Raw genomic sequence first — 43,028 nt, 5'->3', positions numbered from 1 at the left:
GGATAGATTGATCTACAAATGTGAGATTTTCAACATGACTGGAGAAGGATACCGACTTAAATACAGAAAATCTATTTTGTAATACCCCTATAGATCTAAGAGATGGAGGCGGTCAAAAACCGATCAATTTGTGGCCAAAAAACGATCATTTTACTTGACCGCTTACAACTGTGGAACTTTCTCAACTAAATTAGAATGAGCAGGTTTATTTGTTTACGCCATTAATGAACGACTAGCTAGAGTAATAGTGTAACAAAAATAGGACATGTAAAATAAAGTATATTAATACAAATGACGCCACGCCAAATCATTAACCGTAGTGATTATTCTAAATGAGCATAGTTGACACTTTTTTATAAATTAAAATAAGGTAAGGAGACTAGGCTATGGCTTTATTAACTACCGGATTAATCGAAAACACACCAGTTGGAGGTGTAAGACCAACATCCACATTCACGGTAAAAATCACAAATGACGACACAATTGCTGCGACCATTCAAATTGAAGGGTTTTTCGTGACAGGGACGACGAAGACACTATATGTTTCGGAGCTGTTTGTTATGGCTCCAGGGGAGGTAGCAGAAAGAATCTATTTCGCCCAGTTTGATGAATTTGATTTTCAATTTATAACCAGCTCTGATGCTATAGAGATCTCCGCCTGGGGAAAAGATGCTGCAGGAAATTTAGTAGCGGCTCATCGCTTGGTGCCTGCAGAACTTGATCCAATAGGGCCCAGTGGAATCACAGGAGCAACAGGAGCAACAGGGGCCACAGGAGCAACAGGGGCCACAGGAGCAACAGGAGCAACAGGGACAACAGGAGCAACAGGGGCCACAGGAGCAACAGGAGCAACTGGAGCGACGATTCCTACCGCGGTTAACCTAATATACGTAGCCAACAATACTAGTAACAATGTCTCGGTCGTTGACGGGAGTATCAATAGCGTAATAGCCACTGTTCCGGTAGGTTCTGCCCCATTCGGAGTAGGTGTAAATCCAACAACGAACCGAATTTACGTGGCTAACAATGGTACGAACAATGTCTCGGTTATTGATGGGGGAACTAATAGCGTAATAGCCACTGTTCCGGTAGGTTCTACCCCATTCGAAGTAGGTGTAAATCCGGTAACTAACCGAATTTACGTGACAAACGTTTCCGGTAGTGTCTCTGTCATTGATGGAGTTACCAATACCGTAGTGGCTACTGTTACGTTAGGGACTAGCCCGAGAGACGTAGGTGTAAATCCAACAACGAATCGAATTTACGTGGCAAACCCTAATATTAATAATGTGTCAGTCATCGACGGGGGTACCAATAGCATCATAGCCACGGTTACAGTAGGTGTTAACCCAGTAGGGGTTGGAGTGGATCCCTTAAGGAACGGGATTTATGTATCAAACCAAGGTAGTGCCAATGTCTCGGTCATTGATGGACCTTCTAATAGTGTCATTGCCACTGTTCCAGTAGGTTCTTTGCCGCAACTTGTAGGCATAAATCCAACAACGAACCGAATTTACGTGGCTAACAATGGTACGAACAATGTCTCGGTTATTGACGGGGGAACTAATAGCGTAATAGCCACTGTTCCGGTAGGTTCTGCCCCAGTCGGAGTAGGTGTGGATTTTTTAACGAACGAAATTTATGTATCAAATCAAAATAGTAACAATGTTTCTGTTATTAGTGGTCTTTCCAATGCAGTCATAGCGACCGTTACGGTAGGGACTAGTCCGAGAGGTGTAGGTGTAAATCCTTAGGAGCGTAATTTAATTGGTAACGAGACACAGTCTTGGTCATTACCGGAAATGGGACAGCAGCTCAGCCTTCTGCATTGTAGTTACTGCCCTTTTTATAATCACGTTATAAGTTGATAATGAAGCTTATGCAATATAGATGTAAATGAAATCCTGAGAGGTGACCAAATGATTACCATCACTTTATGTATGATTGTGAAAAACGAAGAGGATACCCTTCAGCGATGCTTACAATCGGTTTGTGACGTCGTGGAGGAAATATAATTGTGGATACGGGATCGACAGACCGAACCAAGGAAGTCGCTGGCAAGTGGACCACACACGTCCTCGACTTTGCTTGGATTGACGATTTTGCGGCTGCGCGGAACTTCTCCTTCGCCAAGGCCACTATGGATTACATCCTGTGGTTTGATGCCGATGATGTCATGTTGCCCGAAGACCGCCAGAAACTAACCTATTTGAAGCAATACATGTCTCCTGAGTTGGATGCTGTATCCATGCGGTATCACTGTGACTTTGATGACTACGGTAATGTTACGTTGAATGTTCGGCGTACAAGACTGGTGAAACGAGCAAGAAACTATCAGTGGAAAGGTGCCGTCCATGAAGATCTAGCGATCAAAGACGGAACATTTTATGACAGCGATATCGTAGTGACACATAGGAAAAACCATGGTTCTTCCGATCCTGACCGAAATTTGAAAATTTACGAAAACCTTTTGGCCCAAGGCAAGGATCTCACTCCACAAGATACGCTGCACTACGCAATGGAACTCTATCAGCATCGGTCGTATCTAAAAGCTACAGAGCTATATCTTCAATTTATGGACATGGAGGATATTTCGACGGAAGACCGTATCTATGTGTGCAGTAAACTGGCAGATTGTTATTATCACCTTGGGGTCGAACAAAAGAACGGGAGTATATCTTCAAGTCTATGGAATATGATACTCCTCGTTCGGAGTTTTGTTGTCGGTTAGGCTATTATTTTCTGGAAAAAGGAAAATTTTCTCAAGCTGCGTTCTGGTACAAACTCGCCACCGAGTTACCTGCGCCGAACAACCTATGGGCCATCCAGAACCACGCCAGTCGCACGTGGTTGCCTCATTTGCAGCTTGGTCTTTGCTATTACCAGATGGGGGAATACGAACTATCTTACCGTCACAATAAGATCGCTCAGACTTATCGATCCAATGACCAAAACATCATCAACAACGTGAACCTCCTCAAGGAGTTATTGAAGATAAATGATCTTTGAGATTGTATTATTTCTTAGACTACAAGCCATGTGATTTAGAAGTAGCTTAATTGTCTTTAGATCATAATTTGCAATAGTTCCCTAAAAATCACTTTTACTTTGAGGGCGAATGAAAATATAGCTCTTTTAGCGTGACAGGGCACGTTGGTGTAACTTCATTGTAAGTTTATTTTGCTGAATATGTCCAAAACAACAAGGCCTCTGGAGTAAGATAGTCCAGAGGCCTTTATTTAGGTTAAAACAACAGTACCCACATAAAGGTTCAATTTAAAATTCCATGAGGACCGCCTCCTGCCGGCAGGGTTGCAATGATAGCATTAATAGCCGTATCGAGCACCGTAACGGTATTATTAGTAAGATTCGTCACAAAAGCTCGTGAACCATCGGGGGTAATCGCAATTCCAAATGGAGAGCTTAGTATTAACAGATCTGCAAGGAGAGTTTCTGAAAAAATTACCATACAAGGGATTTGTTATCATACTGGCTATACGTTTAGTTCGCGCCTAACAAATAATAAATACTAACCAGCAACATCGTTATGAATACTAGAGCTACTATTGGAGCAATCCATGGAAACACGAAGTTCCTAGGATAACATTCAACTGTGCCATCAGGGTAATAGGTGCATACTTCATCTGGATAATAACAAGTAAGGGTGCCATCTATTTCGTTAGAAAAGCAATAAACATACATAGTGACCCATCCTTTTTATAGTTTGAGTGAGTTTCCCTTAATATATTGTATGCCCTTGTCCATTAAACAGTTAATCACACGACTAAAGAGGAGAAGTGATTTCTAGATATTCAGGAGATATGGAACAAATATGAATTACTATCTCAGTTGCGCGTCGAGATTCCACCTGGTCTCGTTAAACGGTGGACAAAAATAGTTAACGAAAACAATTACGCCCTAGCGGCCTAAGTGCTGCTAGCATTCTGCCTTCAGAACCTACGATGAAGGGTCAGAGTGTCAATTAAGTAGGACGCTCAATGTCAATGCTCGGAGACATTAGCTAAGTCGAGCTAGCCTGAACTGAATCCTGGCCTTTAGGAGTCAAGACTGGCGAAGCTTAAATTAAAGGACACACGCGTAGACGCTTTTGTGGTCGCTCTTCGATACAGGGGTGCAATTCCCCTCGCCTCCACCAGGAAAGCAAATAGGCATTCGTCTAGCGCCTAAAACCATTGAACGCTTAAAGAATAAAATCCGGGAATTAACCCAACGAAATTACCCGATTCCTTTAGAAGAAAGGGTTAAGCAATTGTCACGATATCTGATGGGGTGGATAGGCTATTATGCTCTAGCCAATGCTAAGAATATCCTGGCAACAATAGACGAATGGATACGCCATCGCCTGAGAATGTGTGTGTGGAAACAATGGAAACGGGTTAAGACAAGAATACGAAAGTTTTGGGCGCATGGTGCGCCGGAATGGATGGCCCTTGCCTATTAAAATACAAGAAAAGGCCCATGGTCTGCATCTTTACTTTTGAATTCCGTCCTAACCAAGGACTACTGGCAAAAGCTCGGATTAATCAGCCTCATGGACCGATATCTTGAAGTTCGCAACATTTGATGAACCGCCGTATACCGAACGGTACGTACGGTGGTGTGAGAAGACGGCGGAGAAACTCCGCCTCTTACTCGATTTGAGGAAGATTGAGCATCGTTTAAGGCGGTGCTTTTTCTACTTTTGCACCCTTATCGTTAAAAGATGCACCCCCCTGGAGGGAGAATTATACCTTTCGTTAAAAGGTATAGGCATCGTTAAAAGGTTTGAGGAATCGTAAACGCGGGGGTTGTTTTGATTTTTTTTGGAAATAAAATCTCTTAATCAAAGGTAGAAAAAGGGATTTGGAAAAATATCATAGAAATGTAATAAAAATTAATTAATTAGAGGTGATTACACAAAGTTTATAATTGTATATTTGGAGAGGAGAACGTTATGAATACACTTTTTATAGTTTTGGCCTTTATCAATCTTGCCACCTGGATACTTATGGGCTCAATGTTCTTTAGTTATTTGAATCCAAAACCAATTTTTAGTGGTAATAGTTGTTCCGAAAAAGGTATCATTTATCCTTCCTTATCTGTGGTAATCCCAGCTTGTAATGAAGAAGAGTCAATCGGAAAGGCGATTAGTCAATTACTCAACCAAGATTATCCTAGTTTTGAAGTGATTGTCGTTAATGATCGTTCTACAGATCGCACAAGAGTGATTCTTGATGAACTTAAGATTATATATCCACAATTGAAAGTTGTAAATATTTCAGATTTACCCCCCAATTGGTTAGGTAAAAACCATGCTGTTTATCAAGGAGTAAAAGAGGCAACAGGTGAGTGGCTACTTTTTACAGATGCCGATGTTATGTTCTCCCCTGGAAGTCTAAAGAAAACCGTAAAGTACTCGATGGAAAACAAGCTTGATCACTTAACAATCACTCCTGATATAACCTACAAAGGTTTTTTCTACGGCGGTTTTATCTCCTTTTTTGTTATGGTTGTTACTGGTTTTTACCTAATTAGTAAGAGCGCTGGAATCGGTGCTTTTAACCTAATAAAAAGATCTACATATCAAGAAATTGGCGGTTACGAGAGAATAGCAATGCAACCTGTTGATGACGTTTCTTTAGGTAAATTAGTTGTGATGAAGGGATACAAACAGGGTTTCGGGTTTAGTAAAGGCTTAATATCAGTAAAATTATTTGATAACCTAGGTGCCATGCTAAAAGGTATTGAGAAAAATCAATTTGCAAGTACTAATTATAAAGTTCTGCCCACTTTAGCATATTGTTGGTTCATCCTTTTTCTCCATGTTTATCCATACGCGGGAATGTTCCTTGGATCCGAATGGGCGAGAGCAATGTGTGGGTTTTCCATCATTATATTAGCAGCTATTTATTATCATTTGAAGAAGTACACCGTTGTGTCATTAAGGTATGTTTTAATTCATCCTTTATCAGCGATACTGTACTTTTGGGCGGTATTAAACTCGATGGTCAAGATTCTAAGTAGGGGCGGTCTCAAATGGCGGGGGACAGTTTATTCTTTAGAAGAGCTGAAGAAACATACTATTTAAGGGAAAGTAATAAGTATCCAAATATCAAATACATTAAAAGAGTATAAATTGAACTAGGTATTATCCTCAGGAGTGTTTTCACTGTCTTATTCAAAGATAGAGGCTAAATAGAGGGAGGGGTAAGACTATGAATGTTTTTTTCGGTATTGTCCTTAATTTCTGTCTTTTTGGGAGTAAGTACAGCCGTGCTTTTACTCAGATATTTGAAAAAGATGCCGATATTTCGTGAAATCATTGGTTCAAATGATGGGACAATATATCCACCTTTATCTGTAATAATTCCAGCCTGTAATGAGGAAAAATCTATTGGAGAAGCAGTTCGACGGCTGATGAATTATTATCCTCATTTAGAGGTAATTGTGGTGATTGACCGATCAACTGATAACACTGCGCTACTTTTGGAGAAATTGAAAGTTGAGTATCCACAGCTAAAAGTTGTAACTATTTCTGATTTGCCTCCTAACTGGTTAGGTAAAAACCATGCTGTTTATCGGGGTGAGAAAGAAGCGACAGGCGAGTGGTTGCTCTTTACAGATGCTGATGTTATGTTCTCCTCTAGCAGCTTAAAGGTAACCATTAGGTATGCGATGGAAAAAAACCTTGATCATCTAGCAATTGTGCCTGATTTATACTATGGAAGTGTTCTCCACCGTGCTTTTCTAGCTTACTTTAGCCTTGCGTTTATCTCAGTTGCAATGATTACTAACAAGGTTGGAGTAGGTGCATTTAACTTAGTGAAAAAATCTGTCTACCAAGCAATTGGTGGATACGAAGCAATACCCATGCAGGTAATTGATGACATGTCATTAGGAACCTCAGTGGTAGATAAGGGATACAAATAGGGTTACGGTGTGTCGGGCAAAGGCTTTATTACTGTAAAATGGTATGATAACCTATTTACCATGCTCAAAGGCCTTGAAAAGAATCAGTTCGCAGTTGCAAAATATAGTGAATTCGGAATAGCGCTCTTATGGTTATATGCACTAATAGTAGGAGTGTACCCATTCGTGGGTTTATTTTTAGGGCCAATTTGGGCAAGAGCCCTATGTGGTATTACTGTCCTCAGTTTGTTTGCAACCTATAATTACTTGTCCAAACTCTTCTATATCTCACCTAGTTTTTTTCTAATTCACCCCATATCAGCGTTACTTTGCATTGGAGCAGGAATAAACTCTGTCGTTAAGACTCTAAGCCATGGTGGTACCGAATGGCGAGGAACCTTCTATCCCTTAGAAGTATTAAAGAAACGGATATAGTGAACGAGTTTTACTAGATTCTAATCGAGGGAGAAAAAATATGAATGTTCTTCTTTTGACAATTGCTTCGATTTTGGCATTATACGGGGTAATCTCAGTCGTGTTATGGCTCAGATATATGAAAACGATACGTCTTTTTGAGGTAACTGATTGTTTGAATGAAGAAGCAATTTATCCTACACTATCGGTGATAGTTCCAGCCTGTAATGAAGAGGAATGTATTGAACTGACAGTTAGACAGTTAATCACTCAAGATTACCCAAATTTAGAGGTGGTTATTGTGAATGACCGCTCAACCGATAACACTGGGGCAATTTTAGAGAAGCTTGTGGTTGAATTCCCGCAACTTAAGGTGGTAACTATTTATGATTTGCCTTCAAATTGGTTAGGCAAAAACCATGCTATCGACCAAGGCGTGAAACATACTACGGGAGAGTGGTTGCTTCTTACCGATGCAGATGTAATGTTTTCACCGAGAAGTTTGAAAAAAACGGTTAGTTATGCATTAGAACGTTCGCTGGACCACCTAACAATCGTTCCAGATGTTTTTTACGGAGATATTTTCTACCGCGCTTTTCTAGCATATTTTGGGTTAACATTTTTCAGTATCGCAATGGTTACCCGTAAGGTGGGATTGGGTGCATTTAACTTAGTAAAAACATCCGTATATCAGGAAATTGGCGGGTATGAAGCGATTGCTTTACATCCTCTTGATGACATGTCGTTTGGGAAGCAAGTTGTTGAGAAGGGATATAAACAAGGTTTAGCATGTTCAGGCAAAGGTTTTATCATGGTGAAATGGTATGAGAACCTTTTTGATATTCTTAGGGGCTTTGAAAAAAACCAATTTTCATCTATGAACTATAGGGTATCAGCCGTAGTAGGTTTATGCATCTATAGCTTGATTACTAATGTTTATCCTTTTGCTGGTCTGTTCTTTGGCCCACTATCGGCGAGGGTTCTATGTGGGATATCTGTCCTCAGTTTGTTTGTTGCCTATAATCACTTATCAAAGCTCATGGATATTTCCCGTGGGTATTTTTTACTTCATCCATTATCTGCGTTGTTGTTTCTTGGAGCAATGCTAAACTCAATGGTGAAGATTATTAACCGAGGCGGTATCAAATGGCGAGGAACCTTTTATCCCTTAGAAGTATTGAAGAAACGGATATGAACGAGTTTTACTAGATTCTAATACAATAATCAAGGCATAAGCCCTCTTGGAATAAGCATTGGGAGCGCAAATTTTTACCTGATCACCTTCACGAAGTAAAGCTAGAGATCCTTCAGGCCTATTGTAAAGACTGCCATGAGACGATTAGTTATTGGACGGAATTTGTGCTGAATGGCATCAGAAAGGGGTTAAACCCCTCGTAATCATTGATGAAAGCCAAGAGCTAGATGTACCGATGTTAAGCGAACTCCGTTTAGTTCTTAACTACCAAACCGATTCGTTTTCTCCCTTCACGATAATACTTGCTGGTAAGCCCAAACTCACGGAAACCCTGTGTTCACAGGTGTGTGTATTCGGCAAAGGATTACCATTCACTACCGCCTATCATTGCTCAACAAACATGGATCCAATCATTGAGTCAACTTATATTAGGGAAGTCACCAAAGACATTTTGGATTTTATCGCGGCATTTGGAAGTTTTTTAATTTGGAATGGATTTTTAGGAGCAATCTTTGTTATCATTGTAGTTCGAAAACAAGGTGGAAGTTATTTAGGAAGAGCTGGGCTATGGCCTAATAATCTGGTTTTTTCTCTTAATCATTAGAACCTTACCACATAGAAACGTTAGATACGGTCTCTTCGCTAACTGTCTTTTCAAATTTGGATCAGTATTACAATATACGGAATTGTCTTAGGTTGGATTACAAAAAGGTGGGATGCTTATGAGCAAAATTGATCTAATAACATAGACTAACTATCATGACAAGCTTGTACATCCAGGCAAAACAATCTCGAATACAATATTTGCCATTCGTTTCAAAGTCCAATTTATCTATTTACTAAACTCTATCAGTTAAAAGGACAAGTTCTTATAGACCAAATTAACTTCTAAATCTCGAGGTTTTACAAAAACCTTCGCTAAAAACCTAATTAGCAAATCCTCATTATAATATCTCGAACTTCCAGTTATTCTTAAACCCACAGTGACACTAGTTCTAAGAAAGGCAGCATTCGGTTGATAGTGCCAATACAGCTTGAAAGTAATATCTGTGCTACGCTACATAGGACGTATTAGTCTAAACCTGACGAACTATCGCTCCAACAACAAGCGTGAACCAGAAAGTCGCTTTTGGATTAGCCTTGATAAAAAGGATATTTTCTCAATATCTAAATTACTATGGCTAAGGGAATGGCAAGAAGTCAGAAAGGAATTACTCTCTAATCGTGATGAGAATGCGAATCTTGACGTATACGACCAAGCAGAAGAAATACTTAAAAACAGAGGATTTTACTATTTGGGCGATGTCGAAAATTATCTTCAAGAGTATTTATCTATCCCATTTGACGAGGCGCTTCAATCAAGCAATATGATTATCAAGGGACTTGCGATGATTGATCGCAGATTAGGTAAAAGACGATTAGTAAATATAAAATTACCTCCTGATGAATTTGACTTTGTAGTAAGAATGTACAAGATTCCATGTACGTCTGAAGGAATAGAGCCGCGAAATCTAAATGCCAAAAGATTTGAGACCATAAATTCAAAATGAATTTCTATGATCTTGAATAAAGGATTTACAGTCTATCAGAAACTGTTCTTAATTAAAATGCACCCCCTTTTCAATTTTGCACCCCCCTAAAGGCAAATGCACCCCCTTTGAAAAAAGAGTGGGTGCATCGTTAATTTGTATCAAAGATTGAGTCATTAGACAGTAGAGGCGAGGGGACTCGAACCCTTCGTGTTCGAACACTATATGTTGTGATTTCTGTGGAAATGGATATGTTTCCGTGGACTTAGGGGGTAGAGTGGGGAGACATGTTTTTGTATGATCATTTAAACTTATCTTCCAATTTAATTAATGAGCGTCAAAATGAGTGTAGATAAAGCATCGTTTGAAGCGGTGCTTTTTTCATTTTGAGCCCTTTCGTTGAAAGAAGCACCCCTTTGGTTTTAGAAACAGTTTAGTAACGCTGATAAAAATGTATAAAGAAAAGTCGAATTTCAAATAATAATTAAGTATATTACAAAACAAACATAAGGAGTGAAAAGGATAATGCCACAGGGTGCGACAGAAACAAAAACCTTAAAGGTGACAGACGTAGCCCCTTCCTTCACACTTAAAGCGCATGGAGAACGCACTATTTCTCTAAGTGATTTCAAGGGAAAGAAAAATGTTTTCTTAGCTTTCTATCCTCTTAATTGGACTCCAGTCTGAAGTTCCCAATTGCCTTCCTACGAGAAAGAACTATCTCGTTTCGAAGCGCTCAATACCCAAGTTTTGGGTATAAGTGTAGACAGTATCCCTAGCCATGAGGCCTGGCAGAAATCCATAGGTGGCATAAGCTATCCATTATGTTCAGATTTCTATCCCCATGGAGAAGTAGCAAAGAATTATGGAGTATTTCGTGAGGGAGATCCTATTCCTGGTATTGCAGAAAGGGCTTTATTCATCATCGACAAAGAGGGTAAGATACAATTTATTGATGTTCACCCAATCGAGAGCCAACCAGATAATGAGGAGATTTTTCAAATACTTGCAACTCTGAATTAAAATGGGATAATTGAACTTTATTGATAAAGGGAGTGTTGCAAAACTACTTATGAAGTAGTTTGCGACACTCCCTTTAAACCTGGACTGGACAGCGGGATGTTAGACGGCTAATCCGGTCTTAAATGCCTTCACATTGGCCTCAAGGACCTTTTCCGGGATAAGGTCCTTCATCACTTGAACCCAATCGAGCTGTTCTAGGCCTAGAGCCTTGACCAGCACACCTAGGAGTACAATATTGTGGGTTCGGATATTGCCCAGTTGCTCTGCGAGTTTCACAGCCTGTAGAACTATGGTCCGCTCAACCGCCTGGGTTAGGCTCTCGAGAATCTCCTGGGGATAGTCCTCCGTTCCGGGGGTCACATGGGGGGTCACATGGGGGGGGCACATGGGGGGGGCACATGCGGGCACATGGGGACGGTTCTCTTGTGTCAAATTAAAATGCATTGGGGAGAAGGGGCATGAATGAATGCCCAGAAAGCCAAGAAAGAAGAGTGAAACAGGAATCTACCATGTTATAGTATGGGGAATCGGCCAGCAGGATATTTTTCACGAAGAAGATGATTTTCAGAGATACCTTGATACCACAAAAAAGTGGATTAAGTTTGCGACAAATATGTAGGATCACGGGCTTTCCAATCCACATTGTCGAAAGACTTAGACATTGACACGGAAGAACCGTCCCCTTGTGTCCCGTAAATTCGTAAACTCGAAAGAGCGAGTGTCAACATAATACCACGGTTTCAGTAAAGACAATTAATCAGCGCTGTCGCCATGCCAGTCCCAAAATCGAATGCGTATTCGATTTTGGGACTGGCATTTTAGATAAGGGAAGGTTCCGGGATTTGGTATATATTTGGAAATATTATTGCTCTATTCAAAAGGAAATGTATGTAAAATGTAGAACATATATTACAACTGGGAAATTCAAGTAAACGGTACGGTATGGAGTATCAAGTATTAGGCCTTTTGAGGGCTATACTTTCTTAACAATTTTTAGTCAATAGGAAGTGATAATCGAATCTATTGAAAGAGGAATCTTAGTATGAAAAAGACAGTAATTATTTTTTTGATAATGATCTTTGCTTACCTGATATATGGAAATGGTATCGGTAAATGGCCATTTAAAGATTTAACTAGAAATGACATTGTTGATGTCAGTCTATTTGTCGATCCGCCTAGAAAGACAGCAGAAATTGAGGATGAATTTCAAATTCAAGTACTCGTAGATGCCTTAAATTCTGTTGTTATTTATAAAGAGGATGATAGGGGCAAAGAAGGGAATAGACAGTTGGTACAATTCAGGCTGACCATGAATGATGGAAGTATAGTTAAAGTTGAGCCAGCAGGCACATTTATGCTTATTAATGAGAAATGTTATAAAACAGAAATGGGACCTTGTTTAGAATTGTATACATTAGGAAACAGACTGATAAATTAAAAGACTAACCCCTTAGTGTTTTACGTTATTACACTAAGGGGTTTAACAATCTACCGAGGCTGGGGAATAGAGGTGTTTTTCGCCAAGAAGTATTCTATACCAATAAAGGTCGGCATCCCTGCCATATGAAGGTTAAAATGGGCCTGGATAAGGATGGTTATCTCCAAGCCGTAGATTTTGATAACACCTTGGATAAAGGCGCTTACGCTGGCTGGGGTATTGTAGTGATGTTCTACACCGCCTCTATGTTACATCTGCCCTACAAAGTGCCTAACGTTCGGTTCCGGGGAAGAAGCGTCTATACAAACAAGCCTAGCACCGGAGCCATGCGCGGTCTGGGAGTATGCAGAATATATCAGCACCGGTGACTATCCCATCAAAGTATGACCCCAATGCCATCTTCCAATTGATTAAAGCTCGAACTTGCTATATAAAAGAAAAACAGGGCTTAGCCCCGTGAGTTTATCGCTTTTGTTCTCCCAGGAGATAAGCGGAAATGTAGGGGATAAAAATCCCCCAACCATCTCCTGGCAGAACCCTGTCAGGTGCTCGGGTTGCTCTCCAGCAGAGCCCTATCCCCCTGGCAGATAAGAGCCATTTATAGTATTACCAAACAAAGTTACAATTTACACTACCTAAAGAGTCATTCTTGTCTTAGTGCATTTCAGATATATCATTATGAAAGCGTTCCTGATATCTTATTCTCAAGGATTGTACGCCATTAATCCTTGATGAGTGGTTCCGGCAACATTTCAGGATTCAGGATGGTCTGGAAATAGACCGCATATCCAAGGTCGTCGAAATCGTACTTTAGAATCCATTTTAAAACATGAAACAGATAATCCGTATCAGCCACGAATTCCATCGGTTCTATCATTTGGTTATAAAACCACTGCCATTTGAATTCATCAAGGTTATCACAGTAGCGCCTTACATAGTTAGGCACTTGCGAACTGCACATATATTTCTTGAAGATATCTAATGATTTCATTAACTTTTCCATAAGATATAAAGATATGAGTTTTGAATAAAAGCACCGGAAATTGTATCCGCAGGGATGCAACAACCAGTGCTTTTGTCAATATCTCCTCCTTATCCGGAGTGTATATGAAATATCTTGATTTTATAATGCCCCTTTTTCAAAATGTCCTTGAAATGGGGACCACTTTAAATTTGATAGCCCCCGTTTTATAGTTGTTGCTTTCCGGTTTTATTAACGATTTGTCGATATTTACGACTAATAGTAGATTGGCTAACCCCAAGTGCCTTAGCTGCTTTCGTGGTGGAATGGTACTGCTTCATAGCCAGGTTAATCAGTTCTGTTTCAACCTGGCTAAAAGCTTGATCCAAGGGAATTATTTGATTAAATCGTCCCGTTTGTCTGGTCGCTATAGGGTCGAGTTTCATTAAGACGCGTTCAACGTTTAGCGCACTAATCTCATCTCCATCGTTTTTTATTGCAATTCGTTGGATTAGATTCTGTAGCTCTCGTACGTTCCCCGGGAAGGGGTAAGCTTCCAATAAATCATAGGCTGAACTCGAGAAGCGAAGATTGCATTGATAGAGTTGATTAAATTGTAGTAAGAAAAAGTTAGCCAACAGGGTAATATCCTCTTTGCGCTCGCGCAGAGCTGGAATTTCGATTGGGAAAACATTAATCCGATAAAATAAATCCTCGCGGAATTTGCCTTGAGCTACAAGTTCAGCTAAAGGGCGGTTAGTGGATACAATAATTTGAATATCAAATTTAAGGGGTTGGGTTGCTCCAACGGGATAAACCTCTCGTTCCTGAATGGCCCGTAATAGTTTACCCTGGATAACAAGGGGCATCTCAGAAATTTCGTCAAGGAAAAGGCAACCTTTATGGGCTTTGATAATCAGGCCAGTTTTACCATGTTGATTAGCGCCAGAAAACGCACCTCGTTCGTAACCGAACAATTCACTTTCGAGTAAAGATTCTGGAATAGCAGCACAGTTTATTTTAATCAGTGGTTCTTTTCTTCGCTCACTCAGAGAGTGGATGGCATTAGCAATAATTTCTTTGCCAACCCCGGATTCACCGCTTAATAAAACCGTAGCAGAGAATTGGGCCACCCGTTCGACTTCTTGCATCACCTCATGCATTTGTTGACTGGTATAAATCGGCAGTATTCCTTGAGCTTGAGTAACACGCTCACGCATTCGTTCTAATTCTTCACGATAGTTCTCGCTTTGTTTGCGCGTTTGTTCCAGTTCTGTCTGGAGACGGGATACTTCCGTAAGATCACGTGAAGTAATTACGATACGCTCTATGTCACCGGACTTGTGAAAGATTGGATTGCCTACAGACAGACGGTGAGATTCACTATCGTTTTGCATCAGAGAGACTTTTCGTTTTTTCTTTTGTACTTCTCGAACTACTTTATGGAGTAATTCATCCGCTTTTTTTAGTTTTAAAAGTTGGTGCCCAATTAAGGTGTTAGGCGGGCGATTCCATTGGGAGGTTATGTAATGATCACTGGCACGTAAGAGTTTGCCCCGGGCATCAACGACGATGATTTCGTCGTAGATGGTTGATAGAATTGCCTCGAGGTCGTTATTGATCAGCTTTACAGAATCCAATTCCATGGCTATGCCTTCAACTGTGGGGAGATCCTGCAAAACTAATGCAAATCCGGTGACCACTTGGTACATCACTAACGGCACAAAATCCACTAATATTGCGGCTTGACTTGAGGGAGTCGTAATAAATTGATTCAGTAAAGACGTTTGGGTGTTGTACACGTATTGAAAGTTGTTCAAGCCGAGAATATCCTGCATACGCAGAGTGGATAGATCAGCTTCCGAAATTCGTAACATGCGGTGTGCTTCTGCATTGCTATTCACTACTGCATAGTTGATATCGACCACCATCAGACCGCGGGGAATCGACGCAAAGAGGCTGCGTAACCAGGCAATTTCACTGTTCGCACCTGTGGACATCATTGTCAATAAAAAATCTTCTCTTAAGATATACTTTAAACTTTCCTCATATCTGACTAGTGTCACTAATTCGGCGAGTACGTCAAGGACATGAACTGTTAAATCAGCATAGGAGATTATCTTAAGGGGTGGTTCACTCACGGATTTTTCGATGGTTCTCTCGTAGGGTTCTTGCCTCTCGATGAGGAAATTAAAACTTTTTAACGGATATATATTTCCATCCTTCTCAGTAAAAACAAAAGGGTGATCTTCTTTATTTAGGCGTTTGGAGAGTTCATTTAGACCTGTCGTCCCATCTACAAAGATTGGATCGCGTAAAAATGTTCGTAAATCCATCGAAAAGAGCTCCTTCTATACGAAAATAACTAACTTATGCATGGGTGAATAATTTTCCTCATAAATATAACACAAAATTCAAATTTATTGAACAATTTAAATTATTAAAACAAGTAAAGATCTTTTATTCTGGAAAACCAGGGAATTAAATTTTTGGACTCCCTGTTAACTGGCTGGCCCGATAAACCTAGAACATTATTCTGCATAATTATTAGGCAAAATGTATACTAATAAATATTTACCATATTTACTGGCATGTATTTTGCTTAGTGTTTAGTTAAGGAGGGAAGAGCTTTGTAAAACTATAAGAAGGGAGAACAAATTTTTTTGCCCCAAATAGTCAAAATATTCAATGAATTGCACAAATAATACAAAATACACTAGGAGGATGATAAATGGAAAACATAGGTAAACTAAAACGTACGTTAAAACTTTGGCAAGTTGTTCTTATCGGGGTAGCCTACATGACACCCATGGTTGTATTCGATACCTTCGGGATTGTATCTGAAGTTACAAGCGGACATGTTCCCACTAGTTATCTCTTAGCCTTAATTGCTATGCTCTTCACGGCGGCAAGCTATGGAAAGATGGTCAAAGCATTTCCACAAGCCGGGTCTGCCTATACCTATACACAAAAGACCATCAGTAAACACTTAGGATTTCTGGTGGGTTGGTCCGTATTACTCGATTATCTCTTCTTACCCATGGTAAATTCCTTGTTAGCAGGTATATACCTCTCGGCATTATTTCCTGATGTTCCAACCTGGCTTTGGGTTCTGGTGTTTACGTTAGTCATGACTGGAATTAACTTGTTTACTGTAAATTTCATTGCCAATTTTAGCACAATCCTGGTTGGGTGTCAGATTTTGATTATGTGTATATTTACGTATTTAGATATCCAGGGACTCATGGCAGGGGAAGGATATGGTCAGGTATTTACTCTTCAACCCTTCATTTCCCCTGATATGGATATGAGCATATTACTGGCCGGAGCGACAATTCTATGTTTCTCATTCTTAGGTTTTGATGCGGTTACTACCCTTTCGGAAGAAACTCCTGAACCGACTAAGACGATTCCCCGGGCGATTTTTCTTGTGGCCTTAATTGGCGGAATTTTATTTATTACCCAGTCCTACTTCATTCAAGCATTCTTTCCGGATATATCAAGATTTCAAGATTTTGAGGCTGCATCACCAGAAATTGCCATGATGGTAGGAGGGCGACTATTCCAGATATTTTTCTTGGCTGCTACACTTACTGGCGTACTTGCCTCAGGTGTAACCTCACATGCCAGTGTAGCTCGTCTTCTCTATGTAATGGGCAGAGATAACGTCTTCCCCAAAAAGTTTTTTGGCTATGTAAATATACGATGGGGAACCCCTTCTTTAAATGTACTTTTAATCGGTTGTATTGCCTTACTGGCCATTTTTCTTGATTTGGCAATTGTTGTAGCGCTTATTAACTTTGGTGCTTTAACCGCCTTTACCTTTGTCAATTTATCAGTTATTGCTCATTATACCCTCCGGAAGAAAATGCATAAGACCTTCACAGGCTTCTTTAGTTACCTGCTATTTCCCATCATCGGAGCGCTTTTCGTAGGAATTCTCTGGTGGAATCTGGAGACTAGTTCACTTACCCTTGGTCTAGTTTGGTTGGCATTAGGAGTTCTCTATCTAGCCTACTTAACAAACCTATTCCGCAGCAAACCTCCGGAATTTGACTTTAACGAATCCAATATATCTGGTTGAGACTCCTCAGCCTCCTTATTGGCATAACATTTGCATCTAGATGTCTCAAACATAACGAATCTAGGAGGAACTATTATGACAGATACTACACCGCAAAACAAAGAAGACTTGAAAGATAAGTACGCCGATGTCTATGAGTATTCTAATAAAGTCCTTGACTTAATTAGCAAACTAGACATTACAAAGGATGAAGCGGAATGGGTCACCCGGGAAACTGTCCAAGGTTTTAGAGATCATGTCAACCCTGGTTTTTTAGAATATCGCAAGAGTGTCACTAAGGATAAACAGTTTGCCGCCGTAGAATGGAAAGATTCGGGGTTAAACTGCTTTATGGATGTGAATGGAAAAGAGTATATCGATTGCTTGGGCGGTTTTGGAATTTATAATGTGGGACATCGTCATCCCAAGGTGATGGCAGCTGTAACGAATCAATTAAACCGCCAAGCCTTGCATAGTCAAGATTTATTAGATCCTTTACGGGCCATGTTAGCCAAGATCCTGGCAGATATTACACCGGGGGAATTAAAATACTGCTTCTTCACGAATAGCGGAACTGAAACCATCGAGTGTTCCCTTAAACTTGCTAAGATGTACAGCGATCGAAGGACCTTTATTTCTACAACTCGCGCTTTTCACGGTAAAAGTTTAGGTTCACTGTCTGCAACGGCTAAGGGCGTTTTCCGTAAACCCTTCCTACCAATGATCCCCGGCTTTCGCCACGTTCCCTTTGGTGATCTTGAGATGATGAGAAAGACCATGGAGTGTTGTGCTCTGGTCGGTGAAGATGTGGCTGGAGTAATTCTTGAACCGATTCAAGGGGAAGGCGGGGTTATTTTACCGCCGGAGGGTTATTTGAAACAAGTTCGTGAACTTTGTGATCAATTTGGAGCACTGCTTATCTTTGATGAAGTCCAGACCGGAATGGGCCGCACTGGGAAGATGTTCTGTTGTGAACATGATGATGTGGTGCCGGATATACTGTGTCTTGCCAAAGCATTTGGCGGCGGGATTATGCCGGCGGGAGCCGTCGTTGCGACAGAGGAAGTCTTTAAAACCCTGTTTCCGAATCCTTTCATGCATACAACGACCTTTGGCGGTAATCCACTAGCCTGTGCTGCAGCGATTGCAACCTTTAATGTCCTAATAGAGGAGAATTTGCCAGCCAGATCTGCTGAACTTGGCGACTATATGCTGGGAAAGCTTCGTAATGCTGCCGCTGCGTTCCCAGAGCTGGTTATGGAAATTCGAGGAAAAGGTCTCCTCATCGGGATTGAATTTCAATCGGATGAAATCGGTTATGAGGTGTCGAAGGCGATGTTTGATAGCGGTGTGCTTGTAGCTGGTACGCTGATTAACGCTAAAACCATTAGAATAGAACCCCCATTGACAATCACCTCTAAAGAAGCGGATCGTGTCATTGTCGCATTTGAAAATGCACTTGTGCAGGTTCGTGAGTTAGGTGTATTTAACTGATTTCTTGGATAACCATGTTAAACTCAGATTGCTTTGCTGTCCCGGTGGAACTGTTCATAGTTTACTACCCCGACAGCAAGGCTTATGGTAAACCCTGTGAAAAAGCTCATTAATACAAGGTGCTAATCCCGTAAGCTATAGTGAACGGAGGAAAACCGATGGTTTTAAAATTAATAGAGGAGCTCTGTATTGGGTGCCGCTTATGCCAATTGGCTTGCTCTGTCGCAAAAGAAGAGGTCTTTAACCCTGAATTAGCAAGGCTCAAGATTATTTCCCTATACTCTAAATCGGGTTTGAATTACAAAACTTCCCTTTGTAATATGTGTCTGACCTGTGTCAGTATTTGTCCCACCGAAGCGATTTCTCACCAGGCCGGGCACTTGATTTATGATCAGGATAAATGTACAAACTGTGGAATTTGTATTACAGCATGCCCTGAAAGCGTTATAGCTTCCAGAGCAGAAGGTATAGCTCTTTGTGATCTCTGCGGTGGGTCACCGGCTTGTGTCGAGTGGTGCCCCCATCAAGCCTTGATGAACCAGGAGGGGAACTAAGATGAGCTACACAGGAAAACTATTGAGGGTTAACTTAACAACGGGTCATAGTCAGGTTGAAGAGTTAAATAAACAATGGGCAGTGGATTTTATAGGGGGCAAAGGCCTCGGCCTAAAATACCTCTATGAAGAGCTTGCACCAGGGGTGGCTCCTCTGTCACCGGATAATAAGTTGATTTTAATGACAGGCCTGTTCACGGGAACCATCATACCTCTCTCTGGGAAACTAGCTATAATTACAAAATCCCCGGCAACAGGGACCATCCTTGATTGTTCCATCGGAGGACATTTCGCGGCGGAATTAAAGTATGCAGGGTATGATGCCGTAATTTTAGAAGGAAAGGCCTCAAAGCCATCCTACCTCTATATTGAGGATAAGATCGTGGAAATTCGGGACGCGTCTGAACTCTGGGGACAGGGGGCACAGGAAACTGAACTGATCTTAAGAGAAAAAATCAATCAGGAAGTAAAAGCACTGGCCATCGGACCTGCGGGGGAAAATCTAGTGACCATGTCCTGTATTACTTCAGAGTTTTACCGACAGGCTGGCCGAGGTGGAGTGGGCGCGGTCATGGGAAGCAAAAACCTTAAAGCTATTGCAGTGCGGGGAAGTGGCAGTATCTCCGTGCCCAATATTAAGCAATTCGCTTCAAGTATGAAAGAGTTTATGCAGACAGACATCTTGACGGATACTAATCTTTGGGCTAATACAGATGGCACAGCTTTACTTGTGGATTTCAACCAGGATACAGGTATTTTGCCCACCAAAAACTTCCAGCAGGGAACCTTTGACGATTACCAAGCCATTAATTCCGATGCCCTGAAAGCGGTTCGTTCAGGCAAAAAGGGGTGTTTTAGTTGTGCACTAGGGTGTGGCAATTATTCAAGGACCGGCAGGTCGACGGTGGAAGGTCCAGAGTATGAAACTTTAGCTTTAGGAGGCTCCAACTGCGGGATCAGTGACTTGGAAGCTATTATTGAGTTCAATGACTTGTGTGACAATCTTGGCATGGACACCATATCTGTGGGGAATGTTATCGCCTTCGCTATGGAATTAACGGAAAAGGGAATTAAAGATTTTGGCCTCCGGTTTGGTGATGTAGAGGCCTATTTAAAGATCCCGGGGTTGATTGCCGCCCAGGTCGGAATTGGCGTGGATTTAGGACTGGGAGTTAAGAAGCTTTCTGAAAAATACGGCGGCAGCGACTTTGCCATGCATGTTAAAGGCCTAGAATTTCCTGGCTATGAGCCAAGGGGGTCTTGGGGAATGGGACTAGCCTATGCCACCTCTGACCGTGGAGCTTGTCATATGAGGGCCTGGCCAGTAGCGCAAGAGGCTTATGGAGATTTAGATGCCTTTACCGTCGAAGGCAAAGCCCAGCTCGTCATAGAGTTACAGCATTATAATGCCGTGAAATTCTCCTTGATTTTATGTGATTTCTGGGCACTATCTCTGGAAACTATGGCAACCATTGTGTCTAACTTGCTTGAGAGGACTGTGACGGAACAGGAACTTTCACAAGTCGGCGAACGGGTGGTAAACTTGGCCAGGCAATTTAATGTCAGGGAAGGATTTACTAAAGATAATGATACTCTGCCGGGGCGGATATTTAAGGAAACCCTAAAAACAGGAGCGACAAAAGGCCAGCTTTTACCCCTCGAGGAATACGAAAAGATGCTTGCAGAATATTATAGTTTGCGGGGATGGGATCGTGATGGGAGACCAACTGACGCGAAATTACAAGAACTCGGGGTAAATTAAATCGTAGGGATGGAGCAACATGGCCAAGGGGGCTAGAATATGAAGATAACGATCAGGTTTTATGGACCCCTGGTTAAATATGGTAGTCAGCTAGGTCTATATCAGCAGGAGATTAAGTCGGATTTTACCCTTGCTCAGTTAGTGGAGCAGCTTGGGGTTCCTTACTCATCACTAGGCTTGGTCGTTGTCAATAGCGTTAAGCAAGATGTAGATTACAGGCTCGAAGAAAACGATGAAGTTAAGTTCTTTCCTATTATAGCTGGGGGTTAATGTCTCCCTAAAAAGCAAGGGAAGTCTAAAGAAGGCTTGGCGCTACGCCAAGTGTTCTTTAGTTATATAACAGTTTGACGGAGAAATTGGTAAGCGAAATTCAGATTAAATGACTAACTTATGCATGGATGAGTAACTTGAGGTTCTAAATATTATCTCCGAAGTGTTATTATTCGTTTCGTATTATTATGCCAATTATAGTCTGGCATGGATATTGCATAAAATATACAAAGCCGAGAGGTTGATTTAAGAGGGACCGAAGATGGAAACTGTCAGCAAAAGATGATTGGTCAGGTGTTAAAGCAAGTGGATGCAGAGAGTGGAGGCAAAGAGTATTATGAGCAAGACTTACAACCCTTATGACAACATGCTGAAAGTACTGGAGCAAGCGGCAAATCTATTGGGTCTTGAAGAAAATGATTATGAGGTTTTCAAGTACCCTGAAAGAGAATTGAAAGTGGCAATCCCGGTTGAGATGGATAATGGGAAGATGAGGGTCTTTGAAGGTTACCGCGTTCAACATTCCAGTCTGAGAGGTCCGTGCAAAGGTGGACTAAGGTATCATCAGCAGGTTGATATCGATGAAGTAAAGGCTCTGGCGGCTTGGATGTCTTTCAAGTGCGGTGTTGTAAATATCCCTTATGGCGGAAGTAAGGGTGCTGTCAAAGTTAATCCGAAGGAACTGAGTAAAACTGAACTAAAAAATCTTACCCGAAGATATACGGCCATGATCTTGCCGCTGATCGGTCCCGAACGGGATATTCCCGCGCCTGACGTGAACACGGATGCCGAGGTTATGGGCTGGATTATGGACACTTACAGTATGTTTAAGGGTTATCCAGTGCCCGGAGTTGTAACCGGCAAACCGGTGGAAATCGGAGGTTCGCTGGGTAGGAAAGAAGCTACTGGACGTGGAGTTATGTTAATAACCAGGGAGACACTCCATCGTTTGGGAATACCCTTAATGGGCACGAAGGTAGCCATCCAAGGTATGGGGAACGTTGGGGGAGTGGCAGCCAAATTGTTGCATAATGAAGGCTGTTTAATAGTGGCTGTAAGCGATGTCAGTGGAGGCGTCTACTGTAGTACCGGGTTGAAGGTGGATGAGCTTCGCAGCTTTCTTGCTAGTAACGGGGGGCAAGTTCTCCAAGATTACAATGTCCCCGGAGTGACTCATATTACCAATGATGAGCTGCTGACTATAGAATGTGATGTTCTGGTACCTGCTGCCTTAGAAAACCAGATAACGGAGCTCAATGCCCATGATATTCAAGCAACGGTAATCGTCGAAGGTTCGAATGGTCCGACATCGGTAGAGGCAGATGAGATTCTCGCAAAGAAGAACAAAACTGTTGTTCCTGATATTTTAGCCAACGCGGGCGGTGTTGTAGTATCCTACTTCGAATGGGTGCAAAACATACAGTCCTTGATGTGGGATGAAGAAGCGGTGAATCGTGCCTTGGAGAAAATTATGATTAGATCGTTTAATGAAGTATGGGACAAGAAGAAGGAAAATGATACGACTATGAGAATGGGAGCCTACATGGTAGCCGTTAATAGGTTGGTCCAAGCAAAGAATATTAGAGGCATATTTCCGTAAGTAAACATTAACTGGAAACACCATATGGTAATAGAATCTATCGCCATGAAATAATATCCAAAACCATAATTCAAAAGAGGTCCTTGTAATTGCTCCCAAAATACTCGTTTTTAAGGAACATACTGATTCAAGAAACCTTCATTTCATGTAATAAACTACCACATCGATCGTTTTGTATTTTATTATGCAACTTATTGATGTTATAACCGAAGCTCAGCAGTAAAAATTCAGTCTCAACATTCTTTTTGCCACGCATTACAAATCTACGGAAACCATGATCTTCCTGTAAAACCCCGAACGCGCCTTCCACTTGGATGGAGCGATTCATTCTTAGTAAAATACCTTCCGGCGTTGTAATGTTATGTAATGATTCAGCTCGTTTTTCCAAAAATAGTTTTGAGGCTGATAGTTTCTTATTACCCACCGCTTTGGTACATTGCTTCTTTAAAGAACAACCTTCGCAACTTTCACATTCATAGAGGGTTATATCGGATTTATAGCCGCTTTTAGAGGTTCTTGTCGTTTTTCCGACAGCCACTAGTTTTTTATGATTGGAACATAGATATTCGTCTTTTTCCGCATTATAGGTCATGTTTTCTCGTTTGCCTATAATTTTGCTAAAACTTCATTTTTTCATAGATTCATACGTCTGTGGCTTGATGAAGGGCTTTTGGTTTTGTTTCTCAAGATAGACATAGTTTTTCGCCTCATACCCTGCATCGGCAACGACATTGCAATAGCTTTGGGGTAGGTTTGTTTTAAGTTTATCCAAAAAAGGGATTAACGTCAGTTGATCAGAGCGCTCACTTGATACATCAATTCCTACAATATATTCGCCTTCCACTCCGATCTGGACATTGTACCCTGGCTTTAGCTGAGAATTCCTCATATGATCTTCCTTCATGTGCATGAAGGTGGCATCCTTGTCGGTCTTTGAAAAGCTATTTCTACCTGCAAAGGTTTTATTGTATTGGTCATATTTCGTTTGTTTTTGTAAGAAGTCTACTAGGGTTTCTATTGCCTTCTGTAGCTTGGTTTTGCGTTTACCTTTTCCAGAAACAAACTTAATCTTTTCAGCTTGCTGCTTCTCCTGCAAAAATCCACAGCTTTTTGCAGGGTTTCTACCGTAATTGGCGATTCGCTTAAGGGAAGGCCGGCATCGAACTCTTGATTAAGTTATACCAGTAACCCCTTGACCTTTTCCTGCAGTTTTAGTTCATTTTTGACGGTGGTTTTTTTCCGAACGAAGGTATATTTATTGGCATAAGCCTCAATTTTTGTTCCCTATAAAGATCGTTTTATATTGAATTTCTCCCAGATTACTGAGTTTAACAACCAATTGATTAAAAAGCTCTTCCAGAATTCCTGAAAGTCTTCCGTTGCGAAAACGGGCTATGGTATTATGGTCGGGTACTTTCTGCCCTTGAAGTAACCACATGAAGTTAATGTCTCGCCTACAAGCTTCCTCGATTTTTCGGCTTGTGTAAAGATTGTTCATGTAGGCATAGACAATACTCGGAACAATGTTTTAGGTGTGACGACCGGATTTCTTCCCTTGGAAGAGTACGCCATGCTTAGATTTTTGTAATCTAAGTCCTCCGTTATATGGCTTAGCAGCCTTACCGAGTCATCTCCAGGTATTAAAGCTTCCATGCCCAGTGGAAGTATGAGTTGATATACTCCTCAATTTTCGGTATAATTTTTAGGTATAGTTTGTTTGTTTTGCAGCATAACTAATTATACCTTGAAGGCGGGTCTTTTGACTCGTCTTTTCGCGTTTTATAGAAAGAGTTCATGACACAGGGAATGGTCATCAAAAAGAAGATGCAGTATCTTCTAATAATACATCATCGTCAGCTCACCATTGAGTGTCCCATTTTCGAGGTAGCACAGGGTAGCACAGGGGGACGGTTCTTTTGTGTCAAATTGGAATCATGGTAGAATTTGAGGAAAGGGGAGAAGGGGCGTGAAGGAATGCCCAGAAAGCCAAGAAAGAAGAGTGAAACAAGGAATCTACATGTTATAGTACGGGGAATCGGCCAGCAGGATATTTTTCACGAAGAAGATAATTTTCAGAGATACATGGATACCACAAAAAAGTTATCGCTAGAAAGAGGGTAAGCGTTCTAGGGATGACCAATCACGGCTTTACAGAAGATGGACCAGGATGCACGAAACAAAATATTGAGTGTTTAAAAAATAATTAATTTATTGATGTTCACCCAATCGAGAGCCAACCAGATAATGAGGAGATATTTCAAATACTTGCAACTCTGAATTAAAATGGGATAATTGAACTTTATTGATAAAGGGAGTGTTGCAAAACTACTTATTAAGTAATATGCGACACTCCCTTTAAACCTGGACTGGACTGCGGGATGTTAGACGGCTAATCCGGTCTTAAAGGCCTTCACATTGGCCTCAAGGACCTTTTCCGGGATAAGGTCCTTCATCACTTGAACCCAATCGAGCTGTTCTAGGCCTAGAGCCTTGACTAGCACACCTAAGAGTACAATATTGTGGGTTCGGATATTGCCCAGTTGCTCTGCGAGTTTCACAGCCTGTAGAACGATGGTCCGCTCAACCGCCTGGGTTAGGCTCTCGATAATCTCCTGGGGGTAGTCCTCCGTTCCGGAAAGTACAGATTGAGAGTAAATCTCATGGTCGCTGACAATCAGGATTCCGCCTGCCTTCAGATGGCAGAGGTATCTCAAGGCTTCCACTTTCTCGAAAGCGATCAGTACGTCGGCTTCCCCTTTATTGATAATAGGGGAATTGACCTTTTCGCCGTACTTGATGTGTGTGGTCACGCTTCCGCCCCTCTGGGCCATGCCGTGAATTTCGGACATTTTTACATCATAGCCCGCTCCGAGGAGACCTTCAGCCAGTATTTTCGAGGTGAGGATCGTCCCTTGGCCGCCCACACCAACCAACATTACGCTTTTATTCATCTTATTCACCTACCTTCGCGATGGCATCGAATTTACACACCTGTTGGCACAAAGTGCACCCGTTACACTGGGCCTTATCTATGTGGATCGTTCCATTTTTCATGGCAATAGCCGGGCATCCGGTTCTGAGGCAGGCTTTGCACTTTTTACATTTTTCGGCATCGCTGTAGCAGTAGAGACCTTCCCGTTTTTTCTGTACGTCCTTCATCAGGGCACAGGGCTGTTTGGTGACAACCACAAAGAGCTCCTGGGAAGCATAGGCCTCCTGCACGGCTTTTTCGGTTTCTGCGAGGTCGTAAGGGTCGACGATACGGATATTTTCCGGCTTGACGCCGACGGCTTTCACTACGTTGACTAGATCGATGACCGGTGCCGGCTGTCCCATTAAGTTGACACCGGTGCCCGGGTTCTCTTGGTGACCGGTCATGGCGGTTGTGCTGTTGTCCAGCAGGATGATCGCCATATTACTGTTACTGTAAACGGCATCGATCAGGCTGGTGATGCCGGAATGGAAAAAGGTGGAGTCGCCCATGATTCCGAAGATTTTTTCCTTGCGGCCCGCCATCCTGTTGACCTTTTCGAACCCGATGCCGGAGGAAATTCCGGCACCCATGCAGATGACCGTATCCAACATGCTTAGGGGTGGCACCATGCCCAGTGTGTAGCAGCCGATATCGCCGGTGACAACGATGTCTTTGAGTTTTTTAAGGGCCACGTATAGGGGGCGGTGTGGACAGCCGGCACAAAGGACCGGGGGACGTGCCGTTGGTTTTTGGGACACCTGATAGGTTTTGGGTTCAGTTTCCCCAAGCAGGGCCCGGCGGACGATCTCTGCATTCAGCTCGCCGCAAATGGGGATCCGTTCCTTGCCAATGCACGCGATGCCTAGGGACCGGACCTGTTGCTCCAGGTAAGGATCATTCTCCTCGATGATATACAGGGTATCAACTTGGGCGGCAAAATCCCTGATCTTTTGCTCCGGCAAAGGGTAGGTCATGCCCAGCTTGAGATAGGAGCCCTGTTCTCCAAAAACCTCTTTGGCGTGCTGATAGGAAATTCCACTGGTGATGATGCCGATTTTTCGGTTCCCCCATTCGATTCGGTTGAAGGGGCATGTTTCGGAGTAATCCTTGGCCCGTAGTAGTTTTTCTTCCACCACCGGATGCCGTTTGAGGGCGTTCCCGGGGGACATTACGTACTTGGCAGGGTCTTTGACATAAGGCTTGATACCGGCTTCTACCCGTTCTCCGATCTCCACGATGCTTTTGCTGTGGCAGACCCGGGTAGTCACTCGGAAGAGCACTGGGGAGTCGAACTCCTCGCTTAAAGCAAAGGCTGCTTTGACAAAATCCAAGCACTCTTGGCCGTCGGAAGGCTCCAGCATGAGCACTTTGGCATGAGGGGCAACCAGTCGGTTGTCTTGTTCATTCTGAGAGCTGTGGAGTCCGGGGTCGTCCGCATTGACGACGACAAGGCCGCCGTTGACACCGGTATAAGCCATAGTGAACATCGGGTCTGAGGCCACATTCAAGCCCACGTGCTTCATTGCGGCTAAGGCCCTGCTGCCGGCGATGGAGGCCCCACTGGCAACCTCCAAGGCCACCTTTTCGTTGGGAGACCACTCGGAATAGATTTCAGAGTACTGGGAGATATTTTCCAGGATTTCCGTGCTGGGCGTACCTGGATAAGCGGCTGCTAGGAGACAGCCCGCTTCATAAGCACCACGAGCAATGGCTTCGTTGCCAGTCAAGAATTTTTTCACATTTCCACTTCCTTTTCATTCACTTTGAGGCAAGGGCGATTCAAGGGTTTTATCGTATGGCCTACTTACCTGTCGAGAGAGTTAGTGAATCTTTTCCAGGTGACTGAGGTTTTCGGTTTGATAAGGGAACCTGTTTACTGGCAATTAGCGTTCCTGCTAAGCAAAGGGCCAGTACCAAATAGAAAACAACCTGATAGCTCCCGAGCCTGTCAAGGAGATACCCGGACCCCAGCACCCCGGCAATGGCTCCGATACCGTAGGCAGTAAAAACGATGCCGTAGTTACGACTGTAGTTAAGGGCACCAAAAAGGGCTAAGGTCGACGTGGGGGCAATTGCCAGCCAACCACCGAGGTTAAACCAGAAGATCGAAAAGGCGACGCCAAACAGGAGGGGTTGACCTTCCCGGGCAAAGAGCATCAGCAAGGCGGCAAAGGCGATCATACAGTAGGAGAGGGTAGCGGCCTTGGGGTAAGAAAGCCGATCGGTGAGCCAACCGAAGACAGGGCGTCCTAGACCGTTGAATATTGCGAAGAGAGACATCCAAAAGGCGATGCTTCTAGAGGAGAGGCCCATGTACTCGATACCGATCTTTCCCGTCATACCGATGAGCATGAGGCCAATCATGGCGCCGATCAGGAAATTCAGATACAGTCCTTTGAAGGATCGGGTTTTTAGCATTTGGTCAGAGGGGATATCCTTAGGCTTCCGATCCTTTGTATCAGGCAGCAAATTCGACTCACTGCCGCTTTCCTTGGGATAACGGAAGGCGAGGGTTAAAACTGGGAGCAATACGCCAAAGGCAATTCCCAAGATCATAAACGTAAAGGAAATGCCGTACATTTCAATGAACATCCGGGCCAGAGGTGCGGTAATAAGGGGGGAAAGGCCGAAACCGATCAGAACAAGCCCAACGGCAAGCCCTTTTTTGTCCGGAAACCATTTGGCAACAACAGCCAGCGGTACACCATAAGCGATCCCAACCCCCGCACCGATTAGTACCCCGTAGGTCAGAGTCAGGATATAGATATTCGGAGCGTAGGCGGAGAGTATCCAGCCAAGGGCGATGAGAAAGACTCCCGTGGTCATGATAGCCCGCGGGCTGTAACGGTTATAAAAATATCCGGAGATCATCATGAACAGGGCATAGAAAGCTAGAGAGATCATATAGGGCAGCCCGCTTTGCGTGGCACCGATCCCGAAGGTCTTCTCCACCGGGATCCGGAAGACGCTCCAGGCATACACCGTGCCCAGGCACATCATCACGAGATTACCGAGCACCACGTAAACCCAGCGCCAGCTGCTGATGAAGGCTTTATTTTGAACGGTAGTTTGTATCATAGGTTGTCCTCCTTCAAGTTCAATCTGTCCGTTAAGTCATAGGGGATGTTTTCCCAGGACTTAGCTATAAAACCCTCAAGGTTTTCCCGGAACCAAGGATACTTGATTCCCAGGATGCGGGCAGCCAGGATACCGGCGTTTTTGGCATTGTTGATACCCATGGTAGCCACTGGTACGCCGCCTGGCATTTGGACGATGGATAATAAGGAATCTAGACCTTCCAGGGTTTTCAACTGGACGGGAACCCCAATCACCGGCAGAGATGTCATGGAAGCGACCATGCCCGGCAAATGGGCGGCACCCCCCGCACCGGCGATGATCACTTCGAGGCCTCGCTGGATGGCGCTTTTGGCGTAATCCATCATCCGCTCCGGCGTCCGGTGGGCGGAGACGACCTTGATTTCAAAAGGGATTTCGCAGGCTTTTAAGACGATGGCTGCTTGCTTCAGCACCGGCAAATCGGATTCGCTACCCATGATGATGCCTACTAACGGGAGGGGTGTTTCGCTCATTTTCTGGTTTAACATAAGGCTTTCCTCCTCGGTTTTTCAATGGTAATATGGCTGATGGCCTGTCGTGCTTTGGCCTCGGCCATTTCAACGGTCTCTCCCAGCACGGTGATGTGACCAAGCTTACGCAGATGGCCCGCATCGGGTTTGCCGTACAAATGGAGATGGCTGTCCTCCAGTTCCATCAGGGCTTCGGCACCCTCTAGACGGTAATCGCCGGTCACCCGCTCCTGTCCGAGGATGTTGTACATAACGCTGGGGGACTTCAGCTTAGCCGAACCGAGGGGCATACCGGTGATCACCCTGACCAACTGTTCGAACTGGGAGGTGACGCAGCCTTCGATGCTGTAGTGACCAGAGTTATGAGGTCTTGGGGCAATTTCATTGACAAGGACGTTATATTGGGCATCCACGAAAAACTCGATGCAGAAAACGCCGTAGTCATCTAGAGCTTCAATGATACACTTGGTGATGTCTCGGATTTGCTCTGAGGTTTGTTCCGGCAATGTGGCTGGGATGATGGATTTAATGAGGATGCTCTCCTTGTGGATGTTTTCCGCAATCGGATAATGGATTAGCCCGTCACGGTTTCTCGCTACCACGATAGAGACTTCCATGCAATAATTAACGAGGGCCTCGGCCATCATCTCCATTCCGGCAAAGGCTGCGTAGGCGCTTTCTAGTTGGCCATGTTCTTTGATAATCCGGTTTCCTTTGCCGTCATATCCCCCCGTACACGATTTGAGAACGAGTTGACCGTTCAAGGTACGGTAGGCTGCCTTTAAGGCATCAAAGCTATCTATCTTATAAAACTTGGGTACCGGCACGCTAAGCTGGGCGAGCAGCTTTTTTTGCTCGTATTTATTCTGAATGCGCTGGAGTGTGCGGGGTGACGGGTAGATCCGGTGGCTCTGCATTTCAAGCTTAATCAGGTGCTTCGCGTCGATGTGCTCGAATTCATAAGTCAGGACGTCGGAATGATTGGCAAGTTCCCTTAGTGCCGCTTCGTCGGAAAAGGGGGCGACGATCTGGGCATCAGCCACTTGCCCTGCTGGGGACTGGGGCTTCGGGTCAAGAACGGTAACGTAGTAACCCATTCGTTTGGCTTCTAGGGTCAGCATTCGTCCCAGTTGTCCTCCACCCACAATCCCGATTCGCGAAGGTGGGCTTAGTCGAGGAATATCTTTTTTAGACATGAGTTAACCTCCTTCTGGTAAATAAAAAAAGCCAACAACAAAACGCCGTTTACACGGGTTAAATGTTGTTGGCTTACAAATTGACTGGTCAAAAAGACCTTTCAATGTGTCTTCCAAAAATATAATATGCTATTTTTTGAACATCTCCTCGAGATCCCGGTCGACCACGATACCAATAAGTTTCTCGCCGGTTCTAGTACTAACATCCGAGTAGGTGCTAATAACATTGACATCGAGAATGGAGTGGATGGCTTCTTCTAAGCTTTTCCGGGAATTCTCAAAAAGAGCAACTCTGAGCTTTTTGATGAGGTCGACGCCTTCTTTGTTAATGGCTAGGTTAGTCTCCGCTTTGCTCAGAAAACCTTTGACCCGGACAATAACTAGATCTTGAAAAATGATGGTTCGAATGCTGGCCGGACCTCTACCCATATGCTCTATTTCAAATTTGCTAATGACCTCGCTGATTTTAGCTTCTACTTGTCCTTTAGTCATGGGTCACACCTTTTCAATTCTTAAGCTTTATTACCTATTTGATAGAGCTTAAGAGTTTTCAACTTCGAATAGTTTATCATGGACGGCTGACAATAGTCAATGTGACATTAATCGTAGTTTTAGGTATAACTATTCTTTTGGGAACCTTCATACGGAAAACCCTAAAATGGTCATGAAATTCACTAATATTTATGAGAAAAGACAATCACCACCACAGTTTAAAATTACCATTGACCAAACTAAAAATTAATGCTAATATACGTTTTGCATAGGTGAGATTGAATATCAATTACACTAATTAGTGGAACATTAACTAGTTTTCTATCAGAAAAGGCTTGCTTTACAGTTGTTATATATAAGGAAGGAGATTAAATGCAGTAATTTAACATTTAGTTAAGTAATTAGAATCCTTAAAAAGAGAGAGCTGTATTAAGTTATCAAAATACATATTATTAATAATTATAGAACAAGGGGTCCTGTAAAAATCGTAAGATGGGGAAGGTGTATGTGAACTTCACTATTCGAGGACAAGGGAACTATCTAGGATTTGTACTTCACAAAAACCTTACTTTGAAGGCTATTTAATTCGCTTATTGGACCTTATTGACGCTACCATGGTGGGCGTAAAACCAGTTGAATTGCTCAAGATTCCTATAAGCGAAGGTGAAAGAGAAAACTTGGCTTTGGAAAGGTCTGTCGTGCTCCTGAATAAGCAGGAGCAATTTTTGGGCGGTGTAACGAGAATGATTATCATAGTCAGCCTTGAGTTGTACTTAATAATAGATGACATACAGGTTTCCATAGATTAAGGAGGGACAGGACATAATGCAAATCAGCAGAAGAGAATTTCTAAAATGGTCCGTCGCAGCAGCAGTTGCCCTAGGTATAGAAGTCAGTCTTGGCAGTGTTACCAATGTTCTCGCAGCTGAAACAGATCCACCGATTATTTGGCTTCAAGGATCAGGGTGTTCAGGTTGTACAATATCGACGTTAAATGTAACTAATCCTACCACTATTGATAATGTGCTCTTAAACAAAATCAATATGAAGTATAACAGCACCCTGATGACCGCTTCCGGTGACCTAGCGATGCAAACCTTGGACCAAAGTGCAACTCAACACAAGGGGCAGTTTATTTTAGTAATTGAAGGTGCAGTGCCAACGGGTGCCAATGGCAACTATTGTGTCATTGGAGAAGTTAACGGTACTCACCTAACCATGGAACAAGCTGTCTTGAAGTATGGACCGATGGCTAAATATGTGGTTGCTGCAGGAACTTGTGCTGCCTTTGGAGGAGTTTCGGCAGCAGGAGTCAATGCAACAGGTTGTGCAACAGCCAGCTCTATACTTAATGGAAAGACTGTAAACCCGGTGGTTAATTTACCTGGGTGCCCGGTCCACCCAACCGTTCTTATTCAAACACTTCTAGATTTAATTCTCATTGGCATGCCTTCCCTGGATAGTTATAAACGACCAAGTAAGTATTTTGGTTCAAAGATCCATAGTAGTTGCCCCCGAAAAGGAACCACTGTTGTAAAACAATTAGGGCAATATGGGTGTTATAAAAATGTAGGTTGCAAAGGAACCAGTTGTCAGAATGTATGCCCTTCAATGAAGTGGAATAACGGACAAGCATGGTGCATTGGGGTTAATTATCCTTGCATAGGATGTGCGAATCCTGATTTCCCATCAAATCCTCTATTAAAGGTATAAGTAGTTTCTAAAGGGAAGGGAAGAAATTAATTGAGTAAAATCGTATTAGATCCGATTACTAGGCTTGAAGGTCATTTAAAAGTGTCTGTAACTCTTGATGCCAATAATGTTGTAACAGCTGCACAAGCAACGGGCAACTTATATAGGGATTTTGAAAATATGCTGATCGGCAGGGATCCAAAGGAGGCTGCATTTCTTACCCAACGAATTTGTGGAGTTTGCCCAGTTTCTCACGCTATTGCTTCCTCAAAGGCCGTGGAGAAAGCAGCAGGGTTTACGCCAAGTCTTCAGAGCTTATTATTAAGAAACTTGATTCAGGGAGCTAACTTCATCTCAAGTAATGTTTTGCACTTTTACCAACTAGCTTTAATGGACTATGTTCAAGGCCCGCAAATGCACCCGTGGACGCCTGGATATACGCAGGATTTCAGATTTAATGCGACTGACAGTCAAGCCTTAATTAATAACTATGTTGCAGCATTATCCATCAGAAGACAGACCCATGAAATGGGAGCCATCTTTGGCGGAAAGCTTCCCCATGTCGGCAACGTAGTTCCTGGTGGAGTTACCGCAATCCCATCCGCAACAGACATCACGAACTTCCGTAATTATTTAAATGATATTACAACGTTCATTCAATCGACGTATGCAACGGACGTCAACAAATTAGCGACGACTTATAGCGACTATTATACGGTAGGCAAAGGCTATGGCAATCTAATATCCTTTGGGGTCTTTGATACCAATACGTCCGGAAATAAACTATATCCGGCAGGAACGGTAACTAATGGCACCATCGGGAGCTTTACACAGACAAATATCAAAGAATATGTAGGGCATTCTTGGTATTCTTCACCATCAGGTTATAATCCGGCCTCCGAGACCACGACTCCAAGCTTTGGGAAAGCAGACGCTTACACTTGGTTAAAGGCACCGAGATATGATGGAGCTGCTTATGAAGCAGGCAGCATAGCTAGAACATGGCTCACGGGAGAGTATCGTCGCGATGTTTCTGTCATGGACAGGCACTTAGCACGCTACACAGAAACTGATAAAATTGCGGTAACTATGCAAACCTGGTTGGACCAATTGGTTGTTGGGAAAAATTATTTTACTAATTTAGGAACTCCTGCTTCTAGTTCGGGAATCGGTTTAACTGAAGCACCCAGAGGAGCACTCGGTCACTGGTTATCTGTTGCAAGTTCAAAAATTACTAAATACCAAATCGTTACTCCAACATGCTGGAATGCTTCGCCGATGGATGATGCCGGCATTGTAGGGCCGATGGAAAAGGCTTTAATTGGAACGCATGTTGCAAATACTTCGCAACCCGTGGAGCTTTTAAGAATCGTTCACTCCTTCGATCCCTGCACAGGATGCTCCGTTCATGTAATGTCGCCTGAGGGAATGGAAATGTCCAACTTTGTGGTACAACCCCTAGGAGTTTAGCATGAAGGACACGGTCATTATTGGAATTGGTAATATTCTTCTGCAGGATGATGGCGTGGGAGTTCATGTTGTAAATCAACTGGAAAATGAAACCCTTCCATCGACCATCGAGTTAGTCGATGGAGGTACTTCCACCCTAGATACACTTAGCTACTTTTTGGACTATAGAAAGGTCATTGTGGTCGATTGTTTGAGGGCAGGGTTGAAACCAGGCACTATCTATAAAATACAACCGGAAGACATCAAGAATTATCAAAAAGAAAACCTATCTATTCATGATGTTCAGATCTTGGATGTTGTGAAAATGGCCAATATGATGGGGCAATATCCTGAGGTTGTTATCTTTGGTATAGAGCCGAAAAAAATCTCGGTTAATTTAGAAATGACGGATCTGATGTATGCCAAACTACCTGAAGTGATTGCGAATATTAAGAAAGAGCTACTCTTAGATGTCAAAGTAGTCTTAGGTGAAACTAATGCATGAAGTTTCCATTATCCAAAGCGTAATTGACATAGTCACCAAGCAAGCCCTTGAAAATAATCTAACAAAAATTAATAACGTTTCTTTGAGAATAGGAGAGCTATCCGGTGTCATGCCTGAATCCTTAGAGTTTGCTTTCGACAGTTGTATTAAAGGTACGATGCTGGAAGAGTCCACATTGAACATAGAAATAGTTAGTGCACTAGGTGAGTGTAAAGATTGTAATCTTGAATTTCCGATCAAACATTTCAATAAGCTATGTCCCAGTTGCAACAAGTTCTGTACTAACATCATTCGTGGATATGAGCTTAATATAAATACCATTGAAGGAGACTAAACGATGAGTGAGATAAAGGTAGTTGCCAACATCCTCCACACAAATGAGGAGATAACCTCTCAAAACAAACGGTTGCTCAATGAAAAAGGGATCTATGTTATTAACCTGATGAGTTCTCCAGGTTCCGGTAAGACATCCCTGCTGGAAAAGATCATCTCAAAACTTAAAGATAAAATCAGAATTGCAGTTATTGAAGGGGACTTGTACACAACGAAGGATGCTGAAAGAATCGAGGCCCAAGGAGTCCCGGTGGTTCAGATCAACACTGGGGGAGCTTGTCATTTGGATGGAAAGATGATCAAAGGGGCCTTAGATTCTTTAAACCTGGATAATGTGGATTTGCTTGTGATAGAAAATGTCGGCAATTTAGTCTGCCCAGCGGCCTTTGAGCTGGGTGAAGATATAAAAATCACGGTATTGAGTACCACGGAAGGCAATGACAAACCCTTGAAATATCCGCGAATGTTTGAGAACAGTGGGGCAATTATTTTAAACAAAATGGATTTATTAGAACTGACTAATTTCGATAAAGCTGAGTTCTACAAAAACATTAACTCTCTTAATGCCCTAGCGACTATTTTTGAGACATCCTGTGTTAAAGACCGAGACCAGGGTATCGATGAATTATGCTCATGGTTAAGTAAGCTAGTGAACATTAATAGTCAGTTGTAAAGCATGTATCTGATTAATACTTTTATGAACTAAAAAAGGGGGAGATCAGTGTGTGTCTTGCCGTTCCGGGAAGAGTGTTAAGCATTAAGGGGCAGATGGGGATTATCGAAGTCGGAAGTATCAAAAGAAAGGTCTTTTTGCATCTAGTACCGGAGGTATCCGTCGATGATTATGTGCTTACCCATGCAGGGTGCGCTATTCAAAAGATTGACGAATTAGAGGCGAAAATTACACTTGATATATTAAAGGAGTTATCCGAAAGTGAAGTTTGTCGATGAATTTAGATCGAGGGACTATTCCAAGCTATTAGTTGAAAACTTGCAAAAGCTTTCTCGATATAAGATAAATATCATGGAAGTCTGCGGCACTCATACTATGGCAATCTTTAGGTATGGTATTAGAGACGTTCTTCCAGCCAATGTAACGTTAATATCGGGACCGGGCTGTCCTGTTTGCGTTACTCCTCAGAGCTATATCGATACTGCTTTAGAACTTTCCAGTCGAGAGGATGTCATTATAGCAACCTTTGGGGATATGATGAAAGTTCCGGGAAGAAAAAGCTCGCTCCTTAAGAAAAAGGCGGAAGGTTCGGATATAAGACTGGTGTACTCCCCTATGGATTGCCTCACCCTTGCTGCGGACAATCCTGCGAAAAAGATTGTTTTTTTGGCAGTTGGCTTTGAAACAACCGCGCCGATGACTGCGGTAACGGCTATGGAGGCAAGAAAAAACGGCTTAAGCAATCTTTTTTTCTTTACAGCCCATAAAATTGTGCCCCCTGTTATGGAAGCACTGGTTACGGATAAAGAACTGAACTTGGACGGCTTTTTATTACCGGGAAATGTTAGTGCAATTATTGGAACTGAACCTTACGAATTTTTAAGCAAGGATTTTAATATTCCTGGAGTAGTGACGGGTTTTGAACCCGTAGACATACTTCAGGGATTAAATACTTTAATAAGTTTAATAAGCAAAAAGGACTATAGCATTGCTAATGACTATAAACGAATCGTAAGAACTTCCGGCAATTCCGAAGCTAAAGAGTACATGAACAAAGCCTTTAATGTTGTTGATTCTAATTGGCGAGGAATCGGCAAGGTTCCGAAAAGTGGCTTGGAGTTTAATCGTGATTTTGAAGAGTTTGATGCCCTTAAGCATTTTAAAATTAGTTATGAAGAGTATGATGGCAGCTCAGGATGTCGATGTGGCGAGATCCTAAAAGGGAAAATGAATCCAACCCAGTGTCCCCTTTTTAAGCAAATTTGTACACCGGAAAATCCCATTGGATCTTGTATGGTATCGTCAGAAGGCACTTGTGCAGCTTACTTTAGATATTACAACTAACCCGGAAAATGGAGGAGTAAAATTGAGTACCATAACCCTAAGTCACGGAAGTGGCGGTACCCAAACCAACCAATTAATTACCGATGTATTTTTTAAATACTTCGGTAACGATATATTAAACCAGATGAACGATGCTGCTCACTTAGCCATAGATTTTAAGAAACTGGCGTTCACCACAGATTCTTTTGTGGTGAATCCTCTTTTCTTTAAGGGAGGAAATATCGGTAAACTAGCTGTTTGTGGAACGGTCAATGATTTAGCCGTCAGCGGAGCAAAACCACTTTATTTAACCTGCGCCTTTATTATTGAAGAGGGTTTTTCTATGGCCGACTTAGAGACTATTGTTAAGACCATGGCAGAAGAGGCGGAGAATTCTGGGGTAAAAATTGTGGCCGGAGATACAAAGGTAGTCGAAAAGGGCAAAGTCGATGGGGTATATATCAATACTTCAGGTATTGGGGTCATTTATGAAGACGTCAATATAAATTGCGCCAATGCTAAGCCAGGAGATGTAATCATAGTCAATGGCACTATAGGAGACCACGGAATGACGATATTATGTGAAAGAAACAACTTCGGCTTTGAGGGGGATTTGAGCAGTGATTGTGCCTCTTTGAATACATTGGTTGATTGCATGTTAGAGGTCTACAACGGAATTCATGTGATCCGCGATGCTACAAGAGGGGGAATAGCAGCGGTTCTTAATGAAATTAGTGTCTCTAGTAATGTATCCATAGTACTCGAAGAAAATCTCCTTCCAATAAAAGAAGAAGTAAAAGGAGCCGCAGAAATGTTAGGCTTTGATCCACTTTATATTGCTAATGAAGGAAAGCTCTGTGTCTTTGTACCAGAAGCTCAGGCGGAGCAGGTGCTTTTGGCCATGAGAACACACCCTTTAGGTACGAATGCCGCAATCATCGGCAGAGTCACTGAAGAAGTGGGTAAAAAAGTGTATATCAAAACTGTTGTTGGAGGAAAGAGACTCGTAGACATGCCATCAGGAATTCTACTTCCCAGGATATGCTAAAGCGGTAAAACGGGATTAAATCTGCTAACATTCTTAAGTCTACCACCTTGGTTTAGGTTGGAGAACTTAAGAACATAATTGAACGAATACAAATCAGGCGCGAAGATCCATAAAAGTCCGGAACTGATTCCTTAAGCGAAATAAATGGCCTGTGCAATCGTACACGCGTACGATTGCACAGGCCGCTTATTTTATTCCACAAATTATCAAGAAGTCCGCCGGCTGGCCATAGGCAATACCTTCTTGTTTTTAAGATACATTCCAGGAACTACTGATAGTACTTGGCCAACTGGCCAGACTTGATCTGGCGGTGAAGGAGAAATGCAGTAAAGACGCGAGCAAGCTTGCTGAATATATGGTCGAAAGGCTTAAAGAGTGGCCGCCTGTTCCCAAGACGAATATGACGACAGTTGAAACGTATGCCGCTCATGAAAGGTGGTAAATCCGAGACACGGAGATTCAGTGTCGCTAATTCGATAATCATAGATAGAGTTTAAGTTCATATCTCGTATTCTGCTTAACCCTTGTGGTAATATTGTTACTGCTTCACGGTTAAGCCAGAATAACGGAGAAAAGTTATCAAGACTATATCAATCATAATTTAGTAGTCTTAAGAGAATCACTAATTAAAGAATGCAAAACGAGACGTAAATTTTCTAGATCAAATGGTTTGGGCAAAAAGTGTTTAACAAAACCATTCCGGACAGCGGTCATTACAGCTTTGTCTTGGGTAGAAGCACTCATTACTACAACTGGAATGTTTAGACGTAATTCATTCAATTTATTTAGAGTTTCAATCCCACTTAAACCGGGCATCTTCAAATCTAAGAATGTAAGTTCAGGTTTCTCTTCTCTTACAATTTGTAAAGCTGTATGTCCATCGGGTGCTTCTTTAACGCAAAAACCTTCCCGAGATAAAAATTCACATAAAAGTCTTCGTACGCCAACATGATCATCCACTACCAAAAGATAATCTTTACTCAAAAAAACCATCTCACTTCTTTAAAGATATGAGAAAGACCTACACTTAGTAGAAACGACATTTAAGGTGGAAACCCAATATCCCTAGAGTGTTTTGCATGAATACTTCGATCAATATAGTGTAAATCCTCTAAATATTCATACAATTAATATAAGTATTATGAATACTTCTTCATTTTAGTGGTTTCATAAGCATGGCAAACTATTACATTGATATCCTTAGTTGGGCCTCACCATAACCTTGCGGCAACAATACCAATATCTATGTTGCCGCAAGGCCTTTTTTTGTCTCCTCAGCTTTTGAGAACATCCGCGATATCGAAATACGATATATAAATAAAATAAATAGAGGTATTGGAATTTGCTTTTTGAGAAATGAACCTCATTTATTCCTGATAAGAGGAAGGGCGCTTATTTGCTTGGTAAAGCGCACCATATTATTTTTGTATGAAATATGGTCACTCTAGAAGGAATATTCAGATAATATGTTGAATTATAGATAATATTGTTAAATCAACCTTCTTATTATACAAAGGTTGGATTTAACAACTCACAGACCAAGGGAGTTTTCGATATGGATTTTAACTTAAATGAATTTTTAGGAGCTGTAGCTAATACATTAGACATTATTGAAATCGATATATTTGGAATGGCTACAAATCATTCTAAAAGGCTTGCCTATATATCCGTGAAAATGGCACATGAAATCCGTATGAATAGTGAAGAGATCTTTGATTTGGCATCTTTGGCAATGTTGCACGACAATGGGGCAAGTATGAAAATTTTGCATGATAACTTAATGGGAACTGCCAAAGAAAAGATTGATATATTAGAAAGCAGAAAGGAACATTGCATTATTGGGGAAGATAATCTTAAGAATTTCCCCTTTTTAACAAATCCCCAAAATATAATAATTTATCATCATGAAAAATATGACGGTTCTGGCTTTTTTGGGATATCCAAGGATGAAATTCCGCTGATGGCTCAAATTATTGCCTTCTCAGACACAATAGACTTAGCCTTTGATTTAAGAAAAACTTTTAATAAAGAAATTGTTACAAAGTTTGTCCGTGAGCATAAGAACACATTTTTTTCCCCGCTGATATCGGATGTGTTTTGCAAGATTTCCGAACAGCATGAATTTTGGGATGCTTTATCTGACGGGAAAATAGATGATAGCCTAAAAATGGTCATACCGAATTATAGCAAAGAACTAAATTACAATGAAATACACACGATAACAAAGACCCTATCCAAAATAATTGATTCTAAATCTCAATACACTCAATCCCATTCTTCAGGTCTTTCAATGAAGCTTAAAAAGATTGCCGAGTTTTATAAAATGGATCCAATAATTACATTGAAATTGTTGATCGCTTCGGATTTGCATGACCTTGGTAAGTTAGCTATTAGTAACAATTTGTTGGATAAGCCTGGAAAATTATCCAAAGAAGAATATGAAGTAATTAAGAAGCATCCTAGAATAACTAGGCTTTGCTTACAAAATATTAAAGGATTTGAAGAAATCACCAGATGGGCTTCTAACCATCATGAAAAATTAGATGGCTCAGGATATCCGGAAGCTTTAAAGGCCGAAGAGCTAGATTTTAATTCACGGTTAATAACCTGTTTAGACATATATCAGGCGCTAAGAGAAGAAAGACCCTATCGGAAATCTATGGACCATCAAAAAGCTATGGAAATTTTAGTTGATATGGTGGACGCCGGGCAACTGGATCAGAAAATCGTTGATGACATTAATTTAGTTTTTATAAACTGCACAAACTGATACCATGTCTTATATTATATGCAGATATTTAAGTATGCGGCACGTTATTATTAGGTGCCGCCAAGACGTGTATTAGCCTAATTCGGGGTGGCACAGGGGGACGTGGCACAGGGGGACGTGGCACAGGGGGACGGTTCTCTTGTGTCAAATTAGAATAGTAGAATTTGAGAAAAGGGGAGAAGGGGCGTGAAGGAATGCCCAGGAAGCCAATAAAGAAGAGTGAAACAGGAAGTTGAATTGTAAAAAGCAGATAGTACAAGAAACTCAAACTATGCAGTACGTCCAATAGGGTAAAGGTTAATGAACGAGCAGTAATTGAGGAATTGTTAAATACTGATTTAAGTACGGATAACAACAGCGATACTTTCTTTGTACGCTTTAATCCTTGAATATGATGATATAGTAGGTAATTGCAATAAGTTCGTTAAACAATTCGAAAATGAGTTTGGAAGTTTGAATTGCAGGGATCTCAGGCCAGAAGGCTTCGTGGATTATTTGCCTTAGGTTATTAGTGTCTAAAGGGTAAGAGAAAAGACCCCCGTTAAGGAGGTCTTACTAATTTTCATGTATTAACTCAATTTGATGAACTAGATATTGAAAATCCAATTCATACATATTCCCGATGAAGTCTTTATCCTTGATATTATTTCTAAAGTCTTCTTTGTTTACCTCTAGTAGTCAAACCCAATCCCCATGATGGCTTTGTCAATCCTGATTTTCTTCAATTAGGAATAGGGATTTTATACTGATCATGATGTTTTGGCGGATCATCAGGAGATTGAGATGTGGTTGCAACTAAAATCAATAATTTATTTTCCAGTTCGCCAACTATAATTACTGGTCTTATTTTAGCTCCAGGGATATCTTCATACTGCACATCAGACCAAAAAATCTCTCCTAGAGAAAAATTAAACGTAAGAATTTTAGTATTCTCCCTCTTCTACAATGTAGCGATGGTCTTTGTTGTTTTTATCGAACAAAAGTTTACCATCTTTAACTTTAGGGCGAATGGTAATTTCTTTTAATTTTTTAGAGGACAAAGATAATCCTTTGTTGACTTGTTCTTTGGCAAGTGCTTGCATATTTTTTTCCTCCTGATTTCTTTCTTCCTTGTCCATATCTTATCACCATCCAAAAAGTTGTTCAAGAAGTATTATGCCCATTTTTACCAAATTAGAAGGTGATTACTTCAACAATAGAAGCTTCGTAATTGACAAGGTAATACAGGCCGTCACAGTTTCTATAGTTTCTATGTGCACTATTGCAGAACTGATTATGTTTTATTGCACCTTATTTAAGGGCACATGGGGACGGTTCTCTTGTGTCAAATTTGAATGCATGGGGGAGAAAGGGCGTGAAGAATGCCCAGGAAGCCAAGAAAGAAGAGTGAAACAGGAATCTACCATGTTATAGTACGGGGAATCGGCCAGCAGGATATTTTTTGCGAAGAAGATGATTATTAGAGATACCTGGATACTACAAAAAAGTTATTGCTAGAAAGCTGGGTAAGCGTCTTTGGGGGGTATTGCTTGATACCAATCGGGGCTTTACAGAAGATGGACCAGGATTCACGAAACAACCTATTGAGTCGTTTAAGAAATGTTGGATTAAGTCTGCGGCAAATATACAGGATCAGGGGCGTTCCAATCCACATTGTCCGAAAGGCTTAGACATTGGCACGGAAGAACCGTCCCCTTGTGTCCCCCTTGTGTCCCCCGCAGAAGGTCCGTGATAATAACGTATAATTTAAAGAGTATTGTAAAAATGAACAGTT

General features: G+C 42.0%; 43 protein-coding genes, 1 other RNA gene and 2 pseudogenes. 32 read left to right on the top strand and 14 right to left on the bottom strand.

Annotated elements, in window-relative coordinates:
• Nucleotides 1-386: 386 nt before the first annotated feature.
• The 3 genes from HGJ98_RS07040 to HGJ98_RS22375 all read left to right on the top strand — a co-directional run bounded on the left by HGJ98_RS07040 (nt 387) and on the right by HGJ98_RS22375 (nt 3,009).
• On the top strand, nt 387-1,754 hold the full coding sequence (locus tag HGJ98_RS07040; RefSeq protein ID WP_291350349.1) for a YncE family protein: 1,368 nt from the start codon (nt 387-389) through the stop codon (nt 1,752-1,754).
• Nucleotides 1,755-2,017: 263 nt separating this feature from the next.
• A complete protein-coding gene (locus tag HGJ98_RS07035) occupies nt 2,018-2,731 on the top strand; it encodes a glycosyltransferase (RefSeq protein ID WP_367142689.1) in 714 nt (237 codons plus the stop codon).
• The gene (locus HGJ98_RS22375) at nt 2,689-3,009 is read left to right on the top strand and encodes a hypothetical protein (RefSeq protein WP_367142688.1); all 321 of its coding nucleotides are present in this window, start codon (nt 2,689-2,691) and stop codon (nt 3,007-3,009) included. Before HGJ98_RS07035 ends, HGJ98_RS22375 begins: the two co-directional genes overlap by 43 nt.
• Before the next feature lie 262 nt (nt 3,010-3,271).
• Here HGJ98_RS22375 and HGJ98_RS07030 read toward each other — a convergent pair whose 3' ends face one another.
• Nucleotides 3,272-3,469, bottom strand: a complete 198-nt coding sequence (locus HGJ98_RS07030) for a hypothetical protein (protein ID WP_291350348.1) — start codon at nt 3,467-3,469, stop codon at nt 3,272-3,274.
• Between the two features lie 346 nt (nt 3,470-3,815).
• On the opposite strand from HGJ98_RS07030, the gene ssrA reads away from it, so the two are divergent.
• The 9 genes from ssrA (at nt 3,816) to HGJ98_RS06990 (ending at nt 11,070) form a co-directional block, all read left to right on the top strand.
• Nucleotides 3,816-4,156, top strand: a transfer-messenger RNA (tmRNA) gene (gene ssrA, locus HGJ98_RS07025).
• Nucleotides 4,109-4,462, top strand: a complete 354-nt coding sequence (locus HGJ98_RS07020; protein ID WP_291350347.1) for a group II intron maturase-specific domain-containing protein — start codon at nt 4,109-4,111, stop codon at nt 4,460-4,462. The genes ssrA and HGJ98_RS07020 overlap by 48 nt, the downstream gene beginning before the upstream one ends.
• Before the next feature lie 492 nt (nt 4,463-4,954).
• Nucleotides 4,955-6,088, top strand: a complete 1,134-nt coding sequence (locus HGJ98_RS07015) for a glycosyltransferase (RefSeq protein WP_291350346.1) — start codon at nt 4,955-4,957, stop codon at nt 6,086-6,088.
• Nucleotides 6,089-6,234: 146 nt separating this feature from the next.
• Nucleotides 6,235-6,930 carry a glycosyltransferase family 2 protein gene (locus HGJ98_RS22370; RefSeq protein WP_367142687.1) on the top strand — a complete coding sequence of 232 codons (696 nt, stop codon included), beginning with the start codon at nt 6,235-6,237 and terminating at the stop codon, nt 6,928-6,930.
• Nucleotides 6,931-7,095: 165 nt separating this feature from the next.
• Nucleotides 7,096-7,344 (top strand): hypothetical protein, encoded by a 249-nt coding sequence (locus tag HGJ98_RS22365; RefSeq protein WP_367142686.1) that lies wholly within the window; start codon nt 7,096-7,098, stop codon nt 7,342-7,344.
• 40 nt (nt 7,345-7,384) lie between these two features.
• Entirely contained in the window at nt 7,385-8,518 is a 1,134-nt protein-coding gene (locus tag HGJ98_RS07005; protein WP_291350345.1) for a glycosyltransferase family 2 protein, read from the top strand.
• 151 nt (nt 8,519-8,669) lie between these two features.
• The gene (locus HGJ98_RS07000) at nt 8,670-9,122 is read left to right on the top strand and encodes an AAA family ATPase (RefSeq protein ID WP_291350344.1); all 453 of its coding nucleotides are present in this window, start codon (nt 8,670-8,672) and stop codon (nt 9,120-9,122) included.
• A 430-nt stretch (nt 9,123-9,552) separates the two neighbouring features.
• A complete protein-coding gene (locus HGJ98_RS06995) occupies nt 9,553-10,068 on the top strand; it encodes a hypothetical protein (RefSeq protein WP_291350343.1) in 516 nt (171 codons plus the stop codon).
• Nucleotides 10,069-10,572: 504 nt separating this feature from the next.
• A complete protein-coding gene (locus HGJ98_RS06990) occupies nt 10,573-11,070 on the top strand; it encodes a redoxin domain-containing protein (protein WP_291350342.1) in 498 nt (165 codons plus the stop codon).
• 99 nt (nt 11,071-11,169) lie between these two features.
• Here HGJ98_RS06990 and HGJ98_RS06985 read toward each other — a convergent pair whose 3' ends face one another.
• Nucleotides 11,170-11,514: a 2-oxoacid:acceptor oxidoreductase family protein gene (locus HGJ98_RS06985; protein WP_291350341.1), complete on the bottom strand. Its 345-nt coding sequence runs from the start codon at nt 11,512-11,514 to the stop codon at nt 11,170-11,172.
• A gap of 22 nt (nt 11,515-11,536) precedes the next feature.
• Between HGJ98_RS06985 and HGJ98_RS06980 the strand changes: the two genes are divergently transcribed.
• The 3 genes from HGJ98_RS06980 to HGJ98_RS06970 all read left to right on the top strand — a co-directional run bounded on the left by HGJ98_RS06980 (nt 11,537) and on the right by HGJ98_RS06970 (nt 12,876).
• Complete coding sequence (locus HGJ98_RS06980) at nt 11,537-11,689, top strand: hypothetical protein (RefSeq protein ID WP_291350340.1); 153 nt, start codon at nt 11,537-11,539, stop codon at nt 11,687-11,689.
• Between the two features lie 423 nt (nt 11,690-12,112).
• Complete coding sequence (locus HGJ98_RS06975; RefSeq protein WP_291350339.1) at nt 12,113-12,508, top strand: hypothetical protein; 396 nt, start codon at nt 12,113-12,115, stop codon at nt 12,506-12,508.
• A 59-nt stretch (nt 12,509-12,567) separates the two neighbouring features.
• Nucleotides 12,568-12,876 (top strand): molybdopterin cofactor-binding domain-containing protein, encoded by a 309-nt coding sequence (locus HGJ98_RS06970; protein WP_291350350.1) that lies wholly within the window; start codon nt 12,568-12,570, stop codon nt 12,874-12,876.
• Between the two features lie 353 nt (nt 12,877-13,229).
• Here HGJ98_RS06970 and HGJ98_RS06965 read toward each other — a convergent pair whose 3' ends face one another.
• Together HGJ98_RS06965 and HGJ98_RS06960 are read right to left on the bottom strand one after the other, a co-directional pair.
• Nucleotides 13,230-13,511 carry a hypothetical protein gene (locus HGJ98_RS06965; RefSeq protein ID WP_291350338.1) on the bottom strand — a complete coding sequence of 94 codons (282 nt, stop codon included), beginning with the start codon at nt 13,509-13,511 and terminating at the stop codon, nt 13,230-13,232.
• A 185-nt stretch (nt 13,512-13,696) separates the two neighbouring features.
• Nucleotides 13,697-15,805, bottom strand: coding sequence for a sigma 54-interacting transcriptional regulator (locus HGJ98_RS06960; protein ID WP_291350337.1), 2,109 nt, complete (start codon nt 15,803-15,805; stop codon nt 13,697-13,699).
• Nucleotides 15,806-16,200: 395 nt separating this feature from the next.
• Here HGJ98_RS06960 and HGJ98_RS06955 point away from each other — a divergent pair, with 395 nt between their 5' ends.
• The 6 genes from HGJ98_RS06955 (at nt 16,201) to HGJ98_RS06930 (ending at nt 23,212) form a co-directional block, all read left to right on the top strand.
• Nucleotides 16,201-17,553 carry an APC family permease gene (locus HGJ98_RS06955; RefSeq protein ID WP_291350336.1) on the top strand — a complete coding sequence of 451 codons (1,353 nt, stop codon included), beginning with the start codon at nt 16,201-16,203 and terminating at the stop codon, nt 17,551-17,553.
• Between the two features lie 75 nt (nt 17,554-17,628).
• Nucleotides 17,629-19,026, top strand: coding sequence for a putrescine aminotransferase (locus HGJ98_RS06950; protein WP_291350335.1), 1,398 nt, complete (start codon nt 17,629-17,631; stop codon nt 19,024-19,026).
• A gap of 158 nt (nt 19,027-19,184) precedes the next feature.
• Nucleotides 19,185-19,580 carry a 4Fe-4S binding protein gene (locus HGJ98_RS06945; protein WP_291350334.1) on the top strand — a complete coding sequence of 132 codons (396 nt, stop codon included), beginning with the start codon at nt 19,185-19,187 and terminating at the stop codon, nt 19,578-19,580.
• Between the two features lies 1 nt (nt 19,581).
• Entirely contained in the window at nt 19,582-21,342 is a 1,761-nt protein-coding gene (locus HGJ98_RS06940; protein ID WP_291350333.1) for an aldehyde ferredoxin oxidoreductase family protein, read from the top strand.
• A gap of 39 nt (nt 21,343-21,381) precedes the next feature.
• The gene (locus tag HGJ98_RS06935; RefSeq protein ID WP_291350332.1) at nt 21,382-21,612 is read left to right on the top strand and encodes a MoaD/ThiS family protein; all 231 of its coding nucleotides are present in this window, start codon (nt 21,382-21,384) and stop codon (nt 21,610-21,612) included.
• Between the two features lie 337 nt (nt 21,613-21,949).
• On the top strand, nt 21,950-23,212 hold the full coding sequence (locus HGJ98_RS06930) for a Glu/Leu/Phe/Val dehydrogenase (protein ID WP_291350331.1): 1,263 nt from the start codon (nt 21,950-21,952) through the stop codon (nt 23,210-23,212).
• Between the two features lie 127 nt (nt 23,213-23,339).
• Here the strand turns inward: HGJ98_RS06930 and HGJ98_RS06925 are convergent.
• From HGJ98_RS06925 to HGJ98_RS06895, 7 genes and pseudogenes are all read right to left on the bottom strand, one after another.
• A pseudogene (locus HGJ98_RS06925) lies at nt 23,340-24,865 on the bottom strand (IS1182 family transposase).
• Between the two features lie 728 nt (nt 24,866-25,593).
• The gene (locus HGJ98_RS06920; protein ID WP_034601370.1) at nt 25,594-26,163 is read right to left on the bottom strand and encodes an indolepyruvate oxidoreductase subunit beta; all 570 of its coding nucleotides are present in this window, start codon (nt 26,161-26,163) and stop codon (nt 25,594-25,596) included.
• A gap of 1 nt (nt 26,164) precedes the next feature.
• A complete protein-coding gene (gene iorA, locus HGJ98_RS06915; RefSeq protein WP_291350330.1) occupies nt 26,165-27,925 on the bottom strand; it encodes an indolepyruvate ferredoxin oxidoreductase subunit alpha in 1,761 nt (586 codons plus the stop codon).
• Between the two features lie 61 nt (nt 27,926-27,986).
• Nucleotides 27,987-29,264 (bottom strand): OFA family MFS transporter, encoded by a 1,278-nt coding sequence (locus HGJ98_RS06910; protein ID WP_291350329.1) that lies wholly within the window; start codon nt 29,262-29,264, stop codon nt 27,987-27,989.
• The gene (gene purE, locus HGJ98_RS06905; RefSeq protein WP_291350328.1) at nt 29,261-29,791 is read right to left on the bottom strand and encodes a 5-(carboxyamino)imidazole ribonucleotide mutase; all 531 of its coding nucleotides are present in this window, start codon (nt 29,789-29,791) and stop codon (nt 29,261-29,263) included. Before purE ends, HGJ98_RS06910 begins: the two co-directional genes overlap by 4 nt.
• Nucleotides 29,785-30,969 carry a 5-(carboxyamino)imidazole ribonucleotide synthase gene (purK, locus tag HGJ98_RS06900; RefSeq protein ID WP_291350327.1) on the bottom strand — a complete coding sequence of 395 codons (1,185 nt, stop codon included), beginning with the start codon at nt 30,967-30,969 and terminating at the stop codon, nt 29,785-29,787. The genes purE and purK overlap by 7 nt, the downstream gene beginning before the upstream one ends.
• 129 nt (nt 30,970-31,098) lie before the next feature.
• Entirely contained in the window at nt 31,099-31,461 is a 363-nt protein-coding gene (locus HGJ98_RS06895) for a DUF2294 domain-containing protein (protein WP_034601360.1), read from the bottom strand.
• Between the two features lie 593 nt (nt 31,462-32,054).
• Here HGJ98_RS06895 and HGJ98_RS06890 point away from each other — a divergent pair.
• From HGJ98_RS06890 to HGJ98_RS06845, 10 genes and pseudogenes are all read left to right on the top strand, one after another.
• On the top strand, nt 32,055-32,270 hold the full coding sequence (locus HGJ98_RS06890; protein ID WP_291350326.1) for a hypothetical protein: 216 nt from the start codon (nt 32,055-32,057) through the stop codon (nt 32,268-32,270).
• A gap of 16 nt (nt 32,271-32,286) precedes the next feature.
• On the top strand, nt 32,287-33,174 hold the full coding sequence (locus HGJ98_RS06885; protein WP_291350325.1) for a hydrogenase small subunit: 888 nt from the start codon (nt 32,287-32,289) through the stop codon (nt 33,172-33,174).
• 30 nt (nt 33,175-33,204) lie between these two features.
• A complete protein-coding gene (locus tag HGJ98_RS06880; protein ID WP_291350324.1) occupies nt 33,205-34,623 on the top strand; it encodes a nickel-dependent hydrogenase large subunit in 1,419 nt (472 codons plus the stop codon).
• 1 nt (nt 34,624) lies between these two features.
• A complete protein-coding gene (locus HGJ98_RS06875) occupies nt 34,625-35,107 on the top strand; it encodes a HyaD/HybD family hydrogenase maturation endopeptidase (RefSeq protein WP_291350323.1) in 483 nt (160 codons plus the stop codon).
• Complete coding sequence (gene hypA / locus HGJ98_RS06870) at nt 35,100-35,441, top strand: hydrogenase maturation nickel metallochaperone HypA (protein WP_291350322.1); 342 nt, start codon at nt 35,100-35,102, stop codon at nt 35,439-35,441. Before HGJ98_RS06875 ends, hypA begins: the two co-directional genes overlap by 8 nt.
• A 3-nt stretch (nt 35,442-35,444) precedes the next feature.
• On the top strand, nt 35,445-36,113 hold the full coding sequence (hypB, locus tag HGJ98_RS06865) for a hydrogenase nickel incorporation protein HypB (RefSeq protein ID WP_291350321.1): 669 nt from the start codon (nt 35,445-35,447) through the stop codon (nt 36,111-36,113).
• 50 nt (nt 36,114-36,163) lie between these two features.
• Nucleotides 36,164-36,391, top strand: a complete 228-nt coding sequence (locus HGJ98_RS06860) for a HypC/HybG/HupF family hydrogenase formation chaperone (RefSeq protein ID WP_291350320.1) — start codon at nt 36,164-36,166, stop codon at nt 36,389-36,391.
• Nucleotides 36,375-37,457, top strand: coding sequence for a hydrogenase formation protein HypD (gene hypD / locus HGJ98_RS06855; RefSeq protein WP_291350319.1), 1,083 nt, complete (start codon nt 36,375-36,377; stop codon nt 37,455-37,457). Before HGJ98_RS06860 ends, hypD begins: the two co-directional genes overlap by 17 nt.
• A gap of 22 nt (nt 37,458-37,479) precedes the next feature.
• Entirely contained in the window at nt 37,480-38,484 is a 1,005-nt protein-coding gene (gene hypE, locus HGJ98_RS06850) for a hydrogenase expression/formation protein HypE (protein ID WP_291350318.1), read from the top strand.
• Between the two features lie 253 nt (nt 38,485-38,737).
• Nucleotides 38,738-38,926 (top strand): annotated as a pseudogene (locus HGJ98_RS06845) (hypothetical protein); the annotation flags it as partial.
• A 152-nt stretch (nt 38,927-39,078) separates the two neighbouring features.
• Here HGJ98_RS06845 and HGJ98_RS06840 read toward each other — a convergent pair.
• Nucleotides 39,079-39,468: a response regulator gene (locus HGJ98_RS06840; RefSeq protein WP_291350317.1), complete on the bottom strand. Its 390-nt coding sequence runs from the start codon at nt 39,466-39,468 to the stop codon at nt 39,079-39,081.
• A gap of 571 nt (nt 39,469-40,039) precedes the next feature.
• Between HGJ98_RS06840 and HGJ98_RS06835 the strand changes: the two genes are divergently transcribed.
• Nucleotides 40,040-41,254, top strand: a complete 1,215-nt coding sequence (locus tag HGJ98_RS06835; protein ID WP_291350316.1) for an HD domain-containing phosphohydrolase — start codon at nt 40,040-40,042, stop codon at nt 41,252-41,254.
• A gap of 721 nt (nt 41,255-41,975) precedes the next feature.
• Here HGJ98_RS06835 and HGJ98_RS06830 read toward each other — a convergent pair.
• Nucleotides 41,976-42,131, bottom strand: coding sequence for a hypothetical protein (locus tag HGJ98_RS06830; protein ID WP_291350315.1), 156 nt, complete (start codon nt 42,129-42,131; stop codon nt 41,976-41,978).
• 46 nt (nt 42,132-42,177) lie between these two features.
• Nucleotides 42,178-42,372, bottom strand: coding sequence for a hypothetical protein (locus HGJ98_RS06825; protein ID WP_291350314.1), 195 nt, complete (start codon nt 42,370-42,372; stop codon nt 42,178-42,180).
• Nucleotides 42,373-43,028: the final 656 nt, after the last annotated feature.

This window comes from Desulfosporosinus sp. (assembly GCF_014237355.1).
Taxonomy (GTDB): Bacteria; Bacillota; Desulfitobacteriia; order Desulfitobacteriales; family Desulfitobacteriaceae; genus Desulfosporosinus.
Note: the sequence above shows the minus strand (reverse complement) of the source record. Positions and strands in the feature narration are given on the sequence as shown.

Coding starts and splice junctions, on each gene's coding strand:
- purK (WP_291350327.1), bottom strand. CDS start 30,969: ATGTCTAAAAAAGATATTCCTCGACTAAGCCCACCTTCGCGAATCGGG.
- HGJ98_RS06975 (WP_291350339.1), top strand. CDS start 12,113: ATGAAAAAGACAGTAATTATTTTTTTGATAATGATCTTTGCTTACCTG.
- HGJ98_RS06940 (WP_291350333.1), top strand. CDS start 19,582: ATGAGCTACACAGGAAAACTATTGAGGGTTAACTTAACAACGGGTCAT.
- HGJ98_RS06985 (WP_291350341.1), bottom strand. CDS start 11,514: ATGCATTTTAATTTGACACAAGAGAACCGTCCCCATGTGCCCGCATGT.
- HGJ98_RS06895 (WP_034601360.1), bottom strand. CDS start 31,461: ATGACTAAAGGACAAGTAGAAGCTAAAATCAGCGAGGTCATTAGCAAA.
- HGJ98_RS06950 (WP_291350335.1), top strand. CDS start 17,629: ATGACAGATACTACACCGCAAAACAAAGAAGACTTGAAAGATAAGTAC.
- HGJ98_RS06930 (WP_291350331.1), top strand. CDS start 21,950: ATGAGCAAGACTTACAACCCTTATGACAACATGCTGAAAGTACTGGAG.
- HGJ98_RS06960 (WP_291350337.1), bottom strand. CDS start 15,805: ATGGATTTACGAACATTTTTACGCGATCCAATCTTTGTAGATGGGACG.
- hypB (WP_291350321.1), top strand. CDS start 35,445: ATGAGTGAGATAAAGGTAGTTGCCAACATCCTCCACACAAATGAGGAG.
- HGJ98_RS06980 (WP_291350340.1), top strand. CDS start 11,537: ATGCCCAGAAAGCCAAGAAAGAAGAGTGAAACAGGAATCTACCATGTT.
- HGJ98_RS07015 (WP_291350346.1), top strand. CDS start 4,955: ATGAATACACTTTTTATAGTTTTGGCCTTTATCAATCTTGCCACCTGG.
- HGJ98_RS06910 (WP_291350329.1), bottom strand. CDS start 29,264: ATGATACAAACTACCGTTCAAAATAAAGCCTTCATCAGCAGCTGGCGC.
- HGJ98_RS06920 (WP_034601370.1), bottom strand. CDS start 26,163: ATGAATAAAAGCGTAATGTTGGTTGGTGTGGGCGGCCAAGGGACGATC.
- HGJ98_RS06935 (WP_291350332.1), top strand. CDS start 21,382: ATGAAGATAACGATCAGGTTTTATGGACCCCTGGTTAAATATGGTAGT.
- HGJ98_RS06965 (WP_291350338.1), bottom strand. CDS start 13,511: ATGGAAAAGTTAATGAAATCATTAGATATCTTCAAGAAATATATGTGC.
- HGJ98_RS07040 (WP_291350349.1), top strand. CDS start 387: ATGGCTTTATTAACTACCGGATTAATCGAAAACACACCAGTTGGAGGT.
- HGJ98_RS06885 (WP_291350325.1), top strand. CDS start 32,287: ATGCAAATCAGCAGAAGAGAATTTCTAAAATGGTCCGTCGCAGCAGCA.
- purE (WP_291350328.1), bottom strand. CDS start 29,791: ATGTTAAACCAGAAAATGAGCGAAACACCCCTCCCGTTAGTAGGCATC.
- HGJ98_RS06835 (WP_291350316.1), top strand. CDS start 40,040: ATGGATTTTAACTTAAATGAATTTTTAGGAGCTGTAGCTAATACATTA.
- HGJ98_RS06875 (WP_291350323.1), top strand. CDS start 34,625: ATGAAGGACACGGTCATTATTGGAATTGGTAATATTCTTCTGCAGGAT.
- HGJ98_RS06955 (WP_291350336.1), top strand. CDS start 16,201: ATGGAAAACATAGGTAAACTAAAACGTACGTTAAAACTTTGGCAAGTT.
- HGJ98_RS06945 (WP_291350334.1), top strand. CDS start 19,185: ATGGTTTTAAAATTAATAGAGGAGCTCTGTATTGGGTGCCGCTTATGC.
- HGJ98_RS07005 (WP_291350345.1), top strand. CDS start 7,385: ATGAATGTTCTTCTTTTGACAATTGCTTCGATTTTGGCATTATACGGG.
- HGJ98_RS22375 (WP_367142688.1), top strand. CDS start 2,689: ATGGAATATGATACTCCTCGTTCGGAGTTTTGTTGTCGGTTAGGCTAT.
- HGJ98_RS06825 (WP_291350314.1), bottom strand. CDS start 42,372: ATGGACAAGGAAGAAAGAAATCAGGAGGAAAAAAATATGCAAGCACTT.
- HGJ98_RS07030 (WP_291350348.1), bottom strand. CDS start 3,469: ATGGTAATTTTTTCAGAAACTCTCCTTGCAGATCTGTTAATACTAAGC.
- hypA (WP_291350322.1), top strand. CDS start 35,100: ATGCATGAAGTTTCCATTATCCAAAGCGTAATTGACATAGTCACCAAG.